50 protein-coding genes and 1 pseudogene (2 of these 51 only partly in view) are annotated in these 57,671 nt (G+C 36.2%); 28 read left to right on the top strand and 23 right to left on the bottom strand.

The features are described 5' to 3' along the window. On the bottom strand, positions 1-1,557 hold the 5' portion of the coding sequence (kdpA, locus tag ACNARN_RS01640) for a potassium-transporting ATPase subunit KdpA (protein ID WP_416304056.1). It extends 147 nt beyond the left edge of the window; only the first 1,557 of its 1,704 coding nucleotides appear in the window; the start codon lies at positions 1,555-1,557; the stop codon falls past the left edge of the window. A gap of 297 nt (positions 1,558-1,854) precedes the next feature. Between kdpA and ACNARN_RS01635 the strand changes: the two genes are divergently transcribed. Further along, complete coding sequence (locus ACNARN_RS01635) at positions 1,855-2,514, top strand: DUF6088 family protein (RefSeq protein WP_102086682.1); 660 nt, start codon at positions 1,855-1,857, stop codon at positions 2,512-2,514. Next, entirely contained in the window at positions 2,489-3,541 is a 1,053-nt protein-coding gene (locus ACNARN_RS01630) for a nucleotidyl transferase AbiEii/AbiGii toxin family protein (protein ID WP_102086683.1), read from the top strand. Before ACNARN_RS01635 ends, ACNARN_RS01630 begins: the two co-directional genes overlap by 26 nt. Positions 3,542-3,617: 76 nt before the next feature. Here the strand turns inward: ACNARN_RS01630 and dmsD are convergent, their stop codons facing one another. The 4 genes from dmsD to dmsA form a co-directional block, all read right to left on the bottom strand. Continuing rightward, complete coding sequence (dmsD, locus tag ACNARN_RS01625; protein ID WP_102086684.1) at positions 3,618-4,229, bottom strand: Tat proofreading chaperone DmsD; 612 nt, start codon at positions 4,227-4,229, stop codon at positions 3,618-3,620. 175 nt (positions 4,230-4,404) lie between these two features. Further along, positions 4,405-5,262 carry a DmsC/YnfH family molybdoenzyme membrane anchor subunit gene (locus tag ACNARN_RS01620; protein ID WP_368887652.1) on the bottom strand — a complete coding sequence of 286 codons (858 nt, stop codon included), beginning with the start codon at positions 5,260-5,262 and terminating at the stop codon, positions 4,405-4,407. 1 nt (position 5,263) lies between these two features. Continuing rightward, positions 5,264-5,881, bottom strand: coding sequence for a DMSO/selenate family reductase complex B subunit (locus ACNARN_RS01615; protein WP_023582154.1), 618 nt, complete (start codon positions 5,879-5,881; stop codon positions 5,264-5,266). 11 nt (positions 5,882-5,892) lie between these two features. After that, positions 5,893-8,331 carry a dimethylsulfoxide reductase subunit A gene (gene dmsA / locus ACNARN_RS01610; protein WP_102086686.1) on the bottom strand — a complete coding sequence of 813 codons (2,439 nt, stop codon included), beginning with the start codon at positions 8,329-8,331 and terminating at the stop codon, positions 5,893-5,895. 677 nt (positions 8,332-9,008) lie between these two features. Between dmsA and ACNARN_RS01605 the strand changes: the two genes are divergently transcribed. The 12 genes from ACNARN_RS01605 to ACNARN_RS01550 all read left to right on the top strand — a co-directional run bounded on the left by ACNARN_RS01605 (position 9,009) and on the right by ACNARN_RS01550 (position 21,120). Continuing rightward, positions 9,009-10,379 carry a sucrose-specific PTS transporter subunit IIBC gene (locus ACNARN_RS01605; protein ID WP_198632145.1) on the top strand — a complete coding sequence of 457 codons (1,371 nt, stop codon included), beginning with the start codon at positions 9,009-9,011 and terminating at the stop codon, positions 10,377-10,379. Next, a complete protein-coding gene (locus ACNARN_RS01600; protein ID WP_198632144.1) occupies positions 10,380-11,786 on the top strand; it encodes a sucrose-6-phosphate hydrolase in 1,407 nt (468 codons plus the stop codon). A 63-nt stretch (positions 11,787-11,849) separates the two neighbouring features. Continuing rightward, positions 11,850-12,860 (top strand): substrate-binding domain-containing protein, encoded by a 1,011-nt coding sequence (locus ACNARN_RS01595; RefSeq protein WP_198619491.1) that lies wholly within the window; start codon positions 11,850-11,852, stop codon positions 12,858-12,860. A gap of 89 nt (positions 12,861-12,949) precedes the next feature. After that, a complete protein-coding gene (locus ACNARN_RS01590) occupies positions 12,950-13,663 on the top strand; it encodes an AzlC family ABC transporter permease (RefSeq protein ID WP_226892290.1) in 714 nt (237 codons plus the stop codon). Further along, positions 13,660-13,974 carry an AzlD domain-containing protein gene (locus ACNARN_RS01585; RefSeq protein WP_075673103.1) on the top strand — a complete coding sequence of 105 codons (315 nt, stop codon included), beginning with the start codon at positions 13,660-13,662 and terminating at the stop codon, positions 13,972-13,974. The genes ACNARN_RS01590 and ACNARN_RS01585 overlap by 4 nt, the downstream gene beginning before the upstream one ends. Positions 13,975-14,287: 313 nt before the next feature. Further along, a complete protein-coding gene (locus tag ACNARN_RS01580; RefSeq protein WP_102086690.1) occupies positions 14,288-15,532 on the top strand; it encodes a PfkB family carbohydrate kinase in 1,245 nt (414 codons plus the stop codon). Further along, positions 15,532-16,476 carry a tripartite tricarboxylate transporter substrate binding protein gene (locus ACNARN_RS01575; protein ID WP_102086691.1) on the top strand — a complete coding sequence of 315 codons (945 nt, stop codon included), beginning with the start codon at positions 15,532-15,534 and terminating at the stop codon, positions 16,474-16,476. The genes ACNARN_RS01580 and ACNARN_RS01575 overlap by 1 nt, the downstream gene beginning before the upstream one ends. A 31-nt stretch (positions 16,477-16,507) precedes the next feature. Then, entirely contained in the window at positions 16,508-16,945 is a 438-nt protein-coding gene (locus tag ACNARN_RS01570) for a tripartite tricarboxylate transporter TctB family protein (protein WP_102086692.1), read from the top strand. Between the two features lie 15 nt (positions 16,946-16,960). After that, positions 16,961-18,451 (top strand): tripartite tricarboxylate transporter permease, encoded by a 1,491-nt coding sequence (locus ACNARN_RS01565; protein WP_416304055.1) that lies wholly within the window; start codon positions 16,961-16,963, stop codon positions 18,449-18,451. Positions 18,452-18,586: 135 nt separating this feature from the next. Next, the gene (locus ACNARN_RS01560; protein ID WP_416304054.1) at positions 18,587-19,582 is read left to right on the top strand and encodes a dihydroxyacetone kinase subunit DhaK; all 996 of its coding nucleotides are present in this window, start codon (positions 18,587-18,589) and stop codon (positions 19,580-19,582) included. A 2-nt stretch (positions 19,583-19,584) separates the two neighbouring features. After that, positions 19,585-20,190 carry a DAK2 domain-containing protein gene (locus tag ACNARN_RS01555; RefSeq protein ID WP_368926730.1) on the top strand — a complete coding sequence of 202 codons (606 nt, stop codon included), beginning with the start codon at positions 19,585-19,587 and terminating at the stop codon, positions 20,188-20,190. Positions 20,191-20,208: 18 nt separating this feature from the next. Then, positions 20,209-21,120 (top strand): dihydrodipicolinate synthase family protein, encoded by a 912-nt coding sequence (locus ACNARN_RS01550; protein ID WP_198619496.1) that lies wholly within the window; start codon positions 20,209-20,211, stop codon positions 21,118-21,120. 110 nt (positions 21,121-21,230) lie between these two features. On the opposite strand, the gene ACNARN_RS01545 is transcribed toward ACNARN_RS01550, so the two are convergent. From ACNARN_RS01545 to ACNARN_RS01505, 9 genes are all read right to left on the bottom strand, one after another. After that, positions 21,231-22,199: a threo-3-hydroxy-L-aspartate ammonia-lyase gene (locus ACNARN_RS01545; protein ID WP_416304053.1), complete on the bottom strand. Its 969-nt coding sequence runs from the start codon at positions 22,197-22,199 to the stop codon at positions 21,231-21,233. Between the two features lie 4 nt (positions 22,200-22,203). Then, positions 22,204-22,593 (bottom strand): RidA family protein, encoded by a 390-nt coding sequence (locus ACNARN_RS01540; protein ID WP_349443122.1) that lies wholly within the window; start codon positions 22,591-22,593, stop codon positions 22,204-22,206. Positions 22,594-22,677: 84 nt separating this feature from the next. Continuing rightward, positions 22,678-23,424 carry a hypothetical protein gene (locus ACNARN_RS01535; protein WP_416304052.1) on the bottom strand — a complete coding sequence of 249 codons (747 nt, stop codon included), beginning with the start codon at positions 23,422-23,424 and terminating at the stop codon, positions 22,678-22,680. Between the two features lie 286 nt (positions 23,425-23,710). Further along, the gene (glgP, locus tag ACNARN_RS01530; RefSeq protein WP_416304051.1) at positions 23,711-26,161 is read right to left on the bottom strand and encodes a glycogen/starch/alpha-glucan family phosphorylase; all 2,451 of its coding nucleotides are present in this window, start codon (positions 26,159-26,161) and stop codon (positions 23,711-23,713) included. Positions 26,162-26,206: 45 nt separating this feature from the next. After that, on the bottom strand, positions 26,207-27,640 hold the full coding sequence (gene glgA / locus ACNARN_RS01525) for a glycogen synthase GlgA (RefSeq protein ID WP_416304050.1): 1,434 nt from the start codon (positions 27,638-27,640) through the stop codon (positions 26,207-26,209). Then, positions 27,637-28,986, bottom strand: a complete 1,350-nt coding sequence (gene glgC / locus ACNARN_RS01520; protein WP_416304049.1) for a glucose-1-phosphate adenylyltransferase — start codon at positions 28,984-28,986, stop codon at positions 27,637-27,639. The genes glgA and glgC overlap by 4 nt, the downstream gene beginning before the upstream one ends. Before the next feature lie 21 nt (positions 28,987-29,007). Continuing rightward, positions 29,008-31,077, bottom strand: a complete 2,070-nt coding sequence (gene glgX, locus ACNARN_RS01515) for a glycogen debranching protein GlgX (protein WP_198625636.1) — start codon at positions 31,075-31,077, stop codon at positions 29,008-29,010. Between the two features lies 1 nt (position 31,078). Then, the gene (gene glgB / locus ACNARN_RS01510) at positions 31,079-33,262 is read right to left on the bottom strand and encodes a 1,4-alpha-glucan branching protein GlgB (RefSeq protein WP_368926740.1); all 2,184 of its coding nucleotides are present in this window, start codon (positions 33,260-33,262) and stop codon (positions 31,079-31,081) included. A 364-nt stretch (positions 33,263-33,626) separates the two neighbouring features. After that, on the bottom strand, positions 33,627-34,508 hold the full coding sequence (locus tag ACNARN_RS01505) for a LysR substrate-binding domain-containing protein (protein ID WP_368887666.1): 882 nt from the start codon (positions 34,506-34,508) through the stop codon (positions 33,627-33,629). Positions 34,509-34,651: 143 nt separating this feature from the next. On the opposite strand from ACNARN_RS01505, the gene ACNARN_RS01500 reads away from it, so the two are divergent. Further along, on the top strand, positions 34,652-35,377 hold the full coding sequence (locus ACNARN_RS01500; RefSeq protein ID WP_232806242.1) for a sulfite exporter TauE/SafE family protein: 726 nt from the start codon (positions 34,652-34,654) through the stop codon (positions 35,375-35,377). Positions 35,378-35,501: 124 nt separating this feature from the next. Next, a complete protein-coding gene (locus tag ACNARN_RS01495; protein WP_416304048.1) occupies positions 35,502-36,101 on the top strand; it encodes a sugar O-acetyltransferase in 600 nt (199 codons plus the stop codon). A gap of 53 nt (positions 36,102-36,154) precedes the next feature. Here the strand turns inward: ACNARN_RS01495 and ACNARN_RS01490 are convergent, their stop codons facing one another. Together ACNARN_RS01490 and ACNARN_RS01485 are read right to left on the bottom strand one after the other, a co-directional pair. Continuing rightward, entirely contained in the window at positions 36,155-36,922 is a 768-nt protein-coding gene (locus ACNARN_RS01490) for a GNAT family N-acetyltransferase (RefSeq protein WP_196532695.1), read from the bottom strand. A 9-nt stretch (positions 36,923-36,931) separates the two neighbouring features. Then, complete coding sequence (locus ACNARN_RS01485) at positions 36,932-37,285, bottom strand: hypothetical protein (RefSeq protein ID WP_416304047.1); 354 nt, start codon at positions 37,283-37,285, stop codon at positions 36,932-36,934. Between the two features lie 533 nt (positions 37,286-37,818). On the opposite strand from ACNARN_RS01485, the gene leuE reads away from it, so the two are divergent. Next, the gene (gene leuE, locus ACNARN_RS01480) at positions 37,819-38,466 is read left to right on the top strand and encodes a leucine efflux protein LeuE (RefSeq protein ID WP_102086710.1); all 648 of its coding nucleotides are present in this window, start codon (positions 37,819-37,821) and stop codon (positions 38,464-38,466) included. A gap of 72 nt (positions 38,467-38,538) precedes the next feature. Here the strand turns inward: leuE and ACNARN_RS01475 are convergent, their stop codons facing one another. Beyond that, entirely contained in the window at positions 38,539-39,561 is a 1,023-nt protein-coding gene (locus ACNARN_RS01475; protein WP_416304046.1) for a methyltransferase, read from the bottom strand. Positions 39,562-39,880: 319 nt separating this feature from the next. Between ACNARN_RS01475 and ACNARN_RS01470 the strand changes: the two genes are divergently transcribed. The 3 genes from ACNARN_RS01470 to yqfB all read left to right on the top strand — a co-directional run bounded on the left by ACNARN_RS01470 (position 39,881) and on the right by yqfB (position 41,797). Next, a complete protein-coding gene (locus tag ACNARN_RS01470; RefSeq protein WP_102086711.1) occupies positions 39,881-40,489 on the top strand; it encodes a DNA-3-methyladenine glycosylase family protein in 609 nt (202 codons plus the stop codon). A gap of 77 nt (positions 40,490-40,566) precedes the next feature. Further along, positions 40,567-41,415: a bifunctional DNA-binding transcriptional regulator/O6-methylguanine-DNA methyltransferase Ada gene (gene ada / locus ACNARN_RS01465; protein ID WP_416304045.1), complete on the top strand. Its 849-nt coding sequence runs from the start codon at positions 40,567-40,569 to the stop codon at positions 41,413-41,415. A gap of 61 nt (positions 41,416-41,476) precedes the next feature. Continuing rightward, positions 41,477-41,797, top strand: a complete 321-nt coding sequence (gene yqfB, locus ACNARN_RS01460; protein WP_196532699.1) for a N(4)-acetylcytidine aminohydrolase — start codon at positions 41,477-41,479, stop codon at positions 41,795-41,797. Positions 41,798-41,856: 59 nt separating this feature from the next. On the opposite strand, the gene ACNARN_RS01455 is transcribed toward yqfB, so the two are convergent. From ACNARN_RS01455 to ACNARN_RS01445, 3 genes are all read right to left on the bottom strand, one after another. Next, on the bottom strand, positions 41,857-43,605 hold the full coding sequence (locus tag ACNARN_RS01455) for an ABC-F family ATP-binding cassette domain-containing protein (RefSeq protein WP_416304044.1): 1,749 nt from the start codon (positions 43,603-43,605) through the stop codon (positions 41,857-41,859). Between the two features lie 380 nt (positions 43,606-43,985). Then, entirely contained in the window at positions 43,986-45,161 is a 1,176-nt protein-coding gene (locus ACNARN_RS01450; protein ID WP_416304043.1) for an MFS transporter, read from the bottom strand. A gap of 139 nt (positions 45,162-45,300) precedes the next feature. Beyond that, on the bottom strand, positions 45,301-45,732 hold the full coding sequence (locus tag ACNARN_RS01445; RefSeq protein ID WP_180949070.1) for a helix-turn-helix domain-containing protein: 432 nt from the start codon (positions 45,730-45,732) through the stop codon (positions 45,301-45,303). Positions 45,733-45,933: 201 nt separating this feature from the next. Between ACNARN_RS01445 and ddlA the strand changes: the two genes are divergently transcribed. Together ddlA and ACNARN_RS01435 are read left to right on the top strand one after the other, a co-directional pair. Then, positions 45,934-47,034 (top strand): D-alanine--D-alanine ligase, encoded by a 1,101-nt coding sequence (gene ddlA, locus ACNARN_RS01440; RefSeq protein WP_416304042.1) that lies wholly within the window; start codon positions 45,934-45,936, stop codon positions 47,032-47,034. A gap of 25 nt (positions 47,035-47,059) precedes the next feature. After that, positions 47,060-47,446, top strand: coding sequence for a VOC family protein (locus ACNARN_RS01435; protein WP_416304041.1), 387 nt, complete (start codon positions 47,060-47,062; stop codon positions 47,444-47,446). Positions 47,447-47,502: 56 nt separating this feature from the next. Here the strand turns inward: ACNARN_RS01435 and ACNARN_RS01430 are convergent. Then, a pseudogene (locus ACNARN_RS01430) lies at positions 47,503-47,748 on the bottom strand (EamA family transporter); the annotation flags it as partial. Between the two features lie 212 nt (positions 47,749-47,960). After that, positions 47,961-49,049 (bottom strand): alpha/beta hydrolase family protein, encoded by a 1,089-nt coding sequence (locus ACNARN_RS01425; RefSeq protein WP_416304040.1) that lies wholly within the window; start codon positions 49,047-49,049, stop codon positions 47,961-47,963. A gap of 551 nt (positions 49,050-49,600) precedes the next feature. Here ACNARN_RS01425 and ACNARN_RS01420 point away from each other — a divergent pair. From ACNARN_RS01420 to ACNARN_RS01405, 4 genes are all read left to right on the top strand, one after another. Continuing rightward, the gene (locus ACNARN_RS01420; RefSeq protein WP_102086720.1) at positions 49,601-49,978 is read left to right on the top strand and encodes a lysozyme inhibitor LprI family protein; all 378 of its coding nucleotides are present in this window, start codon (positions 49,601-49,603) and stop codon (positions 49,976-49,978) included. A 208-nt stretch (positions 49,979-50,186) separates the two neighbouring features. Further along, on the top strand, positions 50,187-50,720 hold the full coding sequence (locus ACNARN_RS01415) for a carbapenem self-resistance protein CarG family protein (protein ID WP_416303883.1): 534 nt from the start codon (positions 50,187-50,189) through the stop codon (positions 50,718-50,720). 216 nt (positions 50,721-50,936) lie between these two features. After that, positions 50,937-51,737, top strand: coding sequence for a MetQ/NlpA family lipoprotein (locus ACNARN_RS01410; protein ID WP_102086722.1), 801 nt, complete (start codon positions 50,937-50,939; stop codon positions 51,735-51,737). A 283-nt stretch (positions 51,738-52,020) separates the two neighbouring features. After that, on the top strand, positions 52,021-53,304 hold the full coding sequence (locus tag ACNARN_RS01405; protein WP_416304039.1) for a cystathionine gamma-synthase family protein: 1,284 nt from the start codon (positions 52,021-52,023) through the stop codon (positions 53,302-53,304). Between the two features lie 65 nt (positions 53,305-53,369). Here ACNARN_RS01405 and ACNARN_RS01400 read toward each other — a convergent pair whose 3' ends face one another. Further along, a complete protein-coding gene (locus tag ACNARN_RS01400) occupies positions 53,370-53,927 on the bottom strand; it encodes a GNAT family N-acetyltransferase (protein ID WP_102086725.1) in 558 nt (185 codons plus the stop codon). A gap of 335 nt (positions 53,928-54,262) precedes the next feature. Here ACNARN_RS01400 and ACNARN_RS01395 point away from each other — a divergent pair, with 335 nt between their 5' ends. Continuing rightward, positions 54,263-54,994, top strand: coding sequence for a helix-turn-helix domain-containing protein (locus ACNARN_RS01395; protein ID WP_416304038.1), 732 nt, complete (start codon positions 54,263-54,265; stop codon positions 54,992-54,994). 174 nt (positions 54,995-55,168) lie between these two features. Beyond that, positions 55,169-57,671: the 5' portion of a pyruvate:ferredoxin (flavodoxin) oxidoreductase gene (gene nifJ, locus ACNARN_RS01390; protein ID WP_416304037.1), read on the top strand. Its footprint extends 1,052 nt past the window's final position; 2,503 of the gene's 3,555 nt are visible here — the first part of the coding sequence; its start codon is at positions 55,169-55,171; its stop codon lies off the right edge, out of view.

Below are 57,671 nucleotides of genomic sequence, written 5' to 3'. Positions count from 1 at the left end.
TGGCTGACGCTTTTTCACGGCTAAACTACCTGCGATAGCTAAAACAGGTAACATGACACCAAAGCGACCAATCAACATGGAAAGCCCTAATAATAGATTGTAAAAAGGTGAGGTGGCATTAAGCCCAGCAAAAGCACTACCGTTATTATTAGCAGCAGAAGTAAAGGCATATAACACTTCACTAAAGCCATGAGGACCTGGATTTAAAATGGCTCCACGACCAACATCAGTAAATAAGGCGAGGGTTGTACCTAATAAAACAACGGCAGGAGAAATTAAAATAGCAACCGCTACCCATTTCATTTCGGCAACACCAATCTTTTTACCAAGGTATTCAGGTGCTCGACCAACCATTAATCCAGCGATAAACACCGCTAATAATACATAGAGGATCATGCCGTAAAATCCTGATCCTACACCACCAAATACCACTTCTCCTGTTTGCATTAACCACATTGGCACCATGCCACCTAAAGCGGTTAACGAGTCATGCATGGCATTAACTGCACCACAAGATGCTGCTGTTGTGACAGCAACAAAAATAGCGCTACCTATTATTCCAAAGCGCGTTTCTTTGCCTTCCATATTCAACGAGCTATCTGTACCAGCAAAGATAAATTCTGGATTTCCTTGCCATTCAGCCCAAGTGACCACAATAACAGCAACAATAAAAATAAACGTCATAGCCCAAAGTAAGGTATGACCTTGGCGCTGTGCTCCACTTAAACGACCAAAGGCAAAACATAAGGCAGTAGGAATAAGAAATATGGCAAGTATCTGCAAGAAGTTACTTAATGATGTTGGATTTTCGTAAGGATGGGCAGAGTTTGCCGCGAAATAGCCACCGCCATTTGTTCCTAACAATTTAATGGCTTCTTGAGAAGCAACTGGCCCCATAGGTAACCATTGTTGTTGACCATCAAGACCTTGGCTTAATACCGCTGGGTGAAAGTTTTGTATTACCCCTTGGCTGACAAATAACAGTGACCAAACAATTGATAAAGGGAGTAGGACATATAATGTAATGCGCCCAATATCGACCCATGCATTCCCTAATGAGGAACAAGAGGACTGTGTTAGCGCTCTAATTAAAACAAAAGCGACAGCAATACCCGTTGTTGCAGATAAGAAGTTTTGCACCGCAAGCCCTGTCATTTGGCTTAAATAACTCACTGCGGTTTCACCGCTGTAAGCTTGCCAATTAGTATTAGTGATAAAGCTAATTGTGGTATTTAACGCTAAGTCCCAATTCATATTAGATGCAAATTGAGGGTTTAAAGGTAAATAGCCTTGGTTAAGCAGTATGACAAATAATAGAATTGCGCCCATTAAGTTAAAAATAAGTAGGGCAAGCATATAGTGATACCAGCTCATCGGCTGGATTGCTTTTCCTGCGGGCTTAAAACCACAACAACGCCAAATAACATGTTCGGTTTGAGTAACCCAATGAGGTAAGTCACCTTCAATAAGGCGAGCTAAATAATGTCCAAGCATTTTCCCCATCACTAATAATGTGATCAGAAAAACAGCAAGATAGATCAACATCGTTGTTGCCATTTTTAAAATGCCTCTGCGTGGAATAACACATAGATAAGATAAGCAGTGAGCAAAACAACTAACGTCACAGCACCGAATATCAGCATCAGAACAATCCTTTTACTATTTAGATTGAGTGAGCGTACTGAATGGGCTGTAAAGATGTTGATAAAAGAGAGGTGAGAAGTGTAAAAAAAGTATAAAAATAGCTATTAATAAAACACATTAATAACTGTCATAACATGACAAGTTAAACTGTCAACTAATGACAATACTTTGAACTTTATATATGCTTTATATACAGAAATAGGAGGAGTTATGAGGATCAATATTGCACATTCAGTGCGTCAATATGTTACCCATCAACGATTCGGAAAAGTATTTACTTTTGAGCAAATTATTGATCGTAAAAAATTGATATCTAAAGCTAATGCAGTTTCTGCAGAGATGGTTAGGCTAATGTCTGAAGGTGTTGTTAAGCGAGTGGGTAAAGGAACTTATTATCGCCCTAAAGTATCACGTTTTGGCGAAATTCCCGTAGATCCTGAAGAGGTTATTAAAACAATAACATCAACCAAAAAAGCAGAGTATGTATTGGCATCAACTTCAGCAATGAATGCTTTAGGTTTAAGTACACAATTACCTATGGTGTATAAATATTTTGTCACAGCGAGAATAAGAACAGATTTTTATCATCTACCAATAAAACTTGAATACAAAGAATCTTTGGGTAAATTTACTAAGCACCTTCATATTCAAAATATTGACGATCGTAAAAATGCATTACTGTTATGGTCATGTTTAACTGGCCTTAATGCAAACAATTTTGAAAAATATGAAGATAAGATCCACTATATATTTATTTCATTATTATCGTTAGATGCTCAACAAGCATTCTTGCAAGCACTTCCTAAATCTATGGAATGGATTACGGTAAAATTAGAAAATAAAAATGAATCAATTTATTCAATTAAGTAATAAAGAGCGAGAAGAGGCATTATTAGCAGCATCCTTATCTCATTCAGAAAAATTACCAGCATTTATCATTGAAAAGGATTTTTGGATATGTCAAATATTAAAAATCATCTTTACTGTCATTGAGCCTAAATTAGGATGTGTAGAACCTGCATTAATATTTAAAGGTGGAACGAGTTTATCAAAATGCTTTAATCTAATAAATAGAATGTCTGAAGATATTGATCTCTCTTTTTCATTAGAGCTATTAGAGTGTAGCAATACTGTTCCAAACAATAATGCAAAGAATAAGATTATCGATTCATTTATTTCCTATATGGCTAGGAAATCTAAAATGTTTGTTGAGGAAATATTAACTCCAGAATTAAAAAATAACCTTAGTTTATTAGATAATAATATTAGAATTGAAATAGAGAGTCAGTTTCCTCTTAACCTAGCTATTTATTATCCACAGAGTTTGCCAAAAGAACATTATGCTAATAAAACAGTGAAACCTCGCGTTCTATTAGAAACAGGCGGTCGTTCAAATAATCATCCAATTGAACATATACATATTAACCATATGCTGGGTGATTGTATAAGTTTTTTTAAAGAAGAGAAATTTAATGTTATTGCATTAAAACCAGAAAGAACAGTTGTAGAAAAAATGTATGCTACTCATGAACTCATTCTTAAAAGTGAAAAACGAAATGGCGTTAAATTAGCTAATAAATATGCGCGTCATCTTTACGATATTTGGATGATTTATGAAAACGATAAAGAAAATTGCTTTAATATAAAGCTACATAGAGATAATTTAATTTTCCAAAGGCTATTTTACAGAAAAAGCCAAGATGCATGTTGTCCTAAATTTAGTGGGAAATTTAGATTAGTGCCTACAGGTGAGCTATATAAATTATATAAAAAAGATTGGAATAATATGGACGATCTTTTTCCAAATGCTCAGTTGCCTTGGGGGTTTGATGAAATGATAGAAAAAATGACAGTGATTGAATTAGAATTAAATAAAAGATTAAATAAATTTCTATAGCTCTTAAAATAATAAACCAGCCATTAAGGCTGGTCTATCTATTAGTAACGCTATTTTGTTATTAGTAAAACAGTTATTAGCAAAATAACTGTTTTTCAGCAGGGGTGATATTTAGCAGAGATTGCCAGTTTTTTAGCGTTAATGTCGCCAGCATAGCTAAACCTTCATAATAAGGGAATGCACCTTGCAGAGATAACTTCTCTAAATAACGATAAGCCCACGGCAGAAGGTGTTCTGCTAATAGCTCATTTAATTTTTCAGGACGAGTTTCTGCAATCCATGCCACCATCATCACCATTAAACCAAAATGATCTTCAGGTTCATTTTGAGTTAACGCAATATCAATGCCATTTTCTAGCATCCATTCACGTAGATCTAATGTTGAATTACCGAATAATACATTTTCATGATCAAGGTAAACAGAGCCCCAAGGTGGCGCAGGCAGTGCGTAAGGGCCAACAAATAAACGTTGATATGCCTGTGCTAAAGTTTCTTCCGCTAATGCAGTTTGTGAAAGAAGGTTAGCAATGCGTTGCTTTTCTTCATCACTGCCATAAGGCCATTCTTCAACCCACTTTTGACTAGACAGCAGCTCGACAATGTCACTTTTCTCAGTAGGTGCATAATAAAAAGCCGCGCCTAAAATACGGGCAGTGAGAGAAATATCAGTAATAAGTTGTTGTTCCATAATATTTTTATAATCCGCTTAGATTTATTGTCTTTACTATATGCGATTTTCTATCTAAACATAATGACGAAGATTAAAAAAGAGCGATACCGTAATATAAAAGGAAAACCGCCATAACAGATAAAAAGAGTGTGCTTTTTAACTATTACAGCGGTTTAGAAGGGTGAGAAATTAATTAACCCACTACTGCCATGCCGACAGTCATATGTAAACCATAGAACACGCCGCGTCCTATAAACTCACCAGCAAACACTAAAATAAAGCCCAATGTTAACAAAGCAATCGAAGGGTTATTTTTACGTAACAGTGGGGCAATCCAACAACTCAAGCCTAAGACTAAAGCCACTAATTTAATCCCCATCAAAGCTCCATAGTTAGGGACTAAATCCACCGCTTTTTGCACAGAGGTTTGAATAGAACCTAATTCAAAACCTTGTGATGTTGCCACAATAGCACTCACAAGAATGGCGATAACACTGAGTAATGGCAATGCACTGACACAGTTTAGATTAAAACCTGCAATACGCATTAAGAGTGCCGCTAAAATAGGACCACAGATAAAGGCCGTTAGCACAAAATTAAATGTGGTATAGCTGTTATACCAAGTCGGAACAGTATCAATTTGGTATACACGAGAGATAGCCGTAATAAATAATGCAGCTAATACCATAACCAGTGCGACCCATAATTTGCCTAATGCAACAGGCATTTTATTAAGTACAGCCAGTAACCAGTAAATACCTCCCAGCGCAAAGAAAATTGAACCGCTAGCAATTTCATTACTTAATGATGAATGACCCAAACGAAGTAATGAGTTAAATGCGCGTAATGGGGTTCCCATATGCATCATGGATAATAAGAAGCCAATACCCATTAATGCCCAGAGTCCAAACATGCTGTAATGCACTTTTCGGTTCATTTCTGCGGAAAGCTTACCCGAAAGGATAGCGCACCCCATAATAATAAAGGCACCCGCAACACTTTGGCCGATAACAGTAAAAAACATTAGTGGCCATTCATGCAATCCCACCATCTTACACCTCCTCTGGGTTTGCCAGATGACCAGTGGTATCACCCACAGGACGGCTATTGGCATTTAATTTAAGGACAATATTTGGTTTGGTGTATTTTGCTGAAGGAAGTGGTGCAATTTCAGCTAAATCACCATATTTAGCGCGTAACTCTTCAATAGGTGCCATATCTAATGCACGCAGTGGACAAGATTCGACACAAATAGGTTTTTTGCCTTCAGCCACACGTTCATAGCAACCATCACATTTGGTCATATGACCTTTGACTTCATCAAATTGCGGTGCGCCGTAAGGGCAAGCCATATGACAATAACGACAACCGATACAAATATCTTCATTAACAACAACAAAGCCGTCTTCACGTTTATGCATCGCGCCACTTGGGCAAACTTTGGCACAAGCTGGATCGTCACAGTGGTTACACGAAATAGATAGGTAATAAGCAAACACGTTTTGTGTATAAACGCCATCTTGCTCAGTCCAATCACCACCCGCATATTCATAAATACGGCGGAAATTCACTTCAGGGGATAAATTTTTAAAATCCTTGCACGCCAGTTCACAGGTTTTGCAGCCGGTGCAACGACTTGAATCAATATAAAAACCATATTGCGTTGACATAACCAGACTCCTTACGCCTTGACGACTTCAACAAGATTACTGTGAGAAGGATTACCCTTAGCGAGAGGTGAAGGGCGTTGTGTCGTTAACACGTTAATACTACCTGCGTGATCAATTCGATTACTGTCTGGGTTATACCAAGCACCTTCGCTTAAGCCGACAACGCCCGGTAAAATACGAGGTGTGACTTTCGCATTGATCCGAACTTCACCACGATCGTTATAAATACGCACTAAATCACCGTGTTTGATACCGCGTTTAGTAGCATCAACAGGATTGATCCATATTTCTTGAGGGCAAGCTGCCTTTAAGACATCAACGTTGCCATACGTTGAGTGGGTGCGTGATTTATAGTGGAATCCTGTCATTTGTAATGGATATTTTTCCATTGCTGGATCGCCATAGCTTTCAAAACCAGCAGAGTAGATAGGCAGTGGATCAATCACATCGTCAGACGCGAGTTCCCATGTCGCTTTAATGTCGGCAAGTTGAGAAGAATAAATCTCAATTTTACCTGATGGCGTTGTTAATGGGTTGTTTTCAGGATCTTCACGGAATTTACGATAAGCAACGTGATGACCTTCAGGATCGCGTTTTTTGAAGATACCTTGAGCACGGAATTCTTCAAAAGTCGGCAGTTCAGGTAAGTTTTGACGAGATTGCTCATAAAGGTGACGTAGCCACTCTTCTTGTGTTCGGTTTTCAGTGAATTTTTCACCCACCCCCATGCGTTTTGCAATTTCGCTTGTCATTTCATAGATATTACGGCTTTCAAAGCGAGGCTTGATTGCCTGATCAGCGAAAATAACATAAGCCATATTACCTGCTGATGCATCCATACAGAAATCCATTTGTTCTGATGCTGTGCAATCAGGAAGCAGAATGTCGGCATACTTAGCAGATGCTGTCATATGGTTATCGATCACCACAATCATTTCGCATTTTTTATCGTCTTGCAAAATGTCATGAGTACGATTGATTTCAGAATGTTGGTTTACTAAGCAGTTGCCCGCGTAGTTCCATACCATTTTGATTGGTACATCAAGTTTGTCTTTACCACGAACACCGTCACGGGTTGCCGTCATTTCTGGACCACGTAAAATGGCATCTGTCCACATAAACATAGAAATGCTGGTGGTAACAGGGTTAGTAAAGGTTGGCATACGAACAAAAGGAATACTGTAAGAGCCTTCACGAGCGCCAGTATTACCGCCGTTAATTCCCACATTACCTGTTAAAATAGAGAGCATTGCGATAGCACGAGAAGCAAGCTCACCGTTAGAACGACGTTGAGGACCCCAGCCTTGTGTAATATAAGCAGGTTTCGCTGTTGCGATTTCACGGGCTAATTTAACAATGCGTGAAGCAGGAATACCAGTGATCTGCGCCGCCCACTCAGGCGTTTTTGGCTGACCATCTGCACCATTACCTAAAATATAGGCTTTATAGTGGCCATTTTTTGGCGCACCCTCTGGCATAGTGGTTTCATCGTAACCAACACAATATTTATCTAAGAAAGGCTTATCAACTAAGTCTTCTTTGATCATGACATAAGCTAATGCATTAACTAATGCAGCATCTGTTCCTGGACGAATTGGGATCCATTCATCTTCACGACCAGCACCCGTATCGGTATAGCGTGGATCGATGATAATCATTCGTGCATCAGATTTTTCACGAGCTTGTTCAACGTAATAGGTGACACCGCCACCACTCATACGGGTTTCACCCGGATTATTACCGAACATTACGACAAGTTTGGTGTTTTCAATATCTGAAGGGCTATTACCATCTGCCCAACCACCATAAGTATAATTTAAGCCCGCTGCGATTTGCGCCGTACTATAGTCACCATAATGATTCAGATAACCGCCACAACAATTCATTAAACGTGCAATTAATGTTGCACCTGGTGGCCAAGACTTCGTCATGGTGCCACCTAATGTTCCTGTACCGTAGTTTAGATAAATAGATTCATTACCATAATCTTTGATTAAACGTTTCATGGTATCTGAAATAGTATCAAACGCTTCATCCCATGAAATACGTTCAAATTTACCCTCACCACGTTTACCTACACGTTTCATTGGATAACGTAAACGGTCTGGGTTGTAAACACGGCGACGCATAGAACGACCACGTAAACAAGCACGCACTTGATGTAATTCTTCGTAGACATCATTGCCCGTGTTGTCGGTTTCAACGTATTTAATTTCACCATCAATCACATGCATACGTAATGGGCAACGACTACCGCAGTTTACAGTACATGCGCTCCACACGACTTTTTCGCTATTCGTTGTTGGTTTTGTTTCCGAGGCAATGGCTTGATGAAAGGGGAGTGATAATCCACCTGCGGTTATCGCTAAACCACCCGCTGCACCTGTTTTTACAAAACGACGGCGAGATAAGGGAGTGGAAAGTAACGCCATCTCTTTGATGTTTTTCATACATTACTCACTTGATTATTAAAATTTTAAGAAAAAACAGCAGCTAATAAGCTTATAAAGAAATAATGATTGTTATTGTTGTTAAAAAATAAGCACTTTAACGTAGGCAATAAAACCCAACTGTTAATGTGGATACTACGTATTTCCTGAAAGTTGTAGTTGCTTTACATCAAAGAAAAGTGATTTATTACAAGCGTTACCAGTTTTTAAGGTTATCTTAAGTTTTTGTATTGGTTATATTTAATCATTTGATTAACAACCTTTATATAAATAAATATATAACGATTAGTTAAGTTTTTGGATGTTATCAGTAACATTTATTAAGCCTGCTTACTTGTTTATATCTATATGATTTTGTTGGTTCAATAGTCATTTTTATTCATGCTTAACTATCATTTTTAGGGGCTATAATTATCTAACAACTAATTAACCCATTTAGCTAAACAAAAATTAAAGATAGTTTAGCTTTTCGTTGTTTTTAATTATTTAAAAGAGTCAAAACATGATTAATAAACGTGCTTTTTTGTAATTAAGATCACAATTAAACGACCTTTACCTGAGTTTTTATTGCTATCTTGAATTGATTTTTATTTAATCCAATTGTTAGCTAAACCGTTTTAGTTTTCAATTAAACTAAATACTCGCTACATAAATAAAAAAGAATGACAGAGGCTATGATGAATATTGAAAAAGTTGCTCACCAGCTTGTGCCTTTATTAGGTGGTGCTGAAAATATCGCAAGTGCAGCACATTGCGCTACGCGCTTAAGACTTGTTCTTGTTGATGACTCAAAAGCAGATAAAGAGGCAATAAATAAATTAGAGGGTGTAAAAGGGTGTTTTAGTAACGCTGGGCAAATTCAGGTCATTTTCGGCACAGGGTTAGTTAATAAAGTACATGCTGCATTTATTGCTGCCGCAGGTATTAGTGAATCTAGTAAATCTGAGGCTGCAAATATTGCGGCTAAAAAGCTCAATCCATTTCAACGAATAGCTAGACTGCTTTCTAATATCTTTGTCCCTATTATTCCTGCCATTGTAGCGTCAGGCTTATTAATGGGATTGCTGGGATTAATGAAAACTAACCAGTGGGTAAGTCCCGATAATGCACTCTATATCATGCTTGATATGTGTAGCTCCGCGGCTTTTATTATTTTGCCCATTCTTATTGGTTTTACTGCTGCAAAAGAATTTGGCGGAAATCCTTATCTTGGCGCGACATTAGGCGGAATTTTAACGCATCCAGCCTTAACTAACGCGTGGGGGGTTGCAGCTGGATTTAATACCATGAATTTTTTTGGGTTAGAAGTCGCCATGATTGGCTATCAAGGAACTGTTTTCCCTGTATTACTGGCAGTTTGGTTTATGAGTGTACTGGAAAAACAATTACGTAAAGTTGTTCCTAATGCACTTGATTTAATTATCACGCCATTTTTAACCGTTATTATTTCAGGCTTTGTTGCGTTATTAGTGATTGGACCTGTCGGTCGTCTTTTAGGTGATGGTATTTCATTAATACTAAGTACGTTAATTACGCAGGCAGGTTGGATTGCAGGGCTTATTTTTGGTGGTCTTTATTCTGTTATTGTTATTACAGGAATACACCATAGTTTCCATGCAGTCGAAGCTGGATTATTAGGGAATCCGAATATTGGCGTAAATTTCTTATTACCTATTTGGGCGATGGCTAATATTGCACAAGGAGGAGCCTGTATTGCCGTTTGGTTTAAAACCAACGATGCGAAAATTAAAGCTATTACGATCCCATCGGGTTTCTCCGCGATGTTAGGTATTACAGAAGCGGCAATTTTCGGGATTAATTTGCGTTATGGTAAACCTTTTATTGCTGCACTAATTGGAGGTGCTGCTGGAGGCGCTTGGGTTGTTGGCTCTCACGTTTATATGACCGCTGTTGGTCTTACCGCTATTCCGGGTATTGCGATTGTACAAGCGGGTTCAATTATTAATTATGTTATTGGTTTAGTGATCGCATTCTTAACAGCTTTTGTTCTTTCTCTTTTACTGAAATATAAAGTGGAGTCTGCATAAATGACAAAAAGCGAAGGATTATCTGCAATTTTACAAGCGGTTATGCGTAATAGTGCTAAAGCTGCAAAAGATAAATACTATCCGCGTTGGCATTTAGCGCCAATAACTGGGTTATTAAATGATCCCAATGGGTTTTGTTTTGATGGTAAGTATTATCATCTTTTCTATCAATGGGCGCCTCTGTCTTGTGAGCATAAAAATAAATGTTGGGGGCATTGGCGTTCAAAGGATCTTATTACTTGGCAACATCAACCTATTGCTTTATTGCCTGATGAATTTTATGACAAAGATGGCTGTTATTCTGGCAGTGCTGTGATCAATCAAGGACAATTAACGCTTTGTTATACCGGAAATGTAAAATTTGATGATGGCTCTCGCACTGCATGGCAGTGTTTAGCAGTTGAAAATCAGCAGGGTGGTTTTGATAAGTTAGGGCCTGTTTTAGGGCTCCCTGAAGGTTATAGCGGACATGTTCGTGATCCTAAAATTTGGCAACACAACGATAAATGGTACATGGTGTTAGGGGCGCAAACGTTAGATAAACAGGGTAAGGTTTTACTTTATCGCGGATCTCACTTATATCAATGGCAATTAATAGGCGAGTTAGCAGGAAGTCATTTAGGTGGGTTAGATGATGTGGGTTATATGTGGGAATGCCCAGATCTCTTTGAACTTAGTGGACACTTTATTTTATTAACCTGTCCTCAAGGAATAAAAAAAGAGCAATATCGATTTTTAAATTCGCACTCTAGTGCTTATTTAATGGGCAGTTTTGATTATTCAACATTGCAGTTTCAACATGGTGATTTAATCGAACTTGATGCAGGTTTTGAGTTTTATGCGCCGCAAACCACACAAGTTAATGGTAGGCGTTTATTATTTGGTTGGATGGGGGTTCCTGATGGAGAGGAAATGTATCAACCGACCATTGCTAATGGCTGGATACATCAAATGACCTGTCCTCGTGAATTACAAATAAGCGAAGGGCAACTTTATCAGCAACCCGTAAAAGAATTACAGCAACTCAGACAAAATGTACAATATTGGCAAGGCATTGCAGATGATGCGCCTGAAATTAACGGGTTTTGTGTTGAATTAGAGGTGGAATTAATAGACTCTCTCTTAATTCAATTCTCTGATTCACTTGAATTAACCATTGAGAATAATCAAGCAATATTAAAACGTCGTAGTGTTAAAAATGGTGAATGGCAATCACGTTTCTGGTCTGGTGATATAAAACATCTTCAAATATTATGTGACAGTTCGAGCGTGGAGATTTTCTTTAATCATGGTTTGGGTGTGATGAGTAGTCGTTTTTTCCCTTCAGCAAAACAGATCATTAATTTTTCGGGTAAAAACACAATAAAGCTAACAACTTGGCAATTAAATGATGCATTGTTTAGTTAAATAAGATTAGATAAACAATAAATTAATTTAAATTCAGCAAATGCAGCCTTAAGTAAAATAATAGTGAAAAAACAAAAGCGTACGACTATTACAGATATTGCAAAACTAGCAGGTGTATCAAAAACAACAGCTAGTTTGGTATTGAATGGCCGAGGTAAAGAGATGCGTGTTGCTGATGACACCATTGCGCGTATTACCTCTATTGCCCAACAATATCAGTATCAACCTAACATTCATGCTCGCTCTTTACGTGATAATCGCAGTTATGCATTGGGATTGGTTATTCCTGATATTACTAACTACGGATTTGCCTCAGTGGCTTATGAACTAGAAATATTATGTAGAGAAGCGGGTATTCAGCTACTTATTTCCTGTACGGATGAAAATGCGGCTCAAGAGACTCTTGCAATAGAACATTTGTTATCACGACAAATCGACGGTTTGATTGTGGCTTCTTGTTTACAAAATGATTTTGAATATCAGCGCTTAAGTAAACAAATTCCCGTTGTGTTATTTGACCGTTATTTTGACGGTACAACATTACCTTTTGTTGTCACAGATTCAACTACCACGACACAACAACTTATTGCGGAGATTGCTTCAACAAAAGGCATTGATGAATTTTACTTTTTAGGTGGACAATCAACGATTTCACCCACAAAAGATCGCCTTTTAGGTTTTACGCAAGGGCTTTCTCAAGCCAATATTAATTTGAAAACAGAGTGGATCATTCACGGGCACTATCATCCAAGTTCAGGCTATGAAATGTTCGGCTCTTTATGTGCGTCTTTAGGTCGTCCACCCAAGTTTGTTTTTACTTCAGCCTGCGGTTTGCTAGAGGGTGTATTACGGTATTTAAGCCAAAATAAAATCATGCAAGATGATGTTTATTTAGCAGGCTTTGATGATCACTATCTTTATGATTCATTATCGATACCAATAGATACTATTGCACAAAATAATCCTGAATTAGCCTCTCACTGCTTTCGACTCATTATGGGATTAATTAACCAAGCAAATTTAGAAACTCACCAAATTTTTGTTCCAGCAAAAATACACCAACGACATAAATAAGATTGAGCAATTTTATGCAATATCATTTATCTTTACTGACTGATAATTATTCTCTATAGAATTAATGTATTAAAAGTGAAGACAGGTAAATGGAAAAAATCAAAAATAATAATGAAGATAGGCAAGTAATGCGTGCTTTTGGCCTTGGTGCTTTGCATGTTTTACCTTTATGCCTTGCGGTTATTCCTTGGGGAATATTAGCGGGATCAATGGCCGTTGATGCAGGATTAACCTTTGCACAAAGTGTCGGAATGTCTGCAATTATATTTGCAGGGGCGGCGCAATTGGTGACATTAGGATTAGTGGTTTCTGGTGCGGGAATGCTGACCATTATTGTTTCTGTCTTTTTTATTACAGCTCAGCATCTTTTATACGGACTAACCTTACGTCCTCATGTTGCCCATTTAAAATGGTATCAACGCATTACAATAGGTTTTTTATTAACGGATGAACTTTTTGCTGTTTCAGCACAACCTAAAGTAAAACTCACACCCGCTTATATGATAGGTGCGGGATTATGTTTTTATTTAGCGTGGGTTGCCGTTAGTATTGTTGGTATTATTATGGCAAGCCAAGTTTCTGATTTATCTCGTTATCATCTTGATTTTTCTATTGTTGCCACGTTATTGGCAATTGTTATTCCGTTAATAAAAACATTTAGTACATTAGTAGGCGTTATTGTCTCTTTTTGCCTATCTATTATTTTCAGCTGGTTGAATATAGAAGGTGGCGTAGTGATTGGTGGATTAACAGGCATGTTTATTGCTGTTTGTGTTGCTAGAGCCAGAGGAGAACAAAAATGACATGGTCGTTATTATTAATTTTGGCACTCGTCATTTTTATGTTGCGTTATTTCTTTCTTGAACCGGCGATCCCCGTCAAATTACCGTCTGTGATCAGACAGGCATTAGGATATTCTGCACCTTGTTTATTAACTGCAATTTGTGCACCCATTGTGCTGTTAGAAAAAGGCGAATTTAAAGGTATTCTAGATAATCCTTATCTTTGGGGAACCTTATTATGTGTAGGATTAGCGCTTAAAATACGTAATACCTTAGTGGTCGTGTTGCTGACATTAGTGGGCTTTTATCTGCTTAATGCTTTGTTAAATTAAATACCAAGGTGATTTTATTTAACATGGTATTTACATTTTAAAACTATCACATCTGTAATAATCTAAGTTATTATTTTATCAGCCGTTCTTGAACGGCTGATTCTACCTCTCTTTTCTAAATCTCCATTCATTATTCGACTCGTTTCACCTCTCATTTTTAACGTATGCCAATTGATGTTGTGTTAAAAAAATGTGATCTAAATTGCTTTGATTTGGTTTTGCTTCTGTTTTTGGTTTTTTGTTTTGAATACCATCGCAGAATCACTGACCTAATCTCCTTATTCTCGTTATCAATGATACGGAGGCACTTTATATGTTTTCAGAAGAACGGCGACAGGAAATTTACACCATCATCAGAGAACAAAAGAAAGTTAAAGTGGCTCAGCTTGCGGAAAAATTCAGTGTCACATTGGAAACTATTCGCAGTGATTTGAAATACCTCGAAGGAGAAGGGTTGATCAAACGTTGTCATGGTGGCGCCATACTAGGGAAACAAGAAATTAAAAAAATAAGTAAATTTAGTGATAGTTTTGATATTTCATGTTTATTGCACGATTTATTAATCGTGAGAGAACGTAAAGATAGAAAGCCAGAAGGCAAAGTCTGTGTACTTGGGTCATTTGTGGTAGATATTATTGCCAATGTCGATTCTTTTCCAAAAGTCGGAGAGTTAATTAACTCTAAAAGCAATTCGATAGGTCCTGGTGGTAAAGGAACAAATCAGGCAATGGCTGCCAGTTTTTCTGATGCGAAAGTGCATTTAATAACAAAAGTTGGTGAAGATCATTTTAGTAAATATGCATATAAATATTTACAAGAAAGTGGAATTGATTCTTTCACTATTTTTCAAACAGAAATAGAGCCAACAGGCAGTTCAATTAGTTATTTAGCAGATAAAACACAAAACAATATTACAGCGACTTATTTAGGTGCGAACAATACATTCTCTGAGCAGGAGATTGATATTTCTTTGCCTTATGTAAGTGAGGCAGATGTGTTATTGCTCCAAGGTGAAATTAATATAGAAGCCAATATTAAAGCAGCGATGTTTGCAAAGTCTGTTAATAAAATTATCGTACTTAATGTTGCACCTTATAGCGAAGATTTAAAGCAACTTTATTCCACTCTTGATTTTATTACGTTAAATGCAAATCAAGCATCACACTGGGCTGACATTGAAATAAACGATATTAAAGACGCAACACAAGCGATTAACGTTATTTCAGGTGATGAAAATAAGAAAGTCATTATCTATATGGATGAGCTTGGTGTGGTCTATTTTGACGGACGCGCCACTTTTCATATTCCCCCTATGCCATCGTTACGAGTGGATACGATGGCAGCCACGGATGCTTTTAATGGCGCATTTGCTTCAAAAATAGCGGCAGGAGGCACAATGCATGAGAGTGTATTATTTGCCAGTGCTTTCCTCTCTGCATTTATAGAACAAAAAGGCGTAACAGCAATGCCTGTACTTTCTCAGGTTCAGGCTCGCCTTAAATCAAGGCTCGAAGATATTCGACCACAAATAATCTGCAATGAGAAAAGGTGCATATAATGAAAAAAACACTTCTGGCATTTACCCTATGCAGTTCCATTTTTACACTTCCAGCTTTTGCTCAATATCCAGAAAAGCCGATTACTATTATTGTTCCTTGGGCTGCGGGAGGTAATACTGATACTGTTGCACGCCTAGCGGCTAAAGGGCTACAAGAAGAATTAGGCGTGACCGTTAATGTGGTAAATAAAACTGGAGGTAGTGGTGTTGTAGGTCATGATGCCATTAAAAATGCAAAACCCGATGGTTACACATTAGGTATTGCAACGGTTGAAATTACCATGATGCATCATCAAGGAATGACAAATTTAACTTATCAAGATTACACACCGATTACACGTCTTGCCGTTATTTATGGTGGATTACAGGTTGGGAAATCTTCACCATTTAAAAATGCACAGGAAATTATTGATTACGCAAAAGCAAATCCGGGTAAATTAAAAGCATCTGGCAGTGGGTTAAATTCAATCTGGCATCTCAATACTATTGGTATGTTGCGTGCCGCAGGATTGCCTGATAACGCCATTCGCTTTATCCCATCTCAAGGTGCAAGTGCTGCATTACAAGAGCTTGCTTCTGGTGGTGTTGATATTGTGACCTCTTCATTAGGTGAGGCAGACAGTATGGTAAAGGCAGGATTAGTGAAGCATATGGCAATCATGTCAAATGAGAAATCGGCTTTTTATCCTGATGTACCATTATTTAAAGAAGCCACACCTTATAACTGGGATTTGCAAGCATGGAATATGCTAGTTGCGCCAAAAGGGCTAGATAAAGAAGTGCAAGATAAACTCACGGCTGCAATGAAAAAAGTGTATGCATCTGGTGAATTAGCCGAGTTTGCAAATAAACAAGGATTTGAAGTGATCGAGCTATATGGAGATGATGCCACTCAATTTATGGCCAATGAAGATAAAAAGTTTGGTGAAATTATAAAGAAATAACTGAGGAAACGGCTGAACAACAGCCGTTTTTATGCCTATGCTAAATCGTCATATTCTATCGCTAATATTTTGCTGCTTTGGTTTATTTCTTATTGTTTATAGTGCGTATTCATTAGGTGATTTTAGTGAATATGGCGCCGCATTTATGCCTTCTATTATTGGCGGTGGCATGATTATATTTTCATTAATAGATATATTTTCACGCAATCAAGAAAGTGATATTCCATTAGTTTCATGGCATGAAATAAAATTTGTTTTATTAATTATTGGAATTATTCTTTTTTATGTTTTTGTATCAGATTATCTAGGTTTTATTTTAACAGGATTAATTATTACCGCCCCGTTAATGATAAAGTATGCAACAACAAAACCTATATACAGTTTTATTATTTCAGCCAGTGTGGTGTTAGGTGTGTATTACTTATTTACCGCTGTACTGTTAGTACCGCTACCTCAGCTATTTTCATAAATAGAGAACAACAGTATGGATATATTAATTAGCGCACTTGCTTATATTGATTACACAATAATACTTGTCGTTATTGGTGCTTGTTTATTTGGCTTATTTGTTGGTGCAATTCCTGGATTAACATCAACAATGGCTATCGCATTAATGGTGCCATTTACTTTTTTTCTTGATCCCATTCCTGCATTAGCCTTAATGATTTCTGTTGGCGCGTCTTCTATATTTGCAGGTGATATTCCTGGTGCTTTATTAAATATCCCGGGTACGCCTGCATCAGCGGCTTATACCAATGATGCACACAGCTTAGTTAAAGAAGGTAACACCAACCGTGTATTAGGTATGTCGTTAACAAGCTCTGTGATTGGTGGCGTTATTGGTACAATTATATTAGCGTCAACAGCGCCAGTTTTAGCTGAGTTTGCTTTAAAATTTAGTTCTTATGAATATATGTGGTTGTCTTTAATTGGGCTTAGCTGTGCAACTATTGTTTCAGGTTCACATATTAGAAAAAGCTTATTAGCACTGTTCTTTGGTATTGCATTATCCACCATTGGTTATGATGAATTTACAGGGCAAGCACGCTTTACTTTCGGTGAAGTCTCTTTAATGCAAGGTGTAAGTTTTATTCCAGCAATGATAGGATTATTTGCAATTTCCGGTGCAATTAAATATTACGTTGAGCGTTGGAAAGAAAAGCAAATCACGCTAAGTGAAGTGAATGCTGAAAATAATTCTTACAATATTTTTAAAGGGATTGGTGGTGTTGTTCGCCAGCGTAAAGGCGGCATTTTCCGTAGCGGAATAATAGGAACATTAATTGGTGCTTTACCCGGTGCGGGTGCCGATATTGCGGCATGGATCTCTTATGCCGTTTCAAAGAAACTCTCTAAAAACCCAGAAAAATATGGTCATGGTTCTGAAGAAGGTATTGTTGATGCTTCAGCAAGTAATAATGCAAGTTTAGCGGGAAGTTGGATCCCATCTTTAGTATTTGGAATTCCGGGCGATTCTGCTGCTGCAATTATTATCGGTGTCTTGTATATGAAAGATATGCAACCAGGACCAACACTATTTTTATTCAACCCTGATAAATTGTATGCTGTCTTTATTATTTTCTTTATTGCTAATTTAATTTTATTACCGATTGCTTTTATTGTTGTCAATTTATTGAAGAAGATCGTTGCTATTGATAATGCAATTATTTATCCAGCAATTATCTTATTTAGTCTCGTAGGCTCTTACGCAATTACTAATACGATGTCTTCTATTGTTGTTATGTTAGTAATGGGTGTTATCGGCTATTTCCTTCAAGAACGAAAATTCCCAATATCACCCATTATTTTGGGCATGATCTTAGGGCCAATGTTAGAAAAGAATTTACTTTCATCATTAATGAAGTCAGATGGTGATTTTATTAATTTTGTTAATAGACCTATTTCGATGATATTAGCCAGTGTGTTTTTATTCATTGTTATTATGCAAATTAGAGGTGCGTTTAAAGCTAAATAAAGCCTCGTTTATTTATAAACAATTATTTAAATAAAGATGCTTTTTAAGTATCAGGGAAAACTCATCTTAAATAAACGAAATGATTTTTTTAAGATGATAAAAATCAGCAGATAAATAAAAATATCGGGTGATCACATGAAAAAAATATTAAATAAGCCAGAAAATTATGTCGATGAAACATTAGCAGGCTTATGCCTTGCTCATGGTGATATTTATCGTCAACCACAGCCAAGATTGATTACTCGTTCGAAAAAAGCCAATAAGCCCAAAGTGGGTATTGTAACGGGTGGCGGGTCGGGTCACTTACCTGTATTTACAGGATATGTCGGTGAGGGCTTATTAGATGCAGTCGCCGTAGGCGATGTTTTTGCTTCACCTTCAGCCGATTTAATGGCAGATGCCATTCGTGAAGCAAACAGTGGCTTAGGTGTATTGTTACTTTATGGCAATTATGGTGGCGATATCATGAATTTTGATATGGCGACCGAAACTGTCGATTTTGAAGATGATATTCGTTGTACAACCGTTTTAGCTACTGACGATGTGGCTTCAGCAAAACCAGAAGAAGCGCACAAACGCCGTGGTGTTGCTGGAATGATCTATGGTTTTAAAATGGCGGGCGCCAAAGCCGAAGAAGGTGCAACACTTGATGAAGTCACGCGTGTTGCTCAAAAAACCATGGAAAATACTCGAACCATTGGTTGTGCGCTGACATCTTGCACCTTACCCGCAGTAGGACATCCTACTTTTGAAATTGGTGACGATGAAATGGAAATGGGGATGGGTATTCACGGTGAACCGGGAATTTGGCGTGATAAATTACGCAACGCAGATGATATTGCACAAGAGATGTTTGATCGCTTACAGACAGAATTATCATTAAAAACAGGAGATAAAGTCTCTGTATTAGTTAACTCTTTAGGCGCAACACCATTAGAAGAGCTTTATATTCTGTACAACAAAATTGCACAGCTGATTGATAAAACAGGTGCAACAATTGTGCATCCGTTAGTTGGACGTTATGCCACATCCATGGAAATGACCGGTGCAAGTTTAACATTATGCAAATTGGATGATGAGCTAGAAGCCTTGATGAATGCACCGGCTCATTGTGCATTCTGGAGGGTATAGCGATGAATATTACGCTTGATATGCTCAAACAAGCGGTGATCCGTATCGCTATTGCTTGCGAGCAATCTCAATCAATGCTATGTGAAGCAGATAGTCGTCTAGGTGATGGGGATTTAGGGATCACCATGCAAAAAGGCTGGCGACAAATTGCAGATGATTCACAAGATTGGCCTGAAGATCTAAGCAAAGCACTTTTCCAATGCAGTAAATCATTACAAAAAGCCTGTGCTTCTTCTTTTGGTACATTGCAAGCAACCGCTTTTATGGCAATGGCCAAATACTGCAAAGAAAACCAACTTCAAGAAATATCGTCCTCCGACATTTCATCGCTATTAACTATTGCATACCAAAGCATGATGGCAAGGGGAAAAGGGGAGTTAGGGCAAAAATCCGTACTCGATATTCTTTACCATTTATCTGAAGCGCTAAAACCAACTTTAGCTATCGATAGTTTAAAAGCAGCAGCCTTACAAAGCGTCGATAGTACGCTTAATGAATTTCGCCAAAAACCTAATTTATTAGGTCGAGCCCGTATGTTCCCAGAAAAATCTATTGGTTTAGATGATCCGGGTATGTTGGCAATTAAAGTTATTGTTGAAGCAATCTGATTTAATAAAGGTCTTTATATGAAAAAATTATTTGGCGTTACAGTGGCAATGGTTACTCCGTTTGATTCGAACGATCAAGTAGATATTAAAGCGTTATCTGCATTAACTGAAATGCTAGTAACCAAGGGCGTTGATTGCCTTTATCCTTGTGGCACAACGGGTGAGATGTTGCGTTTATCTGCATTAGAACGTAAAAATGTTGCGAAAACCGTTGTTGAAACAGCGAATAAACGTTTACCTGTCTTTATTCATGTTGGTGCAATGACATTAACTGAAACCATTGAATTAGCCAAACACGCAGTTGAAATTGGTGCCGATGGTATTGGTGTGGTGACGCCACAATTTTTTGGTGTGACAGACAGAGAATTAGAAAACTATTTTGTGACAGTGGCAAATAGTGTGCCGGATAATTTCCCTGTTTATCTGTATAACATTCCGCAATGTGCGGCAAATAATATAAAACCTGAATTAGCGGCAAAAGTACAACAACAGTGTAAAAATGTAATTGGTATTAAATACAGTTTTGCTGATAACAATACAACATTAAGCTACCTTGCTGTAGCCGATAATTTTTCCGTCCTTCATGGCTACGATAAATTATTCCTAGGTTTATTAGATGCGGGCTGTGACGGTACGGTTTCTGGTTGTGCTTGCGTATTCCCTGAGCCTTTTGTAAATATGTATAAAGCTTATATCGCAGGTAATTACCAAGAAGCGAAACAGTGGCAACAATTTTGTGTGAAATTTAGTGATGCACTTAAGTCTGGCGCGAATATGGCAATATTTAAATCGGCATTAACCATGCGTGGTTTAGAAGGTGGTCATATGCGTTTGCCACAACTCGATTTATTGCCTGAAGAAAATCAACAATTAAAAGAAAATCTGACTCAATTATGTAAAAAAGCAGGTATCACTTTTTCACTTAATTAAAATTTGTTAAACAAACGCCCCCGTTATTTTAGTTGATTGGTTGTATGTTGGTGTTTTTAAGCAGTATAGGTTTTTCTATACTGCTTTTTTTCATATTAGAACATGCAAGTTTATTGCGCTAAAAATAGACCATATTGCGCGATATCGACATTGCCACCGCTGATAATAATACCAATTTTTTTTCTTTTTAACTTATCTCCAAATTGACGAGCAGCCGCTAAACTTAAACAGCCAGTTGGCTCTACAATTATTTTCATTCGCTGAGCGTAAAACTGCATAGCCAAAATTAATTCTTCATCTGTTGCCGTTAAAATATCGTTCACATGGTTACGAATAATCTCAAAAGTATAATTGCCTAAGTGCTGAGTTTGCGCACCGTCTGCAATTGTTTTCGGTGTATCAATATGAATGATTTCGCCTTTGCGTAATGATTGTTGTCCGTCATTTCCGGCTAAAGGCTCCACGCCAAATATTTTACAATCTGGTGAGAGAGCTTTGGTTGATAATAAAGAGCCAGAAAGTAAGCCACCACCACCTAATGGAACAAATAGCATATCTAATGCACCCACTTCATCAAACAGCTCTTTTGCCGCAGTACCTTGTCCAGCAATAATATGAGGATGATCGTAAGGTGGAATTAATGTTAGGCCTTCCTTTTGTGCCAGTTGTTGCCCAATTTCTTCACGATCTTCTGTATAACGGTTATAGGTGATCACGCGACCACGATAGCCTTTTGTGGCTTCCATTTTTGCCTTTGGTGCATCTTCAGGCATGATAATTGTTGCAGGAATACCTAATAGCTTTGCCGATAAAGCTATAGCTTGTGCATGGTTGCCTGATGAGAAAGTCACGACACCATTTTTACGTTGTTCTGCGGTAAATTGAGATAACGCATTCATCGCACCACGAAATTTAAATGCACCCATTCGCTGAAAGTTTTCACATTTAAAATAAAATTGCGCCCCTGTTAGCTCATTAATAGTGCGAGAGGTTAAAACCGGTGTTTTATTCAGATATGGCAGAATGCGTTGATGAGCTTCAGTAACATCTTTATAAGTGGGAGCAAGTAACTTATTCATAAGATTATTCCTTAATAACAACGGCTTCAATTTCAATTTTACTCCCAAAATGTAGCTCTTTTACACCCGCCACTAATCTTGCTGGTCTATGCTCGCCAATCCATTTTGCATATAACTCATTAACGATAGGCCATTCATTAATATCTGTCACATAGACTTTAACTTGAGCAATATCGGTTTTCTTTGCATTTATTCCGATAAGGCAAGCTTGTAAATTTTCAAGGACTTGTGTGATTTGTACTTCAACAGGTTTGTCTGCTAAAGGTTTACCTTGTTTATCTAAGGGTAATAACCCTGAAATAAACGACATATTGTTTGCAGTCACGACATGAGAGTAATGCCCACCAGGTAAAGAGAGTGCTTCAATATTTTGTTGGATAAGATGTGAGGTCATTGTGTTTTCCTATTTCACTTAAGTTAGATAAAATGTACATCTGGTTATACATAATGTCTATCATTAGATCAATAGTTTACTTTTTTATAAAAAAATAAGAGTACGCGTAGAATAAGGAGAAGCTAATTTATCTTCAGGAGTAACTAAATTTCGTTCAGCGATTTCTTTCACTGCATCTTTTATTTTAGAAAAATCAACTTTATTTTCTGATAAAATATTGTAAATATATTCAGCTATTAAACAATAAGTTTCATATTTTGAATGTGAATCATTAGCAATTCCTAATTCATCTATTGCTTTTACAACTTCAGGGATATCTTGTAAATGTTGGATTATCGTGCTTTGAGCCGCATTATTATCTAAATCTAGATTAAATTTTTTAGAAATTAAAAAAAATAAAATTTTTTTAGTCTCTTTGTTCATAATAAATTTTTCATCATGATATAGATTGTCAATTTCTCGATTAATTCTTGAAGAAGGAAAAATTTTTATTTCATTTTCCCACCAGTCTGAAATATATTCATCTATTTTTCCATAAGCTTTATTTAATAATTTTATTGATTTTTCTCTGTTTTCGGTATTAATTTTGTAAGAGGATATTTTGGTGGGTGTATAAAGTTTTAGTATTTTTGATAGTAATTCACGACTAATTTCTGCAATATTTATACTAACCTTTTTTCCATTACAACCACAAGATATGTCTTTTAAAGGGGTGTTTTTAATATCTTTAATATTATTAAAAAGTTTCGTATAACCTTTTAAATTATAGTCATTAAAAAAAGCTCCTGTATTTTGCTTTTTAATTACAAAGCTATTGGAAATATTTTTCATAAAAACTCCTTTTGTCATTAAAGGAAATTTTGACAGAATAAATGATAAAATCTTTCATAAATAAAACAAATAAATCTAATAAGAAACAGGTAAAAACATATCACTACTTTTTTATAATATTAAGTATAAGGTTTAATAAGAACAACGTGTTATTTTCCACGCTGTATAAATCGCCATTAATGGTGCTAATGCTAAAAATAAAAAGAATTTTGTCTTAAACGATAAAAGCAAAAACCGCACAATAAAGCGCGGTTACTGTTCTGACCTTAGAAGTTTAGCTTAGTTTTTACAATGTAATCGCAGAAGCTTTCCAAATTCGTTGCATATATTCTGTTACCGCACGATCCGCAGAAAAATAACCCATTTGGCAGATATTTAACGCAGATTTTCTCAACCAAGCATCTTCATCTTGATAGAGAACATCAACACTATCTTGAGTATCAACATAACTACGATAATCGGCTAATACCTGATAATGATCGCCAAATTCAATTAAGCTATCGAAAATTGATTTGTACTTATCAGGATCCGTTGGGTTAAAGAAACCATTAGCGATTTGATTAAGCACAGTGTGTAACTCAATATCTTCATCGTAATAACGACGAGGGGAATAACGCTGTCTTAATTCCGCCACTTCTTGTGCATTGTGGCCAAAGATAAACATATTATCGAAACCAACATGTTCGCCAATTTCAATATTCGCGCCATCAAGTGTACCGATGGTTAATGCACCATTTAGGGCAAATTTCATATTTCCTGTACCAGAAGCTTCTGTTCCTGCTAATGATATTTGTTCAGATAAATCTGCCGCAGGGATAATATGTTGCGCTAAACTTACGCCGTAATTAGGAATAAAGATCACTTTTAGTTTATCTTTAATACGCTCGTCATTATTAATCTTACTTGCAATATCGTTGATAAGATTGATAATTTTCTTCGCATTATAATAGGCTGAAGCAGCCTTACCGCCAAAAATAAATACGCGAGGTACCCAGTTTTTCTCTGGATTTTCTAAAATGCGATTATAACGAGTGATAATACCTAACACATTCAGAAGTTGACGTTTATATTCATGAATACGTTTGATTTGTACATCAAACAGTGCATCAGGATTAATATCAATCTTTAAATCTTCCTTAATGATCTGAGCAAGATTTTGTTTATTGATACGTTTTGAATCTTTTAATTGGTGCAAGAAATTTTTATCTTTTACCAATGGCATTAATTCACCCAATTGCTCTAAATTAGTTCGCCAGTTTGTACCAATATGGCTATCAATTACTTTAGAGAGAGAAGGGTTTGCTAATGCCAACCAACGACGTGGTGTGATCCCATTGGTAATATTGCAGAATTTCTTAGGATAGATCATCGCAAAATCAGCAAATAAAGATTGCACCATTAGTTGGCTATGAAGTTCAGAAACACCATTAACCTGATGACTAATAATAACCGCTAACCATGCCATACGAACATTACGGCCATTCTCTTCATCAATAATAGAAACACGACGCAATAAATCGTTATCGTTAGGGAATTGTGCTCTAACTTGTTTCAAGAATTTATCATTGATTTGGAAAATGATTTGTAAATGGCGAGGAAGCGAACGGCCTAGCATGTCAACAGGCCAAGTCTCTAATGCTTCACCCATTAATGTATGGTTGGTGTATGAGAATATATGAATAGTTTGTTCCCATGCCTCATCCCAGCTAAATCCATGATTATCAATCAGCTGACGCATTAACTCAGGAATAGCAAGAACAGGGTGAGTATCATTAAGATGAATTGCAATAAAATCTTTTAAATTATCAAAGCGTTGATGCAGATGATAATGACGTTGCAAAATATCTTGAACAGAAGCACTCACTAAGAAATATTCTTGCTGTAAACGCAACATTTTACCTGACATTGTTGAATCATCAGGATAGAGAATACGAGAGATATTTTCAGAGCGATCTTTTGCTTCTGTTGCTTCTAGATATTCACCTTTATTAAATTTACCTAAGTTAAACGCAACATTTGATTTGGCTGACCACAAACGAATGGTATCTGTCGCTTGGGTGTTATAACCAGGAACAATAGAATCATAAGGTTGTGCCATAACATTAAAGGTATCGACCCAATAATTTTTCTCACCTTCTTGTTGCAAACGTCCGCCAAAATCGACTTCAAATTGCAGATCATGACGAGGGAATTCCCAAGGATTACCTTTTTCAAGCCAGTTATCCGCAACTTCATGTTGTTCGCCATTTTTAATTTGTTGGCGGAACATTCCGTATTCATAACGAACACCATAACCTGTAACGGGATAACCTAGTGTGGCACAAGAATCAAGGAAGCATGCAGCCAATCGACCTAAACCCCCATTACCTAAACCTGGATCGGGCTCGAGTTCGATTTGTTTTTCAAGATCAAGACCTAACTCTTTTAATGCCTCTTTGACTTCGTGATAAACACCTAAAGAGAGCATGGCGTTTGTCAAAAAACGCCCCATGAGAAACTCCATCGAAATGTAATAAACTTGTTTTACTTTCGGTGAAAGCTCTGCTTTGGTCGATTTTAACCAACGCTCTACTAAACGGTCTCTAATAGCGTAAGAGGTTGCATTTAACCAATCTGTTGGTGTTGCATATTTTGGCGACGTACCAACGATAAACATAAGTTTATAAACAATGGAACGCTTTAATGATTCAATATCCTTATCGGGTGATAAATAATCAAATTCACATAAATTTTTCATTATAAATCTCTTTTTGTTATCCACTGGTTCAAATAGACTTCATGTCTATAAATTTTGATACAGTGTCGCATACGTTTTTGCCGCGGTTTCCCAACTAAAAATAGTTTGAGTCATGCCATCAGTTTGAGCTTGTTGCCACTGTTTAGGCATACCCCATAAGGTAAAGGCTCGGTTTATAGCTTGACGCAGAGAGTCAGGAGTCGCTTCATAGAAAACAAAACCAGTCGCTTGGTGATGCGCTAAATTTTCTAATGAACAATCATTAACCGTATCGGCTAATCCACCTGTGTGTCTTACTAAAGGTAGGGCTCCATATTTCAAGCCATATAACTGAGTTAACCCACAAGGTTCAAAACGACTAGGCACCATAATCACATCAGCACCTGCGACAACTTGGTGTGAAAAACTCTCGTCATAGCCAATATGTACCGCTACATTTTGCGGATACTGTTGTTGTGCATGTAAAAATGCCGCTTCAAGGTGACTATCGCCAGTACCTAATAAAATAAACTGACCGCCTTGTTCAACGATATCAGGGAGCGTTTCAATCACTAAATCGAGCCCTTTTTGCGAAGTTAAACGACTGACAGCTGCAAAAAGAGGGGCGCTATTGTTAACAGGTAAACCACATTTTTTCTGTAATGCGGTTTTATTTTCTAAACGCTTATTCAGGTTTTTAACATCGTAACGACGCGTAATTAAGCCGTCTGTTGCAGGATCCCAAACGGCCTCATCAATACCATTTAAGATGCCACTTAATCGCTGTTCATAAGCGCGTTGGCGTAATAATCCCTCTAAACCGTAACCAAATTCGTGAGTGGTTATCTCTTTGGCATAAGTTGGGCTGACTGTCGTAATATGGTTAGCATAAAAAAGACCTGCTTTTAGGAATGAAATTTGCCCGTAATATTCCAGCCCATTAATTGAAAAACTGTAATCAGGTAATTCAAGCTGATGCAGATGATAGGGTGAAAACTCGCCTTTATAAGCCAGATTATGAACAGTAAAAACAGATTTTGCGGAGTAATGTTTAACCGCGAGATAAGCACAAGCTAGTCCTGCATGCCAATCATGAGCATGAACAACATCCGCTCGCCATAAGGGATCTAATCCCGCTGATAGCTCACTTGCCACCCAACCTAACAGGGCAAAACGAAAAACATTATCACCATAAGGATGTTGATGTTGATCGTGATAAGGACTACCTGTACGTTGATAAAGATGAGGTGCATCAATAAGATAAATATCAACACCGTGGTATTGTCCGTAAAGCAGAGAAACATTACCTGCAAACGTATCGATATTAGTCACTAATTTGAGATCGGGAATATTATCTTTGATAGCAGGAAACGCGGGAATAACCACCCGCGCATCTAAGCCTATTTTTTTCTGAGCTAAAGGCAAAGAGCCCATAACATCAGCTAATCCCCCTGTTTTTAGCAGAGGGAATAATTCAGAACAACAGTGAAGGACATTCACGAAAATGCCTCCTCATTTTGAGGTTTTTGTTCTGCACTTGTTTCAGTTGGATTTTCTTTTTCTTTACGTGCTAGTTGCTCAAGCATTTCTCTTGTTATAAGCACGATGCCTTCTTCAGTGCGGTGGAAACGCGCAGCATCTTCTTCTGCATTCATCCCAATCACTGTGCCTTCTGGAATTGTACAGCTACGTTCAATAATGCAGCGTTTTAAGTAGCAATGATGGCTCACCGTCACATCAGGTAAAATCACAGAATCTTCAATATGGCAGAAAGATTCAACACGAACTAATGGGAATAGAATAGATGAATAGAGCGTTGAACCATTGATAATACAGCCGTCAGCAATCAGCGAGTTCATCATTTGTCCATGTTCACCATGATTATCTTGAACAAACTTGGCTGGTGGTAAAGGTGTCATAAAGGTGCGGATTGGCCAATCTTTCGCATACATATCAAGCTCTGGTGTTACAGAGGCTAAGTCGAGATTAGCTGCCCAATATGCTTCAATAGTACCTACATCGCGCCAGTATGGTGGTACTGAAGGATCTGAGCTGACACAAGAGAGTTCAAATGGGTGGGCAAGAACATCACCACGTTCTGTGATCTTAGGAATGATATCTTGGCCAAAGTCATGATGTGAATTTGGATCGCTGCTATCTTCTTCCAATAAATCAAAGAGATAATCTCTATCTACCACATAAATACCCATACTTGCTAATGAGTGTTCTGGATCATCAGGAATACAAGGTGGGTTTGATGGTTTTTCTAAGAAATTGAGCACTCTACGATTTTCATCGATATCCATAATACCAAATTGGAATGCATCTTCTTTAGGAACACGAATACAAGCTACGGTGAATTTTGATTTGTTTTCAACGTGATCAAGTAATAAACGCGCATAGTTCATTTTATAAATATGGTCGCCAGCTAAAATCACGACATATTTTGCTTTGTAACTACGAAGAATATCGAGGTTTTGATAGATAGCATCAGCTGTACCCATATACCAATGTTCGGTATTACGACGTTGCTGAGCGGGTAATAAATCAACGAACTCATTCATATCTTCGTTAAAGAATGACCAACCACGTTGAATATGTTGAACCAAAGAGTGCGATTGATATTGGGTGATTACACCAATACGACGAATTCCTGAGTTAAGACAGTTTGATAGCGTAAAGTCAATAATTCGAAATTTCCCACCAAAGAAAACCGCCGGTTTTGCACGTTTTGAAGTCAATGCTTTTAAGCGTGTACCACGACCTCCCGCTAAAACGAGTGCAATTGCCTCTTTAGGAAGTTGTTGTGCCAACATTAATTTTTGGCCTTGTTCTGTTGTCATCATAGTTATAGCACTCCAATCAAATTACTTAACTTGGGAGGAAATAATGGGTAATTTTTCAGTAGAAGACTGAGTATAAAAAACGCTATTTCGCCAAAGGGTGATACTGTTAGGTTGTATTTCACAATGCTGAGATTGTGTCGGGTGACAATCAGGCCAGCTAACCGTATCAAGCAAGCAAGACCAAGACCCTTCAGGTAAAGAAAAAACAGCGCTGTTTCTTAATGGGTTAAACATTAAGATCCATTGTTGCGCTAAAAGAAGTTGTAATGGTGAGGGTGGAAGTTGTTGCCATTCTTCATGACTCATAGGTTGAGCATTCTGATTTAACCAAACCACGTTTTGGCTATCTTCTTCCCACCACTTAAGCGAACTTAAAGGTGTAATTTGGTGACGTAATTCAATAAGGTGGCGAATGTAATCAGTTAAATCATAAGGTTGTTGAAACCATTTGATCCAACTGACTTTATTATCCTGACAATAAGCGTTGTTATTACCATATTGCGTATTACCCACTTCATCACCGGCGAGTAAATGAGGTGTTCCTCTAGAAAGCAGTAAGGTTGCAAGCATATTCCGAGTTGCAAGCAATCTGTGTTGACTTATTTTTTCGTTGACTATCAAACCTTCTTCACCAAAATTCACACTGTAATTGGTGTTATGTCCATCTAGGTTTGATTCTCCATTCTCCTCGTTATGTTTGTTCTGATAACTCACTAAATCCCGTAGTGTAAAGCCGTCGTGGCTTGTTATCATATTGACGCTAGAATAGGGAGGTCTACCGTTTTTGTGATACAGCTTTGCAGAGCCCGTAATATTGTCTGCAAATGTCGCAATAGCCACATCACGCCATAACCAAAAACGACGAATAACATCGCGATAGCCATCATTCCATTCTGTAAATGGAACAGGGAAATTACCGACTTGATAACCATCAGAGCCTAAGTCCCAAGGCTCTGCGATAAGTTTGATACGTGACAGCAGCGGATCTTGTCGTATCGCTGTCAGTAGTGGTGATTGAGTATCAAAATAAGGAACTCGACCAAGACTTGTCGCTAAATCAAAACGAAAACCATCGATATGAAATTCTGTCACCCAATAACGCAGGCAATCCATAACCCACTGCACTGTTTCAGGGCGACTTAAATTTAGAGTATTGCCACAGCCAGTCCAATTTTGTGCTTTATTTTCGTCGTTTAGCCAATAATAGCTTTGATTATCAATACCGCGCTGCGAAACAATATAACCTTCATATTGATCACTTAATTCTGCTGTGTGGTTGAATACCACATCTAAAATCACTTCAATATTGGCTTTGTGTAAACACCTTACTGCTTCTCGGAATTCATCCATAATATTCCGACCTGTGTTGGAATAATATTGTGTCGATAAAGCAAAGGGCGCTAATACGTTATAACCCCAATAATTTTTTAATCCGATTTTATGAAGATGTGGCTCTGTTAAATGGTATTGAACGGGTAACAGTTCTAATGCTGTAATACCTAATTTTTGCAAATGCGTAATAAAGGCAGGATGCCCTAATGCTGCATAAGTGCCCGCAATTTTCTCGGGTATTTCAGGATGAAGCTTTGTCAGCCCTTTTACATGTCCTTCGTAAATAATGGTTTCTGACCACGGCGTATTTAAACGCTGATACGTGCCTTTTTCTTTATAAGAATGGCAAAAACAACCACTATCATCTGTGATAACTGCTTTAGGTGTAATCGCACTATCATCATGCTCTAATGCATTAAAAACAGGGGAGGTGTAAGGCAATGTATTATCAACAATACCTGTCACCTGTTTTGCATAGGGATCTAATAATAGTTGCTGAGGTTGATAGAACAATCCTTGCTCTGGGTTCCATTCGCCTTCTACACGATAACCATAATGTAAACCTGGCCCTGCACCAGGCAAATATCCATGCCAAATTGCGCCCGTTTTACCTGGTAATGGGTAGCGGATCTCTTTGCCTGCTTTATCAAACAGGCAAAGAATGACTTTAGTGGCATTTTCACTAAAGAGTGTAAAGTTTACTCCATAGCCATCATAATGACTGCCCATAGGAAAAGGGCGACCATAATCTAAAGACATATTAATCCTTCAATCTTAAATACAGCGTCGCAAGCGGAGGCAGTGACAATGGCAAGGAGTGAGGTTTGCCATTAAATGTACTTGCGGTTGCTTCTATTTCACCTAAATTTCCTACATTACTGCCGTTATAAAACTCAGAATCACTGTTAAGAATTTCCTGATAAGTACCTGCTTTATTTACGCCGACAACGTAATTGTGATGAACAACAGGCGTGAAATTACTGATAATAATAATTTCATTGCCTTGCGCATCTTTACGGCAAAAAGCAAAGACAGAGTTATCGTGATCATCAACGGTAAGCCATTCAAAGCCTTCGCGTTCAAAATCACATTCATAAAGCGGAGCATTAGCTTGATAGGAAAGATTTAAATCACGTACAAAGTGTTGAACACCTTGATGTGGGCTATTTGGTTCTTCGAGAAGATGCCAATCTAAGCTACTGTCGTGGTTCCATTCACGCCATTGTGCAAACTCACATCCCATAAATAGCAGTTTTTTGCCGGGATAAGCCCACATAAAACCGAGATATGCACGTAAATTGGCAAATTTTTGCCAATCATCGCCCACCATGCGGCCAATCAACGAACCTTTACCATGCACAAATTCATCATGAGAAAGAGGCAGAACAAAGTTTTCGTTATAGGCATAGAGCATGCCAAAGGTCATTTGATTGTGGTGAAATTTACGGTAGATAGGATCACGTTGCATATAAGCTAACGTGTCATGCATCCAACCCATATTCCATTTGTAATTAAAACCTAAGCCACCATCATCAGGCGGTAAGGTAACACCCGGGAAATCAGTAGATTCTTCTGCAATTGTGACAGTACCGGGGCAAGTTGTGCCCAGTAATTTATTGGTATGGCGAATAAAATCAATGGCTTCTAAATTCTCACGTCCACCGTGTTTATTGGGTATCCATTCGCCTTCTTTTCGGCTGTAATCACGATAAAGCATGGAGGCAACAGCATCGAAACGGAAACCATCTAGTGCAAAATGCTCATGCCAATACAATAAATTACCAGAAAGGTAATTCAGCACTTCATTGCGCCCATAGTTATAAATTAAAGTATTCCAATCGGGATGAAAGCCTTCACGTCTATCCGCATATTCATAGAGTGATGTGCCATCAAAATTACGTAAACCGTAATCATCTTCAGGGAAATGACCAGGAACCCAATCTAAAATAACGTTAATTTCTGCTTGATGTGCTGCTTCAATAAAGTCACGGAAATCCATTGGGGAGCCAAAGCGACGAGTTGGTGAATATAACCCTAATGGTTGATATCCCCATGAGCCATCAAAAGGATGCTCATTAATAGGGAGCAACTCAATATGAGTAAAACCCATTTCTTTAACATATGGAATTAACTGTTCAGCTAATTCGCGATAGCTTAACCAGCTTTGATCGTCAGTATGTCTACGCCATGAACCTAAATGAACTTCATAAATAGACATAGGTGCATTACGCTGATTCGCTTGCTGACGCGATAATGGCATTGGTTTGATTGGTGGTAATGTATTGATAATTGATGCGGTTTCAGGGCGTATTTGTGTTTCAAAAGCATAAGGATCGGCTTTTAATCGACGTTCACCATTCGCATCAAGAATAGAATATTTATAACAATCACCTAGATGAGCTTGTGGAAGGAAGAGCTCCCATATTCCACTTTCACGGCGTAATCGCATTGGAAAACGACGTTCATCCCAGAATGAGAAATCGCCTACAACACTTACGCTTTTTGCGTTGGGCGCCCATACAGCAAAAGTAATACCATCGATATCACCCAGTTTTGCAGGGTGTGCGCCTAAACATTGGTAAGGGCGGGAGTGATGGCCTTGCGCTAAAAACCAAATATCCATTTCTTGCAATAAAATGCCAAATTGATAGGGATCATCAACGACACCTTGTGCATTTTCCCACGTTACATCTAAACAGTAACTAAAACGGCGTTTACGTCGGGGGATAGCACCACAGAAAAAACCACTAGGGTGTTTACGCTCTAGTGTTGCTACTTTTCGGCCATTTTTTCTATCGATGACACTGACTGCAACTGCATCTGGTAAAAAAGCACGAACCTCTAAACCTGCCGATGTTTCATGCATACCAAGAAGTGCAAAAGGATCAGATTCATACCCATTAATTAGTTTTTCTATTGCTTTTTTTGTCACAGCTACAGACATCTTATCGTCCTTCGTTGCTAGCAAATAAATTAATAAATTTTATATATAAATATCAGCATAGAACGTTAATTTAAGTTAAACAATAAGTGTTTATAACAGATTATTTAAAATCAAAATAATTTAAATAAGTTAATTTACTTATTTCTTTAGCTTAATATATTGAGTTTAAATAAATTTAATAATATGACAGAGAAAGATCGCGAATTATAAAAACAGCACGATTAGCGTTTTTACCTATTCACAAAAAGAAGATAAACATTAGATGTTTTTAATAAAATAGCTGTAAATTAGTTGTAAAAAGTATAATGCATAGGATTGAAATCGCTATTTCTATGAAAAAAAATTACTTATTTCATTAGTGAAATTAACTTTTTTGTTGGGTGAGCCATTGTTCAAAATCAAGATGTGTTTTGGTTTTTTGTACACCCAATGGTGTTAAAGCGTAGTAGCTTATCGGTACAATTTGGATATTTGGAAATAACACTTTTAAAGTACCGCTATTTATTTCATTCGACAAAATCGAAACAGGGCCAATACCGAGGCCTAATCCTTCAATAATGGCTTGAAGAGAAATATGAAAGTGATCAAAGCGATAGTGACGTGAGAATGAACGCTGAGTATTAAGATGAGTCGCTATTAACCATTGTTGCCAATGACCAGGGCGGGTAAGTGTATCAATAACGGGGCAGTCAAAAACATCTTCAAATCTAGTGACGTTGTAACGTTTTAAGAATTTTTCAGAAGCAATTAAACAATGTTTATCCTCTAAAAAAACAACGGATGAATACTCTTGTTGCTGAGGTTGAGGGCGAATAATCAGATCATCATGACTAATCAAATGAAATCGCTCGCTATTTGCAGAAGCAACTTGGATATTTGCATTAGGATATTGAAGATAAAAATCCTCCATTCGCGGAATAAGCCATTTTAAACAAAGTGTTGTAGGAACACTGATATTTAAAATATCGTTTTTTCCACCATTACCATAACGAAAACCAATATCATTTAATTTATCAAAAACGTCACTTAACTCTTGCGCTAGCGTCAATGCATAAGGAGTGGGTACGCGGCGTAAACCTTGTTTATTGAATAAGGTGACACCAAACCATTTTTCTATAACTTGGATATGACGACTGATCGCACCATGAGTGACACATAATGTCTGTGCGGCTTCAGTATAACTTTGGCTATGGCAAGCGACTAAGAAAGCACGCAATGAAGGTAATGGAGGAAGGTTTCTCATCATAATTTTCTCATTATAGTTTATTCATCATAAATAAAGCGGCTTTCTGATTAAAACTCACAATACCGTGACATTTTATCACAGGTAAAAATAAAGAAGACGGGTATGATACAACGTCTTTAACTTATTGAACTTAAAGGATGATAATGAGTTTTATCGCGGTTATTTTATTGGCAGTATTGTCTGGTGTAATCAGTGGCGTTGTAGGAACGGGCTCTTCTATTTTATTAATTCCCGCTTTGACTTATGTATTTGGTGCTAAGGAAGCCGTACCGATTATGGCATTAGCGTCAGTGATGGGAAATTTATCACGTATTTATTTATGGCGTCACAGTATTCGCTTTAAACCACTATTTTATTATCTATTACCCAGTATTCCAGCCGTTATTCTTGGTGCTAATACATTATGGATAATGTCTGAAAAATGGCTAAATATTGGTATGGGAATATTTTTTATATTGATGATCCCCGTGATCCACTTATTACGCAAACATCAAATCAAAATGAAAACTTACCAAGTTATTATTGCGGGTGCAGTTATCGGCTATTTAACAGGGATTGTGTTTTCTACAGGACCATTAACTATTCCAATATTCTCTGCATATGGTCTGACATTAGGGCCATTACTTGCAACTGAAGCAGCTGCCTCATTTGTTATTTATCTCACTAAAGCCCTGACATTTAGCCAACTAGGTGCAGTTAATAGCTTTATCTTTATTAGTGGAGTGTTAGTAGGTTGTGGCTTAACCGTAGGAAATTACTTTGGTAAAAAACTGGTATTAAAACTGACACCAAAACTTTTTCAATGGCTATTAGATGCCATGCTAATTTTTGCTGGTGGCTCACTGCTATTTAATGGCATTTATTCTTAATAAAATGTAAGCCGCACTTAATGGACTTAAAAAACACCGCTAATTTAAGTCAATTAACGCTAGAATAAGAAAATCAATATTGACGTTTATCTAAACTGTTTTATTTCAAATTCGGAGTATCACAATGACAGAATACGAAAAAATGGTATCAGGTCATCTTTATCATGCTAGTAAAGATGATAGTTTAGAACCACTTAGAGTAAAAGCGCGTGAAATTATTTATGATTTTAATATGACGCGTCCTTCTGACGTTGAAAAGAGAAAGACATATTTAAAACAACTTTTAGGAAAAACGGCCAATAATTTTACTATTGAGCCACCATTTCATTGTGACTATGGTCAGTTAATTGAAATTGGTGAATCATTTTACGCTAATTTTAATCTAACGATATTAGATTGTGCTCCAGTAAAAATTGGACACAATGTGATGTGTGCGCCAAATGTCAGTATTTTAACTGCAACTCATCCGATTGATCCTGAAATACGCAACAGTGAATTAGAATATGCATTACCGATTACTATCGGTAATTCAGTATGGTTAGGTGCAGGGTGTATTATCTTACCTGGTGTGACTATTGGTGATAATTGCGTTATAGGTGCCGGCAGTGTAGTCACAAAATCTATTCCAGCTAATTGCGTTGCTGTTGGAAATCCTTGTCGAGTGATAAGACAAATTAGCGATAAAGATAAACAAGATGCTGAGAAAAAGCTTAGTCTTTATTAATATTTAAAAAATAGGCTCAACAAACATGATTGAGCCTATTCATATAGCTGCTTTTATTCTTTAATAAAACTAAGATAGTTAAAGAGCGATTTAAAACCAAACTTACGGTATAGCGCTAAACCATCTGCTGATGCATCTAAGAAGCAACGTTCAACGCCTTGCTCACGGCAAAACTCTAAAACATGCTTAATCAAATGTGTCGCATAACCATTACCTTGATAGGCAATATCTGTCCCAATATCATCAAAACGCGCTAATTTATCGTGTATTGTTAACGTTAATGAAGAGACTGGCTGACCATCAACTAATAACGCGTAATGGAAAATAGCTGCGCCATTATCTAATGCTTTCTGATGATAGCGAATATATTCATTAACAATCGTATCATCACTATCATCTCCTACTGGAAACGCCGTTTTTAATGGGTGTGCCCACTGTTCAAGGTTGTGATTGGTTAAAATGATATCACAAGGATTATTTCTATAAGATGGAAATACCGCTTCCGATAATGTTAAATACATTGCGGTTGTCATACCATCACCGGTATAACCTGCATTTTTTATTATTTCTTCAAACTCAGGCAACAATGACTCGGGTAATACCAAAATATGATTTTTTTTCTGCGAAGTAAAAAGGGTGCTGGCTTGCTGGAATGAACTTTCTGTTGCGCCTTGGCGCAAATAAATAAAGTTAAAAATGGCAGCATCCATTGGTGTCATAAAGCAGTGAGTATGATCACCAATACGAATATTATTTTCACAAATTTCTGACCAAAAGGCTTTTTCTACTATTTTAAATTCTTTATACAGTTGTGCATCCATAATGGTTCTCTAGCTGAATCGTGATACGCGATAAGGCGTTAATAGAGGTTCCGCTTTTTCGTAAATAAGTTCTTGTGCAACTAATTCACATAACAAAGGTGACAGTGTCACGGCGGCGTGCATAGTAACAAGATATAATCTCTGATAAGGAGATATTTCTCCAATAATTGGCATTTCATCTTTAGGCATAGGCCTTTCACCGACAGCAACCTGTTTTATTGTTAGTTTACCTGTTTGTGTAAAATTATCATAAAAAGTCGCTTGTGCTTGGCATGCAATACGCTCAGGGTGATGTACATCACTATTATCAATGTAATCTTCAGCTGCAATAGTCTCATTTTGAGCAAAATGGCGTAACTCCATCTTTGGTGTGAAGATAAATGCAAGATAAAGGTAAAAATGAAAAACAACTTAGAGTAATGGTTTTGGTAAATATAATCTTTTTTATTCCCTCGCTTTTCGTGCTAATTAACTCACCGAATATCAATAAAAACACTTATTTTTCATAAAATTAATGAGTAAGGCTGTTTTAATGTTAAAAATAAAATATCGCCTAAGATCACAAAAAGAATAATGCACCATAACATAAAACAAACAATAGGGTATTGCATCTGAATTTAATTCACTATGCAGTTTATAATTCCATACATGTGACTTTAATTAGACACTAAGTCTGTATAAATTTTAATTTCAGCATCATACTATAACACACATTTAAATTGGTTTTTTAATCCAAAATTAATTGTAAAAAAAGACTTATAAACTGCTTTTTACACAAAAAGGCAGAGTAACTGACTTATCTTTAGATGGTATAAAGATTATTGTTTTACAAAAAAAATATTGTAGATATGATAGCTCACATATTCAGCATGTTATTTTTTTAAAAAAGGCGTCGTATGTTAGAAAGTATCGGTATTTCAAATATTTGGACATACCTTTTAGGCGTTATTTTTATTACTTTAGTACCAGGTCCAAACTCGATTTTCGTCCTTACTTCCAGTGCGAAGCATGGCGTAAAAGGGGGGTATAAAGCCGCTCTTGGTGTTTTTACGGGTGATGCATTATTAATCTTTTTGGCATTTTTGGGGGTTGCTTCATTAGTCAAGACTTCACCCGTCTTCTTTATTGTCATTAAATATGCTGGTGCACTTTATTTAACCTATTTAGGGTTAAAAACGTTATATGCAACGTTCCAAAAGAAAAAAGAGACGCCAGAGCAAGTGTCTGAAGTAACTGTAAAAACAAAAGATGGTCTTTATGTTAAGGCGTTATTTTTGAGTATGCTTAACCCAAAAATGATCATTTTTTATGTTTCTTTCTTTATTCAGTTTATCGATCCTAAGTATGAAAATGCGGGTGTTCCATTCTTTGTATTAGGTGCGATTTTAGAAACATGCAGTATGCTTTATTTATCAGTTCTTATATTTGGCGGTGTTGCTATTACTAATAAAGTAAAACATAACAAACGGTTAGCTTCATTATCAAATAGTTGTATTGGTGCAGTGTTCTTACTTTTTGGTGCCAAGCTGGCGTTAACTGCATAATCTTTTTTTAACTTAAAAAGCCACTTTTGAAAGTGGCTTTTTTTGCTACAAATAAATGGCTATTCCAATAGATTATTTAATAACAACTTCTAGTATTGAGTTATATGTTCCTGTTTTAATCACTTTATTGATTTTCAAATCTGCTTGATCTAGTAAAGCAATAAATTCATCTTCTGTACGTTCACCTGATTCAGGAAATGCAGACATGCATAGAAGATCCATATATTTAGCCATATCAGGTACATTCTTTTTAAAAATAACCGGTTCAATAATAAGTATTTTTGAATTAGGCTTCATTGCGTTACGGAAGTTTTTAAAAAATTTAATGACGCTTTCATCATCCCAATCATGAATAATATATTTTATTAAATAAATATCAGATTCTGGATACTCTCCAAATAAATCACCTGATATTAATTTCCAGCGACTATCGTCATTTAATTCAGTCAATAACGTTCTTTCCAACACATGTGGCCTATCAAATAATTGTCCCTTCAGAGTCGGATTTTCTTTTAATACGCTTAATAACAGCCCACCCAATCCGCCAGCAATATCTGTGATAGTTATATCTTCAGGAAATTCGTAATGCTTAATAATAAAATAATTTTCTATCTTTGAAAGTGAGTTCATACCTGCTTGAAAATCATGATCATCTCTTACATTATCTTGCCAATATTGATAAAAAGGCATGCCATATAAGTTTTCAAAAGCGGGGTTGCCCTGAACTGACTCAATAACATCACCTACTGGGCGCCATAGCGTTTCATTTGTTAACATTAATACGGCATCACGCAAGCTATATTCATGGTCGCTTAATAAAAAGTATCCCGCAGGAGCAAGAGAATAGCGAGATCCTTCTGACTCAGAGAATATACCTTCAGAAGCTAACATTCTTAATATTCTATTTAAAACAACAGGGATGGAGTTTGTTTTTTCTGCAAGTTCATTAATATTCTTAGAACCTTCTTTTAATAAATCTGCGATATTTAATTTAGCAGCAACTCTTAATGCGGCAGGAATAGTAAAGCTCATTGCTTTTTTCATTACTGCCAGCGCATCAGCTTTGTTTTGTAAATTGAGTGCATAATTTTTCATATTAAATCCTGAAATTACAGAATAACTAAGAATTGACCTAAGTAAAAATTCAAAAAATCAAATAAAGTATAGACGGTAATTTAAATTTTATATTTTTTTATAACTTTTAATATGAAACTATAGTTTTTAAATGTGATGATATTTTTGATTGACTAACTTCTTCTAAAAAAACAATTAAACTCTTTTGCCAAATATTATCTTCTTTGCCTACGATAAAAGGTAGAAGGTTCAATTCAAAAAAAAGCAAGAAATAGAGTGCGTAATACACTTATCTTCACGTTATACTGACATAAATATTTTATTTAAATTAAGTTAAATTATGCACTTTCAGTATGGCGAAACAGAGATAAACACATTAAAAAAACGTGATAAGCGCTTAGCCAAACTCATTGAAAGAATAGGAGAAATTAAACGTCCATTAACACCTGATTTATTTACAGCATTAGTTAAAAACATTATTGAACAACAAATTTCGGTTTCTGCTGCCATAACCGTTAATCAGCGGTTACTCAATTTATGTGACGGTATTTACACACCAGAACGTATCGCAAAATTATCAGAACAAGAGATACAACAGTGTGGAATGACTATGCGCAAAGCTAGTTATATTATCGGTATTGCTGACGCCGTTATTTCAGAAAGATTAGATTTAAATAAAATTCCTGAGATGACAGATAAAGAGGTTATCGATACTTTAATTCAACTAAAAGGTATAGGGGTTTGGACTGCAGAAATGCTATTAATTTCTTCGCTTAATCGGCCAGATATTTTAAGTTGGGGAGACTTGGCTATTCAACGTGGAATTATGCGTCTATATCGCCATAAAACATTAGATAAAGTACGCTTCGAACGTTACCGAAAACGCTATTCACCTTATGGCTCCACGGCATCGCTTTATCTATGGGCATTATCTAAAGAATCAGAGTGATTGAGCAATAAACGGAGTTCTTTATTCATTATGTTTGTCAATAATAGCCATAATCCCGCATTTAAAGGACTACCATAATGGAAAGTAAACATAATCAACTTATTGAGCGAGCCTGCCGTTTTATTGAAGAAAATAACGGTGACGTGTCGCTTATCTGTATTGCAGAGCATGTTATGGCAAGCCCATATCATTTCCATCGCTTATTTAAATCAACGATGGGGATCACACCAAAAGATTATGCTAATGCTTATCGTCAAAAATTAATAAAAAAAGCGTTAGTTCAAGATGGCAGTATTACAGATGCGATTTATCAATCAGGCTTCAATGCGAATAGCCGTTTCTATGAAAATGCAACAGCGATATTAGGAATGACGCCAACAAATTGGCGTACAGGTGGTAAGAATATTGCTATCTTTTTTGCTATCGCTCAGTGCTCTTTGGGAAGTATCCTTGTGGCGCAAAGTGAAAAGGGGATTTGTGCCATTATGTTGGGGGATGATGCAGAGCTGTTATTAGAAGATTTGCAAAAACAATTCCCTCATGCTGAATTAATTGGTGCCAATGAAGAGTTTGAGCAAGTCATTGCACAAGTCATCGGTTTTATTGAATTACCCAAACAACCCTTATCTTTACCTCTTGATATCCAAGGTACGGTATTTCAGCAAAAAGTTTGGCAGGCATTATTAGATATCCCTTTTGGTAGCACGATGACTTACCAAGAAATCGCCGACAAAATTGGAGCACCTAAGGCATATCGCGCTGTCGCTAATGCTTGTGCAGCTAATAAGCTAGCAGTTGCTATTCCATGTCATCGTGTTATTCGACAAAATGGTGAATTTTCTGGTTATCGTTGGGGCATTGAACGTAAGGCTAAGTTGCTTCAGACGGAGGCTTTAAATAATACCCTTGCGGGTAAAAAAGAATAAAAAGTAGTTATTGCATGATAAGATAATCAGTAATTTATCAATAAATTTATGAGTCAATATTATGTCGGCAATACCAACAGAAATTACTTTTTTTGAACGTTTGATCCCTTCCATTCTTGAAGAAAAAAAAGTGATTACTATCAGAGATGAAAGTGAAAGTAATTACAAACCAGGAAGCATTGTTGAATTATTTGCTAATGAACATCGTACTCATTATGGAAAATTGAAAATCATAGCGGTATCTCCTTTACGTTATGATGATATCAATGAGTATCACGCACAACAGGAAGGCATGACACTTCCAGTGTTGAAAGCGCTTATCAAAGATATTTATCCGACAACGAAATCTTTATATCTTATTGAATATCAATTAGTAAAATAAGAATAAATAAAAAAGGATCACAGCGTGATCCTTTTTGCTTAAACAAAATCTTATCTATCTTAAATCAAATTAAGTGCTTGCTTTAGCTGGTTAATCTCTAATTTCCATTGTGCTTGCAAAGCAGGTTTTTGATGGTTAATTTTACGTGCTAAATCGGCCTCTAATTTTTCTTCTAGCTCAATTAACTTAAAGAGTTTTTCATCATCATCATGATGTGAAACTAATGGAACTGATGAGATATTCTGCAAATTATTGAGTTTATCCACTAGCAGAGTTTCTGGCATTTTTTCTTCAGCAATAAGCTGATAAATCGCTTCAATATCATGATGTTCTGTTAAAACACCATTATGAATATACCAAAAACGATTACAGCTATTTTCAATCAATTCCCTATCATGGCTAACTAATAAAACACCACCGGGAAATTGACTAATTTGTTCAGATAATGCCTTTTTGCCTTCCATATCAATATGGTTTGTTGGCTCATCCAACATTAATAAAGAATAGTTTGCTAAACTCAGGCCAACAAACAATAAACGCGCTCGTTCACCACCACTTAATGTACTCACTTTCTGCCCGTGGCGCGTATAAACAAAGCCAGCACTAATAAGCGCCATTTTTCTCTGTTCATCCGTTAATGGTGCAAAAGGTTTTAATGCATCAGAAAGGGTATCATTATCAACTAATTGAGCAATTTTTTGATCGTAATAACCCAATTCAACTCGGGGATGCAGCTTTATTGCATTTTGTTCATTTATCTCAACTAAACTAAGTGACCAAATCATTTTTAATAATGATGATTTACCTGTTCCATTAGCCCCAATTATTGCTACTCGATCACCACTTTTTATACGCTGATTTTCAACAGTATATAAAACGGGTGTATTTTCAGCAGGAATAACAGCAAGTTGATTTAATTCGCAGAGCCTATCAGCACGTAATGCCGTACCAGAAAACTGTAATACCCATTGATTTCCAGACGTCACTTCAGTTTGCTCATCTTTTAAACGAACAATATGCTTTTCCATCTGTTTAGCTTTACGAGATAAATTCTCGTTATCATAAACGTGCCCCCATATTGCGAGTTGTTTCGCACTTTGGGCTATTCTATCTATCTCTTTTTGTTGTGCATCATAGCGATGTTGTGCACTGATATCTTGCTCTTCTTGTGCAACTCGAGCTTGAGAGCAGGGTAACCGAAATATAGATAGCGATTTATCACGAATAATCCATGTGCAATTCGTTACGTTGTCTAATAACGTATTATCATGTGAAACTAGAATGAAGCTACCACGCCACTGTTTTAAAAATGTTTCCAACCATAAAATAGTGGGTAAATCGAGGTGGTTACTTGGTTCATCAAGTAATAATAAATCAGGCTCAATAATTAACGCTCTCGCTAATAATAAACGAGTGTGTTGACCACCACTTAATTGCAAAACAAGGAGATCTTTTTCGTGAAGTTTAAATCCCATTTCACTTAGCAATAATTCAGCTCGCCAGCCTTCAGATGATCTGTATTCTTCAGGTAATTTATGAAGTACAGCATCCATTAAAGTCATTGACTGTAATTCAGTGGGTAAGTGTTGTTCTATATACGCCATAACCGTTTGATTAGCGACAGAAATAACACCCGAACTTGGTGATAATTGATGTGAAAGTAATTTTAATAAAGTACTTTTCCCACAACCGTTATAACCAATTAAACCAATCTTCTCACCTTTAATCAGTGCTAAAGAAATATCGTTTAATAATAAACCGTGATTATTATGGAAAGACAGATTTTGTGTAGATAATAATGTGCTCATAGCTTACTCATTCTTTAGGCGTAAAAACGCCTTGGGCAATATCAAGCGATAACCCTGTAAGCTGAGGAGAGGTAATAGTTAACGTCGCTCAGGCAGGTTAACGCAGTAAATTACTGTGAAAGCCTGAGCTGTGGCGATTACCAAAGAAGTGTGAGTATTCAATAAGATCACACAAAAACATAATTAGCCTCCTTCTCTAAGTTTAAAAGTTAATCGGTAGTGTGATTCTATCAAGATAGAGTTACAACATACAATCTTATAAAAGAGGTAAAAGGTGTCATTTTGTGTGAAAACCCGCTATTTAAGCGGGTTTAAGATAATTATGAATAAATAAAGGATCGTTTTATCTACTCTAATTTTCAGGTTTTAACATGGTTGTTCTATTGTGTTGTAACAGGTAAGTACTTTCGTAGTTTTATCGCAATCAATAAAATAATGACGCTAATGACAATACTGATGATATTCGTATTTTGCCAACCGATGAGATAAAAGGCGACACCTCCCGTAATGCTTCCAACTGCACCAAAGAAGAAAATCAGAAAATCATTAGTTCCTTGTACTTTTGCTCGCTCATGAGGTAGGTAAGTATTGGATAATAAATGTGTTGAACTAATCAAATTTAGATTCCACGAAATTCCAACAAGAACAAAGCTGATAAAATAGTGATAAAAACTTATTCCCGTTAAATTAATCACTAATGCGATGATAAGTAAAATAATTGCAGAGAAAAAGAATTTCTTTACACCAAATCGATGGATCAGTTGACCTGTAATAAATGAAGGCGCAAACATTCCCAAAATATGGCATTGAAATACAAAAGCAATGGTGGCAAATTCAAATCCATTTTGCTTCATAGATAGCGGGATCGCAGCCATCATATAAACTAAAATACCATAACCACATGCACTTACTATTGTGACTAGAAATAACAGTGGCTGGCGATAAAGTTGCAAATAACTTCTGGATTTTTCCTTATGTGTTGCTACTGATTTAACTACTTTTTTTAATGGAATTTTCCACAACAGAATAAACGCTAAAATATAAATAACCGTAAGTGAAAGGAAAGGACCAATAAAAGGATAATTAGCAAAAAATTGACGAGTAACAACCGCTAAGGTAGGGCCAATAATAGCAGCAATAATACCGCCACTCATGACTAATCCAATCGCTTTTGCGTGCATATTAGGGGGTGTTTCTTCAATAGCCGCAAATCGATATTGTTGTGCTGTACCAATCGCAACACCCGTAAATAATGTGCCTACCGAAAATAAAATTAAATTTTGATAATATATTCCAGCAATAGCAAATAAAGCACCAATTAAACCGGCAAGATTACCAATAATAAAGCCCGCTTTACGTGAATATTTCATCATAAAGTAGGCCATAGGAATGGTGGCTGAAATAATACCAATATATTGGCTTAATAATGGAACTGTTGAATAAATAGGATCTTTAGCAAGTTGTTCACCAATAACAACGGCGACAGAAAGGACTAATGCATTGCCTGTAATAAAAAGTGCTAAAGAAAATGCCAACCACCAAACTGATTTAGGCATAAAAGGTCTCCACTGATACAAATAAAGAAAGAATTTGTATCATACAACTTGAAGTTAACTTCAAGTCAATAGAAAGGCAGTTTGATCAAAGTTGTTTTTAATATATTGTTTTTATTATTAAAAATGAAAATTGTGTCGATTATTCAAGCAGTCGTTTCTTATTCTTTTCTAAACTTAATGCGAGATCATCTTGAAAATGCTTGCACTGAAAGTGATTCTTTTCAGGACAAAATAAAATATGCTCTAATCCATCTCGTAACTGAATTAATTCACTAATTTTAATATCAATTTCTTCAATTTTTGAGCGCACCATATTTCTATCAATTTCAGGTACTTTTTGATTAAGACTCAGTTGGGCTATTTCATCTAAAGAAAAATGAGCTTGTTGTGCCAAAGAGATTAACGCTAAACGAGTCAGAACATCTCTATGATATACGCGCTTAAGTCCTTTGCGACCTATCGAATGAATAAGCCCTTTTTTCTCATAATAACGGATCGCGGAAGAGGCGAGTCCCGTTGCTTTTGCAACTTCAGTAATATCCATCTCAATCGGTTGTTTTATATCAGTCATGGCATTACTCTTTTTCTATAGCATGGTCATCGTTAGAGAAACTCTATAACTTGAAATAGTGATGTTTTAACACTCTAAATCATAGAATTTCATCATTTTATCGTAATTTTTCGCAGATAAGAACTATCCACCTACATTGGGAGTTTTTATCATGATATATTGCTACCTATTCGCTATAGCTGTCCTATAAAAGGTTAGAAAATGAGTAAATTAAGAGTCGCTATTATTTTTGGTGGTAAATCCACAGAACATCAAGTTTCATTACAGTCAGCAAAAAACATTATTAATGAATTAGATCGAACGAAATTCGACCTTTGCTTAATCGGTATTAATGAACAAGGTCAGTGGCATGAATATTCAGAAACTGATTATTTACTAAATAGCGATAATCCTAAAACTATTTCATTAAGCAAACCTTTAAGAGCGGTTGCTATTATTCCTGGTAGTGTAAAAAAACAATTTATTTCACTTGAAGATGGCCAGGCATTACCTCAAATTGATGTTGTATTCCCAATTGTCCATGGTGCGTACGGTGAAGATGGAACACTCCAAGGCTTATTACACATGATTGATATGCCTTATGTAGGACCAAATATCATGAGTTCAGCTGCTTGTATGGACAAAGATATTACTAAACGCCTACTTGATGGTGCCGGATTAGCGGTTGCGCCATTTATTACTATTATGGCGCATCAAATTAATGATATTCCTTACAACGAAATGGTTCGTCAATTAGGACTTCCTTTATTTATTAAGCCTGCAAACCTAGGTTCTTCTGTAGGAATTAGCAAAGTTAATAATGAAGAAGAATTCAACGCTGCATTAGCAATGGCTTTTGAATACGATCTTAAAGTGATTGTTGAAAGTGCTATTGTAGGTCGTGAAATAGAGTGTGCTGTTTTAGGTAATGAGGATCCAGAAGTTAGCCCTTGTGGTGAAATCGTATTAAACGATGCTTTCTATGCCTATAATACAAAATATATCGATGAAGACGGTGCTAGAGTCGTTGTCCCTGCGGTAATGGAAGAAAATACGAGTGTGAATATTCGCCAAGTTGCATTAAAAGCATACCGTGTTCTTAATTGCTTAGGTATGGCTCGTGTAGATGTGTTCTTAACTCAAGATAATCGTGTTGTGATCAATGAAATAAACACACTACCTGGTTTTACCAATATTAGTATGTATCCAAAATTATGGCAGAGTGCAGGTTTAGGCTATCAATCATTAATTACTAAATTAATTGAGTTAGCACTAGATCACCATAGAAAAACGGCTGTTTTAAAAACGAAGTGTGAACTTTAATTGATGTATAAAAAGTGAGAGCTTGATGAAAATTACACACCTTGATCATTTGGTATTAACGGTTGCTGATATTCAGATGACCTGTGATTTTTATCACCGCGTATTAGGCTTTAACGTTATTACGTTTAAAGAAGGACGCAAAGCACTCACTTTTGGTTCTCAAAAAATAAATCTTCATCAATTAGGAAAGGAATTTCTTCCCAAAGCAGCAAAACCAACCGCAGGTTCGGCTGATGTGTGTTTTTTAACACAAACACCGTTATCAGAGATTATTGAGCATTTAAATCAGCAAGGTGTAGAGATAGAAGAAGGGCCAGTTCCTAGAACGGGTGCAACTGGCGCTATTATATCGGTTTATTTACGTGATCCTGATAATAACTTGCTTGAAGTTGCCAATTTAATTGAAGAATAAAACACGCTAAATAACCCTATTTAGCGTGTTTTTTAGTTTTTTAAAGCAAGCTTTAATTAAGCATATTTTCTTGAGCCAGCAACACAAAAAATAACACCAATAGTGACTAACAACATCAATAAATTGACAGATTCATGAAGTAATACAGCGGCTAAACCTAAGCCAAAGAATGGTTGTAATAATTGAAGTTGTCCTACTGCCACGATACCACCTTGTGATAATCCTTTGTACCAAAATATAAAGCCAATCAACATACTAAAAAGCGAGACATAGCCTAAGCCTACCCATGCTGAAACACTAATATTACAAATATCTGTTGCAACCGCTGAACCTTATGCCACAACGACCAATATTCCTCATGCAATTCGTATTGCACTAGCTTCAATTGATATTAATTTATTGCGTGATGCATTAATAAAAATCAGAGAAATCATTGAGTATCAAATTGATTTATAATATATTTTTTACACTTTAACGCCTAAGGAGAAACTCTCATTTAGGCGTTATTTACATTTTATTTTAAATTTGTATTCCTATTTTCACATTTAAAATCAATGTAATCAGAAGATATTGTCGTCTCTTCAGTGATCCACGATGTTAAGTAATTTAAAGCATCTGGGGAATAACTATCTTGACCTTGATAAATGAAAAGCATCTGCTTCCACCAAGGCCATTGATTATCTAACTGGTAATTAAAGAAAGGCGCTTTTAATAAACCATGAGAAGCATTGGGGAATAGGGTGACTGTTTTATCTACATGATTTCCTAATAGTGTTCTATATAAACATGCGTTTTTTGGAGCATCGACATTAAGATCTAACTCACCAAACATAGCCAGTACCCGCCCATTCATGTGCGGTAAATATTGAGATGAATCACTTAAATAGTTTTGAACAACAAAATAGAAACGATCGTCAGACATATCTCCTTGCGCTGAAATATCATGGTTACCATTAATACCAAACACACGATCATTTTGTTGCAGTTGCTCTGAGACTCTTCGAGAAATTTCATTATCATCAATATTGTCGGCTTTTAAACGTACTTGCTGATAATAAACGCCTTGAGCTCGCCAATTCACAGCTCCACCAATAATAACGGAAAAATCAGGTTTAGATTGCGTCGCTGCAATAGGGATAACCCATCCAGCCTGTGAAAATCCTAAATAACCAACTTTAATATCTGTATGAGTAAATTTTTTTTGAATAATTTTTAATGCTATTTGTGCTTCATCTGCTCTATCTTGCATAGATTGAAGCAACCAATTTCCTTGGCTCTCTCCTACACCGGCTTTATCCCATGTATACACACCGATGCCAGAATCCAGCAAGCTATTAATTAATGGCAAATATCCACTATTTGAAAAGCGATCTTGAGCACCATCACCATGAACAAAAATAGCAACTGCTTTTATATTATTCTGATTAGGTAAAATTAATGTTCCAGATAAAGTATCTGTTTTAGAAGTAAAATTAATCGGGGTTATCGCTAAGGCATGATCATCCAATTCAAAATCAGAATACCGGCCACGACTAATGATAATCACAAAAAGAAGTACAATAAATCCTAAATAAAACCAAATTGATTTGAAACATTTTTTCATATCTTGAAAAATCCACTATGGGTGTAGACCCGTGAGTAATATAAATAAATCATTTATGTCTCTATTTCATATAATATGTACCAATTAGACTGGTTAGTCTAATTAATTAAAATGATTTTATTAAAATTTGCTTAAATAGAAACTGGTAAGACGAGTTACTTATTAAAGTAAAATTGATTAAATATTTTCAATAAATGCGATTCAATACAAAAAAACAAACAATAGAATATAACTACTATTTTACTTAGTTTTTTTACAAATGACATTTATTGTTAAAGAAAAAAGATATTGAGTTATCATTTTTTTTAATTTTTATTAAATAGATATTCTCTCTAAACAAAATATCAGTATAATTACTCAATGTTAAATATTGTTGTCTAAATTGGATTATCTAAAATAGAGTATTTTTGCGTTATCTTCACGTAATTGTCATGTAAGAAATATTGCTAAAATGATAAATGGCTTACTTTGTTTTTATCTTTTAAATTAAGTAGTAAAGGAATGAAGTAAATATCTTTAGCGATATTTTTAATCAAAAAACGGACGGTGTGATGAAAAAACTTATCCTATTCGGTGCAATATCTGGCGGTATACTATTTTGGTCTATACATTTACAAGCAGATAATTTTGATTGTCGAAATGCGGCGACTCAAACTGAAATTAATCAATGTGTACATCAAGATTTTCAGCAAAAAGATGAAGAACTTAACCATATTTATCAACAATATTACGCTAAATTAGACGGTGATCGAAAAGATCAGCTTAAACAAGCCCAGTTGGTTTGGATTAATTTTAGAGACCTCTCTTGCCAATATGAAGCTGACTATTATCAAGGTGGCAGTTTAGCACCAATGGTATATAGCAGTTGTTTAAAAGATAAAACAAAAGAAAGAATTAGCGACCTTAAAAATTATATTGCTCTATATTAAAGAAAAATGTTCAATCTAAAAAAAATATAACCACTAAAAATATATTCTTTTTATAATAGTCAAATAAGTATAGTGGTTATCATGAAAATAGTTTATAAATAATATAAATGTAAATTTTGTATTATTTTGAAACATAAAACCCCTTGACTAATCACTGTTACAAAGTAGTCTGATGTGCAAGTAATAAGCAAAAAAAGAAGTGAACTCAATGAAGAATATATTAAAACTTGGGCTAGGATTACTTTTTTTATCGTTGCCATTTGCTTCAACAGCAGTAGATATTAAACTTGAATATGGAGTAAATCTTATCGATTTTAATGGTGATGGTGTTCCTGATGTTGTCGTTAAATCTAGACGAGCATTAAATGATTCAACCTCTGTTGATCTGGCAACGGTTTATATCAAAGGAAGTGATCAAAAGGTTTATATTGTTCCGTCCATATATGCTAATGCTTTGAGTCTTTTTAACAATAAAATTAAAGGTACTGATATCACCATCTCTGATTTCAAATTTATTGAGAAAAAAAATCACGTTGTATTGTTAAGTGCTGAAAAAATAGGAAACAACCTACAAAAAGCCACTCCAATCCGCTTTTCAAGTTATTCTATTTTAGAAAATAAAAAAGGTGATGAAATTCAATTTAAATGGCAATTTAATAGCTATTGTGTAACTGAATCATCTTATCTTAGTGTAGAAGATGCGTATTCTGATAATTGTATAAAAAAAATTATTAATGAATAAATCTACAATTAAATAACAAACACATCATATTATGATGTGTTATTTTTTGTTTTATAAAACAACACATTGTGTAAATATAAATAATATTCCTTTCTTTATATGCATTGGGTACTTGTATCATTTCTTGTTCCTTGTTATTAATCTACTGTTAGGATATTTCTTAATCAAAATGATTTTTATGGCGCTGTTTTATCAAAGTCTGTTTAAGAGGAAGATATGAAGGAAATTATTACAGGTTTACTTCTAGCCTCAATATCACTATTTACTGTATCTTGCTCACAAGAAGACACACATAAAGTAAAAGTGGCAATTAATACAGGGCCTGATCAAGTGATTTGGGATGAAGTAATTCGTTTAGCGAAATTAACTGAAGGGTTAGATGTTGAGATTGTTGCTTTTAATGATTATGTTCAGCCTAATAAGGCATTGAACGATAAAGAAGTTGATGCGAATGTATTTCAATCAATTCCTTATCTTCAAGCTCAAATAAAAGAACATGGCTACCAATTTCATATTGCCAGCAAAACGTATATCTTTCCTTTAGCCGCATACTCTAAAAAAATTAGCGATATAAATGAATTAAAGTCTGGTGATGTCGTTGCAATTTCAAATGAAGTCAGCATGAAAGGGCGTGCCCTTTTATTACTAGCAGAAAATCATCTCATTACTCTTAATGATGATGTTGGTTTCACGCCAACAGTAGATGACATTATCTATAACGCAAAAGAAATCACTTTTGTTGAAGTCGACACACCTAAGCTGACTGAAGCATTAAATGATCCAAATATCACAATGGCTATAATCAACAATAATTTTTCATCTCAAGTTGGGCTCATTGCGACTCGTGATGGGCTGATCTTAGAAACTAAAAATTCACCTTATGCTAATGTTGTTGTTACGCGTGAAGATAACAAAAATGATGAAAATATAAAAAAACTGGTTTCAGTTCTGCATTCAAGACAAATCGAGTTAAAATTCAAAGAAATGTATAAAGGTGATGCGGTAAGAGCTTGGTAACCGCCCTTAACTTAAAGGTAAAAAGAGGCACTCATTCTTTTTATCTTTAAGTTTATCCTACTGTTTTTTCCTTCTTTTTAACTAGAATAATCAACTTTTATCTAGTCAAATTACCTTGATTAAATATCACTCAACAAATAGAACCTTTTATTTAACGTTATTTTTATGTTTAAACGCGTTATGTTTATATAACTACTGGTTTTTATTCTATATAAAACATTCTAACAACATGAATTTTTTTCAGTATGATAAAGATCCTTCATTAAACATAAGAAATAAAAAAATGACTGACTCTCAACTGAAAAAACAATATATCGGCGAGCATAAACTCTCACCAGAAACACTAATGATGAGTTATGGTTATGATCCATTACTCTCTGAAGGCTCAGTTAAACCACCTGTATTTTTAACATCCACCTTTATTTTTAAAAGTGCTGAAGAGGGTAAAGCTTTTTTTGATACCGTAAGTGGTAGAAAACCTTTACCAGAAGGTGAAAAAGCCGGTTTAGTTTATTCTCGCTTTAATCAACCTAATAGTGAAATTGTTGAAGACAGACTGGCGGTTTATGAAAATACGCAATCTTGTGTATTATTTTCATCAGGAATGTCCTCAATTACCACAACATTAATGGCATTAACTCAGCCCGGTGATGTTATTTTACATTCACAGCCACTTTATGGCGGAACTGAAACGTTAATTGCCAAAACACTTGCTAAATTTGGGATCCAAGCCACACCATTTACTGATGGGCTAAACCGTTCACTTATTCAAGAACAAGCAGATAAAGCCTGTCAAAAAGGGCGTGTATCCGTTATTTTTGCAGAAACTCCCGCAAACCCAACTAATTCATTAGTCGATATTGAAGCATTAAAAAACGTTGCTGATCAATTAGAAAAAGTGCAAGGCTATCGTCCTATTATTGTCTGCGATAACACATTACTTGGCCCTGTATATCAACATCCGATAGAACAAGGTGCTGATATCTCAGTCTATTCTTTAACTAAATATGTTGGTGGGCATTCAGATTTAGTCGCTGGTGCCGCAATGGGCTCTCGTGAACTTATTAATCAAATCAGATTATTAAGAGGAGCAATAGGGACACAACTGGATCCGCATTCTTGCTGGATGCTAGGCCGTTCTTTAGAAACGTTACAAATTAGAATGGAAAAAGCCAATCAGAATGCATTATTAGTTGCAGAGTTTCTGCGTGATCATGAAAAAGTAAAAACAATTCATTATTTACCTTTTGCTGATAAAAATTCTGTTGAAGCCCAGCTTTTTGCTAAACAATGTACAGGTGCGGGATCAACTTTCTCATTTGATATTGTAGGTGGAGAAAGTGAAGCTTTCCGTTTTCTTAATGCAATGAAAATTTTTAAACTTGCAGTAAGTCTGGGGGGAACGGAATCTCTAGCATGTCATCCAGGTTCAACAACGCATTCGGGTGTACCAATAACATTACGACATAGCATTGGCATTCAAGACACCACTATTCGTTTATCTATTGGGATAGAAAATCCACAAGATTTAATTGCTGATTTATCCCAAGCATTAGCAAGTGCTTAATTAAATTGCCCTGTTAATATTAAAAAACACCAGATAATGTGAATTTCACACTCTGGTGTTTTGTTTTAATAGACTTGTTTTTGGATTTCAATCCACTCATCTTTAGTTAAGCGGCAAATATTTTCAATTTTCACTTCATCTAAAAATTCTGCGTACTGTTCTTCAATGACGTGATGGAATTTAAATCCACATTTTTCTTGTGTTTTTTGTGATTTCTCATTATCAGCGAAATAGCCACACCATAAATTATCTAATTCCAGTGTTTCAAAGCTATACCGACTGATTTCTTTTACGGCTTCTGGTATTAAACCTTTGCCCCAAAATGGAACACCAATCCAATAAGAAACTTCAGCATCATTATCCCCAATCGGGAAATTACTCTCATTTGCGAAAGATAATCCAACTAAGCCTATGACAAGATCATCATCAATTAACGTAACGGCATAAACATCATCACGCATAAATATAGTGCGAATAATTTCGGCACTTTCTTCAACACTTCTATGCACTGGCCAACCTGCAATTGGGCCAACGCGTTCATCTTTTGCATATTGATACAAACTTGACGCATCAGAAAGTTTCCATGGTCGTAATATAAGTCTCTCTGTTTTTAATATTTTCATTTCAATAACTTCTCTTAGTTTTCAAATATTCTGCAAATTATCTTACGTCTTTAAGATGTATGTATTCTAAAGAAAACAACTAAAAAACCGAATATCATAAAAGAGGTAAAATCGGTACTTTTGACAACTAAATGAGAGGGGATACTTGTTATTACGTTCAATATCGTCAAATATAAAAACATAAAGTGGGTTAAGTCAGGAGCAAAAGAGGTAATGGATTTATGCTGAACCAAGTATTGTCACAACTTAATACTTCACCGCAATATGCCATTATGGGTGAAAGTAATATGATGAATTAAATAGGTTATCCTTTACCATTATCCTATATCGTAGTCATGATTTGCTTAGAAGGGAGGGCGGTAATCAATATTAGTTTTCAAAAACAGGTGATCAAAGCGAATGATATTCTTATTTTAGGCGATGATATGATGGCGGTTTTGAGTCGAAAATCAGCGAATTTTCGCTTATTCTATTGTTTTCTCGATAAATCTTTTGCTTCAGAAATTGCTTATTCTCTTTCAAATACTTTATTTGCTTTTCTCCATGACAACCCTATTTGCCATCCACATAAAGAACAATATGAAGCCTTAAATAGATGGATTCAACAACTAACACATATAGATCACAGTTATTCTGAACACAGAAAATTAATGTTAAAAAACCACTTACAAAATCTCTTTTTTGCTATTACTGAATCAATACCCGCTCATTTCTCTATCGCCAAAAAAGAATTTAGTCGTAAAGAAAAGCTCTGCTGGCAGTTTTGGGAATTGATTGGCAAGCATTGTTTAGCACATAGGGAGGTGGTTTTTTATGCAAATCAGCTTAACATTACACCGTTTTATTTATCTCAAATAACAAAGCAATTCTTTAATGATGCGCCTAAGACTTTGATTAATCGTCAAGTTATCCTTGAAATAAAGGCGTTATTAATGCACACTTCGCTGTCGGTAAATGAATTATCAGTGAAGCTCCATTTTGATGATCCCTCTTATTTATGCCGATACTTTAAAAGAGAAACGGGTAATTCTTTATCTGGTTACCGTAAACAACACCAACGACAATAAAACTATTATTTAATTCATTGTTAAATAACAATTTTATTTATTTGCCAATGTTGACTAAAATCATCTAATTGGCAAATAAATCGCTCTTGAGCCACAAATACGATAATTCCTTGTAATTAATTTCTGCTAATTTCAAAAGCATAAGAAAAAAGATCAACAACAAAGGTAATTATTGTGAGTCATAAACTGCACCCTTATATCACAACAGATGCTAACCAAGCTGTTGCTTCTATCGCTTATCGCTTAAATGAAGTTATTGCTATTTATCCCATAACACCTAGCTCGACGATGGCGGAATATGCTGATCGTTGGGCAGTTGCTCACCAGCCCAATCTTTGGGGGGATATACCTCGATTAATGGAAATGCAATCCGAAGGCGGTGCGATAGCAACGGTTCATGGTGCATTACAAACAGGTGCGTTAGCCACCACATTTACCTCATCTCAGGGATTATTATTAATGATCCCATCACTTTATAAAATAGCAGGGGAATTAACGCCTTTTGTATTGCATGTCGCTGCACGTACTGTCGCAACACATGCTTTGTCTATTTTTGGTGATCATTCGGATGTAATGGCAATACGACAAACTGGCTGTGCGCTACTTTGTGCCAATAGTGTGCAAGAAGCGCAAGACTTTGCGGTGATTGCGCAGATAGCAACGCTCAATAGCCGTATTCCATTTGTTCATTTTTTTGATGGATTTAGAACATCACATGAAATGAATAAAATAATGTCTATTTCTGATGATGAACTCAAACAGCTTATCCCATACTCTGCGATTGAAGCTCATCGCCAACGTGCATTATCGCCAGAATCGCCTGTGATAAGAGGAACTTCCGCCAATCCTGATACTTATTTTCAAGCTAGAGAAGCCTCGAACCCTTGGTATAACAGTGGTTATCAACATGTTGAAGAGGCAATGAATTTATTTGCCAAAGTGACTGGGCGTACTTATCAGCCATTTGAATATTATGGGCATCCTCAAGCTACACGAATTATTGTTCTAATGGGTTCAGCCGCGGGTCCTTGTAAAGAAGTTATTGATATGCTCAATACGCAAGGCGAGAAACTCGGCTTACTTTGTGTACACCTTTATCGCCCATTTTCGGCGTGTCATTTTCTTGATGCTATTCCAAATTCAGTTGAGTCTATTGCTGTTCTTGATAGAACTAAAGAGCCAGGCGCACAGGCTGAACCTCTCTATCTTGATGTTATTACGGCATTTGCCGAAGCCTATCATCAAGGTGAACGTGAAATATTGCCTCTGACTATTTCTGGTCGTTATGGATTATCTTCAAAAGAATTCGATCCAGATTGTGTTATGGCTGTGTTTAAAGAATTACAGCAATCTAAACCTAAACGTCGGTTCACTGTTGGTATTTATGATGATGTAACACATTTATCAATTATGCCTATGGATGCCAAATTACCTGAACATCATAAACTTAGCGCACTCTTTTATGGATTAGGTAGTGATGGTTCTGTTTCTGCGACTAAGAATAATATTAATATTATTGGTAGCAACACACCGTTATATGCCCAAGGCTATTTTGTTTATGACTCAAAAAAAGCGGGTGGATTAACTGTTTCTCATTTAAGGATCAGTCAAACGCCTATTAACTCAACTTACCTCATTAAACAGGCTGATTTTATTGGTTGTCACCAATGGCAGTTTATTGATAAATACCAAATTGTTGAGAAATTAAAAGTAGGGGGCACACTTCTATTAAATACCCCTTATTCAGCGCCAACCGTTTGGGCTAAATTACCGCAAGAAGTTCAAGCGCTACTTATTGAAAAAGAAGCGCGCATCTATGTTATTAATGCTTATAAGATTGCGCGTGAATGCCAATTAGGCGCACGAATTAATACCATAATGCAAACAGCATTTTTCCACTTAACATCTCTTTTCCCTGCCGAAAAGATAAATGATTATCTGCATAAGACAATTATTAAAAGTTATCAAAATAAAGGCGAAGCATTGGTCAATGCGAACTTAATGGCGATTTCACAAACATTGTCTGCATTAGAGCGCGTTCCTGTTGGGACTGTATTAACCGAAAGTCCTTATAAATCCCCGATTGTCGCTGATAATGCGCCTGATTTTGTCAAAACAGTCACCGCCATGATGATAGCAGGGCTTGGTGATAGTTTACCTGTTTCGGCATTTCCACCTGATGGCACATGGCCAACTGGCACAACACAATGGGAAAAACGTAATATTGCTGAATTTATTCCTGTCTGGAAACCGTCTTTATGTACACAGTGCAACTATTGCGTTGCCGCTTGTCCTCATGCTGCTATTCGCGCTAAAGTGACCAAGACTAGCCTGTTAGAAAATGCACCAATAACCCTTGAAAAACTTCCTGTAAAATCTCGTGAAATGAAAGGGTTAGACTATATTTTACAAGTTGCACCTGAAGATTGTACTGGCTGTAACTTATGCTATGAAGTTTGCCCAGCCAAAGACAGACAAGATCCAAACATCAGGGCGATCAATATGATTGAAAAGCTTGGTGTATTAGAACAAGAAAAACAAAACTTCAATTTCTTCAATCAATTACCTGATTTACATCCTTCTGAATTAGAAAAAATAGATATCAGGACATCACAATTAATTACGCCACTATTTGAATATTCAGGTGCATGTTCTGGCTGTGGTGAAACCGCCTATA

Source organism: Proteus sp. TSJ240517 (assembly GCF_047921575.1).
Classification (GTDB): Bacteria; Pseudomonadota; Gammaproteobacteria; order Enterobacterales; family Enterobacteriaceae; genus Proteus.
Note: the sequence above shows the minus strand (reverse complement) of the source record. Positions and strands in the feature narration are given on the sequence as shown.

Bases quoted from the DNA above. Each gene is read 5' to 3' on its own strand.
- ACNARN_RS01590 (WP_226892290.1), top strand. From the start codon at position 12,950: ATGGAAAAAATCAAAAATAATAATGAAGATAGGCAAGTAATGCGTGCT.
- ACNARN_RS01495 (WP_416304048.1), top strand. From the start codon at position 35,502: ATGACAGAATACGAAAAAATGGTATCAGGTCATCTTTATCATGCTAGT.
- ACNARN_RS01500 (WP_232806242.1), top strand. From the start codon at position 34,652: ATGAGTTTTATCGCGGTTATTTTATTGGCAGTATTGTCTGGTGTAATC.
- ACNARN_RS01485 (WP_416304047.1), bottom strand. From the start codon at position 37,285: ATGGAGTTACGCCATTTTGCTCAAAATGAGACTATTGCAGCTGAAGAT.
- ACNARN_RS01455 (WP_416304044.1), bottom strand. From the start codon at position 43,605: ATGAGCACATTATTATCTACACAAAATCTGTCTTTCCATAATAATCAC.
- ACNARN_RS01555 (WP_368926730.1), top strand. From the start codon at position 19,585: ATGAATATTACGCTTGATATGCTCAAACAAGCGGTGATCCGTATCGCT.
- ACNARN_RS01545 (WP_416304053.1), bottom strand. From the start codon at position 22,199: ATGAATAAGTTACTTGCTCCCACTTATAAAGATGTTACTGAAGCTCAT.
- ACNARN_RS01600 (WP_198632144.1), top strand. From the start codon at position 10,380: ATGACAAAAAGCGAAGGATTATCTGCAATTTTACAAGCGGTTATGCGT.
- ACNARN_RS01575 (WP_102086691.1), top strand. From the start codon at position 15,532: ATGAAAAAAACACTTCTGGCATTTACCCTATGCAGTTCCATTTTTACA.
- dmsD (WP_102086684.1), bottom strand. From the start codon at position 4,229: ATGGAACAACAACTTATTACTGATATTTCTCTCACTGCCCGTATTTTA.
- ACNARN_RS01580 (WP_102086690.1), top strand. From the start codon at position 14,288: ATGTTTTCAGAAGAACGGCGACAGGAAATTTACACCATCATCAGAGAA.
- ACNARN_RS01425 (WP_416304040.1), bottom strand. From the start codon at position 49,049: ATGAAAAAATGTTTCAAATCAATTTGGTTTTATTTAGGATTTATTGTA.
- ACNARN_RS01450 (WP_416304043.1), bottom strand. From the start codon at position 45,161: ATGCCTAAATCAGTTTGGTGGTTGGCATTTTCTTTAGCACTTTTTATT.
- yqfB (WP_196532699.1), top strand. From the start codon at position 41,477: ATGTCGGCAATACCAACAGAAATTACTTTTTTTGAACGTTTGATCCCT.
- ACNARN_RS01635 (WP_102086682.1), top strand. From the start codon at position 1,855: ATGAGGATCAATATTGCACATTCAGTGCGTCAATATGTTACCCATCAA.
- dmsA (WP_102086686.1), bottom strand. From the start codon at position 8,331: ATGAAAAACATCAAAGAGATGGCGTTACTTTCCACTCCCTTATCTCGC.
- ACNARN_RS01585 (WP_075673103.1), top strand. From the start codon at position 13,660: ATGACATGGTCGTTATTATTAATTTTGGCACTCGTCATTTTTATGTTG.
- ACNARN_RS01560 (WP_416304054.1), top strand. From the start codon at position 18,587: ATGAAAAAAATATTAAATAAGCCAGAAAATTATGTCGATGAAACATTA.
- ddlA (WP_416304042.1), top strand. From the start codon at position 45,934: ATGAGTAAATTAAGAGTCGCTATTATTTTTGGTGGTAAATCCACAGAA.
- ACNARN_RS01565 (WP_416304055.1), top strand. From the start codon at position 16,961: ATGGATATATTAATTAGCGCACTTGCTTATATTGATTACACAATAATA.
- ACNARN_RS01605 (WP_198632145.1), top strand. From the start codon at position 9,009: ATGAATATTGAAAAAGTTGCTCACCAGCTTGTGCCTTTATTAGGTGGT.
- ACNARN_RS01410 (WP_102086722.1), top strand. From the start codon at position 50,937: ATGAAGGAAATTATTACAGGTTTACTTCTAGCCTCAATATCACTATTT.
- leuE (WP_102086710.1), top strand. From the start codon at position 37,819: ATGTTAGAAAGTATCGGTATTTCAAATATTTGGACATACCTTTTAGGC.
- ACNARN_RS01630 (WP_102086683.1), top strand. From the start codon at position 2,489: ATGAATCAATTTATTCAATTAAGTAATAAAGAGCGAGAAGAGGCATTA.
- ACNARN_RS01490 (WP_196532695.1), bottom strand. From the start codon at position 36,922: ATGGATGCACAACTGTATAAAGAATTTAAAATAGTAGAAAAAGCCTTT.
- glgX (WP_198625636.1), bottom strand. From the start codon at position 31,077: ATGTCTTTAGATTATGGTCGCCCTTTTCCTATGGGCAGTCATTATGAT.
- ACNARN_RS01395 (WP_416304038.1), top strand. From the start codon at position 54,263: ATGATTTGCTTAGAAGGGAGGGCGGTAATCAATATTAGTTTTCAAAAA.
- ACNARN_RS01435 (WP_416304041.1), top strand. From the start codon at position 47,060: ATGAAAATTACACACCTTGATCATTTGGTATTAACGGTTGCTGATATT.
- ACNARN_RS01615 (WP_023582154.1), bottom strand. From the start codon at position 5,881: ATGTCAACGCAATATGGTTTTTATATTGATTCAAGTCGTTGCACCGGC.
- ACNARN_RS01470 (WP_102086711.1), top strand. From the start codon at position 39,881: ATGCACTTTCAGTATGGCGAAACAGAGATAAACACATTAAAAAAACGT.
- ada (WP_416304045.1), top strand. From the start codon at position 40,567: ATGGAAAGTAAACATAATCAACTTATTGAGCGAGCCTGCCGTTTTATT.
- ACNARN_RS01445 (WP_180949070.1), bottom strand. From the start codon at position 45,732: ATGACTGATATAAAACAACCGATTGAGATGGATATTACTGAAGTTGCA.
- ACNARN_RS01535 (WP_416304052.1), bottom strand. From the start codon at position 23,424: ATGAAAAATATTTCCAATAGCTTTGTAATTAAAAAGCAAAATACAGGA.
- ACNARN_RS01505 (WP_368887666.1), bottom strand. From the start codon at position 34,508: ATGATGAGAAACCTTCCTCCATTACCTTCATTGCGTGCTTTCTTAGTC.
- ACNARN_RS01420 (WP_102086720.1), top strand. From the start codon at position 49,601: ATGAAAAAACTTATCCTATTCGGTGCAATATCTGGCGGTATACTATTT.
- glgC (WP_416304049.1), bottom strand. From the start codon at position 28,986: ATGATGACAACAGAACAAGGCCAAAAATTAATGTTGGCACAACAACTT.
- glgP (WP_416304051.1), bottom strand. From the start codon at position 26,161: ATGAAAAATTTATGTGAATTTGATTATTTATCACCCGATAAGGATATT.
- glgB (WP_368926740.1), bottom strand. From the start codon at position 33,262: ATGTCTGTAGCTGTGACAAAAAAAGCAATAGAAAAACTAATTAATGGG.
- ACNARN_RS01620 (WP_368887652.1), bottom strand. From the start codon at position 5,262: ATGGTGGGATTGCATGAATGGCCACTAATGTTTTTTACTGTTATCGGC.
- ACNARN_RS01405 (WP_416304039.1), top strand. From the start codon at position 52,021: ATGACTGACTCTCAACTGAAAAAACAATATATCGGCGAGCATAAACTC.
- ACNARN_RS01415 (WP_416303883.1), top strand. From the start codon at position 50,187: ATGAAGAATATATTAAAACTTGGGCTAGGATTACTTTTTTTATCGTTG.
- ACNARN_RS01400 (WP_102086725.1), bottom strand. From the start codon at position 53,927: ATGAAAATATTAAAAACAGAGAGACTTATATTACGACCATGGAAACTT.
- ACNARN_RS01540 (WP_349443122.1), bottom strand. From the start codon at position 22,593: ATGACCTCACATCTTATCCAACAAAATATTGAAGCACTCTCTTTACCT.
- ACNARN_RS01570 (WP_102086692.1), top strand. From the start codon at position 16,508: ATGCCTATGCTAAATCGTCATATTCTATCGCTAATATTTTGCTGCTTT.
- ACNARN_RS01550 (WP_198619496.1), top strand. From the start codon at position 20,209: ATGAAAAAATTATTTGGCGTTACAGTGGCAATGGTTACTCCGTTTGAT.
- ACNARN_RS01475 (WP_416304046.1), bottom strand. From the start codon at position 39,561: ATGAAAAATTATGCACTCAATTTACAAAACAAAGCTGATGCGCTGGCA.